56 protein-coding genes (2 of these 56 running past the window's edge) are annotated in these 57,671 nt (G+C 33.0%); 27 read left to right on the top strand and 29 right to left on the bottom strand.

Going from position 1 to position 57,671, the window contains the following annotated elements; all coding sequences use genetic code 11:
* The 13 genes from ABDH49_02170 to ABDH49_02110 form a co-directional block, all read right to left on the bottom strand.
* A protein-coding gene (locus ABDH49_02170) for a hypothetical protein (protein MEN3045785.1) crosses the window boundary here: on the bottom strand, positions 1-1,533 show its 5' portion. The gene continues 768 nt to the left of window position 1, outside the view; only the first 1,533 of its 2,301 coding nucleotides appear in the window; it begins with the start codon at positions 1,531-1,533; its stop codon lies off the left edge, out of view.
* Between the two features lie 26 nt (positions 1,534-1,559).
* On the bottom strand, positions 1,560-2,558 hold the full coding sequence (locus tag ABDH49_02165; protein MEN3045784.1) for an RluA family pseudouridine synthase: 999 nt from the start codon (positions 2,556-2,558) through the stop codon (positions 1,560-1,562).
* Positions 2,539-3,267, bottom strand: a complete 729-nt coding sequence (rph, locus tag ABDH49_02160) for a ribonuclease PH (protein MEN3045783.1) — start codon at positions 3,265-3,267, stop codon at positions 2,539-2,541. Before rph ends, ABDH49_02165 begins: the two co-directional genes overlap by 20 nt.
* Positions 3,257-3,526, bottom strand: a complete 270-nt coding sequence (locus ABDH49_02155; protein ID MEN3045782.1) for a hypothetical protein — start codon at positions 3,524-3,526, stop codon at positions 3,257-3,259. Before ABDH49_02155 ends, rph begins: the two co-directional genes overlap by 11 nt.
* Before the next feature lie 24 nt (positions 3,527-3,550).
* A complete protein-coding gene (gene dapB / locus ABDH49_02150) occupies positions 3,551-4,288 on the bottom strand; it encodes a 4-hydroxy-tetrahydrodipicolinate reductase (protein ID MEN3045781.1) in 738 nt (245 codons plus the stop codon).
* Positions 4,285-5,370, bottom strand: a complete 1,086-nt coding sequence (locus ABDH49_02145) for a M42 family metallopeptidase (GenBank protein ID MEN3045780.1) — start codon at positions 5,368-5,370, stop codon at positions 4,285-4,287. Before ABDH49_02145 ends, dapB begins: the two co-directional genes overlap by 4 nt.
* A 16-nt stretch (positions 5,371-5,386) precedes the next feature.
* Entirely contained in the window at positions 5,387-6,529 is a 1,143-nt protein-coding gene (locus tag ABDH49_02140) for a hypothetical protein (protein MEN3045779.1), read from the bottom strand.
* A 73-nt stretch (positions 6,530-6,602) separates the two neighbouring features.
* Entirely contained in the window at positions 6,603-8,342 is a 1,740-nt protein-coding gene (locus ABDH49_02135) for a glycogen-binding domain-containing protein (protein MEN3045778.1), read from the bottom strand.
* 4 nt (positions 8,343-8,346) lie between these two features.
* Positions 8,347-11,439, bottom strand: a complete 3,093-nt coding sequence (locus ABDH49_02130) for a T9SS type A sorting domain-containing protein (GenBank protein MEN3045777.1) — start codon at positions 11,437-11,439, stop codon at positions 8,347-8,349.
* Positions 11,430-12,758: a hypothetical protein gene (locus tag ABDH49_02125; GenBank protein MEN3045776.1), complete on the bottom strand. Its 1,329-nt coding sequence runs from the start codon at positions 12,756-12,758 to the stop codon at positions 11,430-11,432. The genes ABDH49_02130 and ABDH49_02125 overlap by 10 nt, the downstream gene beginning before the upstream one ends.
* Positions 12,755-13,462 (bottom strand): hypothetical protein, encoded by a 708-nt coding sequence (locus ABDH49_02120; GenBank protein MEN3045775.1) that lies wholly within the window; start codon positions 13,460-13,462, stop codon positions 12,755-12,757. Before ABDH49_02120 ends, ABDH49_02125 begins: the two co-directional genes overlap by 4 nt.
* Positions 13,459-14,433 carry a hypothetical protein gene (locus ABDH49_02115; GenBank protein MEN3045774.1) on the bottom strand — a complete coding sequence of 325 codons (975 nt, stop codon included), beginning with the start codon at positions 14,431-14,433 and terminating at the stop codon, positions 13,459-13,461. The genes ABDH49_02120 and ABDH49_02115 overlap by 4 nt, the downstream gene beginning before the upstream one ends.
* Positions 14,434-15,642 (bottom strand): extracellular solute-binding protein, encoded by a 1,209-nt coding sequence (locus tag ABDH49_02110; GenBank protein MEN3045773.1) that lies wholly within the window; start codon positions 15,640-15,642, stop codon positions 14,434-14,436. It lies immediately after the preceding gene.
* Between the two features lie 38 nt (positions 15,643-15,680).
* Between ABDH49_02110 and ABDH49_02105 the strand changes: the two genes are divergently transcribed.
* From ABDH49_02105 to ABDH49_02090, 4 genes are read left to right on the top strand one after another with little or no spacing between them, the layout of a single operon-like run.
* Complete coding sequence (locus ABDH49_02105) at positions 15,681-16,991, top strand: nucleotide sugar dehydrogenase (GenBank protein MEN3045772.1); 1,311 nt, start codon at positions 15,681-15,683, stop codon at positions 16,989-16,991.
* Between the two features lie 30 nt (positions 16,992-17,021).
* Complete coding sequence (locus ABDH49_02100) at positions 17,022-19,007, top strand: hypothetical protein (protein ID MEN3045771.1); 1,986 nt, start codon at positions 17,022-17,024, stop codon at positions 19,005-19,007.
* Positions 19,004-19,894 carry a sugar ABC transporter permease gene (locus tag ABDH49_02095; GenBank protein ID MEN3045770.1) on the top strand — a complete coding sequence of 297 codons (891 nt, stop codon included), beginning with the start codon at positions 19,004-19,006 and terminating at the stop codon, positions 19,892-19,894. The genes ABDH49_02100 and ABDH49_02095 overlap by 4 nt, the downstream gene beginning before the upstream one ends.
* Positions 19,891-20,685: a carbohydrate ABC transporter permease gene (locus tag ABDH49_02090; GenBank protein ID MEN3045769.1), complete on the top strand. Its 795-nt coding sequence runs from the start codon at positions 19,891-19,893 to the stop codon at positions 20,683-20,685. Before ABDH49_02095 ends, ABDH49_02090 begins: the two co-directional genes overlap by 4 nt.
* A gap of 2 nt (positions 20,686-20,687) precedes the next feature.
* Here ABDH49_02090 and ABDH49_02085 read toward each other — a convergent pair whose 3' ends face one another.
* Genes ABDH49_02085 through ABDH49_02035 form a run of 11 tightly spaced genes read right to left on the bottom strand, consistent with a single transcriptional unit; the run spans position 20,688 to position 29,254 of the window.
* Positions 20,688-21,686, bottom strand: a complete 999-nt coding sequence (locus ABDH49_02085) for a S1C family serine protease (protein ID MEN3045768.1) — start codon at positions 21,684-21,686, stop codon at positions 20,688-20,690.
* Positions 21,683-22,072: a zf-HC2 domain-containing protein gene (locus ABDH49_02080; protein MEN3045767.1), complete on the bottom strand. Its 390-nt coding sequence runs from the start codon at positions 22,070-22,072 to the stop codon at positions 21,683-21,685. The genes ABDH49_02085 and ABDH49_02080 overlap by 4 nt, the downstream gene beginning before the upstream one ends.
* Positions 22,062-22,544 (bottom strand): RNA polymerase sigma factor, encoded by a 483-nt coding sequence (locus ABDH49_02075; protein ID MEN3045766.1) that lies wholly within the window; start codon positions 22,542-22,544, stop codon positions 22,062-22,064. Before ABDH49_02075 ends, ABDH49_02080 begins: the two co-directional genes overlap by 11 nt.
* Positions 22,545-22,568: 24 nt before the next feature.
* Entirely contained in the window at positions 22,569-23,270 is a 702-nt protein-coding gene (locus ABDH49_02070; GenBank protein MEN3045765.1) for a sugar phosphate nucleotidyltransferase, read from the bottom strand.
* Positions 23,271-23,283: 13 nt separating this feature from the next.
* Complete coding sequence (locus tag ABDH49_02065; protein MEN3045764.1) at positions 23,284-23,724, bottom strand: MauE/DoxX family redox-associated membrane protein; 441 nt, start codon at positions 23,722-23,724, stop codon at positions 23,284-23,286.
* Positions 23,708-24,175: a rhodanese-like domain-containing protein gene (locus tag ABDH49_02060; GenBank protein MEN3045763.1), complete on the bottom strand. Its 468-nt coding sequence runs from the start codon at positions 24,173-24,175 to the stop codon at positions 23,708-23,710. The genes ABDH49_02065 and ABDH49_02060 overlap by 17 nt, the downstream gene beginning before the upstream one ends.
* Positions 24,176-24,178: 3 nt before the next feature.
* Positions 24,179-24,841, bottom strand: coding sequence for a rhomboid family intramembrane serine protease (locus ABDH49_02055; GenBank protein MEN3045762.1), 663 nt, complete (start codon positions 24,839-24,841; stop codon positions 24,179-24,181).
* Positions 24,838-26,151: a thymidine phosphorylase gene (locus tag ABDH49_02050; GenBank protein MEN3045761.1), complete on the bottom strand. Its 1,314-nt coding sequence runs from the start codon at positions 26,149-26,151 to the stop codon at positions 24,838-24,840. Before ABDH49_02050 ends, ABDH49_02055 begins: the two co-directional genes overlap by 4 nt.
* Positions 26,133-27,329 (bottom strand): aspartate kinase, encoded by a 1,197-nt coding sequence (locus tag ABDH49_02045; protein ID MEN3045760.1) that lies wholly within the window; start codon positions 27,327-27,329, stop codon positions 26,133-26,135. The genes ABDH49_02050 and ABDH49_02045 overlap by 19 nt, the downstream gene beginning before the upstream one ends.
* Complete coding sequence (locus ABDH49_02040; GenBank protein ID MEN3045759.1) at positions 27,326-28,465, bottom strand: aminotransferase class I/II-fold pyridoxal phosphate-dependent enzyme; 1,140 nt, start codon at positions 28,463-28,465, stop codon at positions 27,326-27,328. The genes ABDH49_02045 and ABDH49_02040 overlap by 4 nt, the downstream gene beginning before the upstream one ends.
* Before the next feature lie 18 nt (positions 28,466-28,483).
* A complete protein-coding gene (locus tag ABDH49_02035) occupies positions 28,484-29,254 on the bottom strand; it encodes an SAM-dependent chlorinase/fluorinase (GenBank protein ID MEN3045758.1) in 771 nt (256 codons plus the stop codon).
* 43 nt (positions 29,255-29,297) lie between these two features.
* Here ABDH49_02035 and ABDH49_02030 point away from each other — a divergent pair, with 43 nt between their 5' ends.
* From ABDH49_02030 to ABDH49_02020, 3 genes are all read left to right on the top strand, one after another.
* Positions 29,298-30,335 carry a PorV/PorQ family protein gene (locus ABDH49_02030; protein ID MEN3045757.1) on the top strand — a complete coding sequence of 346 codons (1,038 nt, stop codon included), beginning with the start codon at positions 29,298-29,300 and terminating at the stop codon, positions 30,333-30,335.
* A 904-nt stretch (positions 30,336-31,239) separates the two neighbouring features.
* Entirely contained in the window at positions 31,240-31,449 is a 210-nt protein-coding gene (locus ABDH49_02025) for a hypothetical protein (protein ID MEN3045756.1), read from the top strand.
* Positions 31,450-31,478: 29 nt separating this feature from the next.
* Entirely contained in the window at positions 31,479-31,694 is a 216-nt protein-coding gene (locus ABDH49_02020) for a hypothetical protein (GenBank protein ID MEN3045755.1), read from the top strand.
* A gap of 703 nt (positions 31,695-32,397) precedes the next feature.
* Here ABDH49_02020 and ABDH49_02015 read toward each other — a convergent pair.
* The 3 genes from ABDH49_02015 to ABDH49_02005 all read right to left on the bottom strand — a co-directional run bounded on the left by ABDH49_02015 (position 32,398) and on the right by ABDH49_02005 (position 33,522).
* Positions 32,398-32,706, bottom strand: a complete 309-nt coding sequence (locus ABDH49_02015; GenBank protein ID MEN3045754.1) for a DUF3782 domain-containing protein — start codon at positions 32,704-32,706, stop codon at positions 32,398-32,400.
* Between the two features lie 62 nt (positions 32,707-32,768).
* Complete coding sequence (locus ABDH49_02010; protein MEN3045753.1) at positions 32,769-32,963, bottom strand: hypothetical protein; 195 nt, start codon at positions 32,961-32,963, stop codon at positions 32,769-32,771.
* 307 nt (positions 32,964-33,270) lie between these two features.
* The gene (locus tag ABDH49_02005; protein ID MEN3045752.1) at positions 33,271-33,522 is read right to left on the bottom strand and encodes a hypothetical protein; all 252 of its coding nucleotides are present in this window, start codon (positions 33,520-33,522) and stop codon (positions 33,271-33,273) included.
* Positions 33,523-33,829: 307 nt separating this feature from the next.
* Between ABDH49_02005 and rpmJ the strand changes: the two genes are divergently transcribed.
* Genes rpmJ through ABDH49_01955 form a run of 10 tightly spaced genes read left to right on the top strand, consistent with a single transcriptional unit; the run spans position 33,830 to position 42,390 of the window.
* Positions 33,830-33,943: a 50S ribosomal protein L36 gene (gene rpmJ / locus ABDH49_02000; protein ID MEN3045751.1), complete on the top strand. Its 114-nt coding sequence runs from the start codon at positions 33,830-33,832 to the stop codon at positions 33,941-33,943.
* 2 nt (positions 33,944-33,945) lie between these two features.
* Complete coding sequence (gene rpsM / locus ABDH49_01995) at positions 33,946-34,323, top strand: 30S ribosomal protein S13 (GenBank protein ID MEN3045750.1); 378 nt, start codon at positions 33,946-33,948, stop codon at positions 34,321-34,323.
* A complete protein-coding gene (gene rpsK, locus ABDH49_01990; protein ID MEN3045749.1) occupies positions 34,323-34,706 on the top strand; it encodes a 30S ribosomal protein S11 in 384 nt (127 codons plus the stop codon). The genes rpsM and rpsK overlap by 1 nt, the downstream gene beginning before the upstream one ends.
* A gap of 1 nt (position 34,707) precedes the next feature.
* Positions 34,708-35,340 (top strand): 30S ribosomal protein S4, encoded by a 633-nt coding sequence (rpsD, locus tag ABDH49_01985; protein MEN3045748.1) that lies wholly within the window; start codon positions 34,708-34,710, stop codon positions 35,338-35,340.
* A 31-nt stretch (positions 35,341-35,371) separates the two neighbouring features.
* Complete coding sequence (locus ABDH49_01980; GenBank protein ID MEN3045747.1) at positions 35,372-36,376, top strand: DNA-directed RNA polymerase subunit alpha; 1,005 nt, start codon at positions 35,372-35,374, stop codon at positions 36,374-36,376.
* Between the two features lie 9 nt (positions 36,377-36,385).
* On the top strand, positions 36,386-36,736 hold the full coding sequence (gene rplQ, locus ABDH49_01975; protein MEN3045746.1) for a 50S ribosomal protein L17: 351 nt from the start codon (positions 36,386-36,388) through the stop codon (positions 36,734-36,736).
* A gap of 55 nt (positions 36,737-36,791) precedes the next feature.
* Positions 36,792-38,060, top strand: a complete 1,269-nt coding sequence (locus ABDH49_01970) for a potassium transporter TrkG (GenBank protein MEN3045745.1) — start codon at positions 36,792-36,794, stop codon at positions 38,058-38,060.
* Between the two features lie 37 nt (positions 38,061-38,097).
* On the top strand, positions 38,098-39,207 hold the full coding sequence (locus ABDH49_01965; GenBank protein MEN3045744.1) for an alanine dehydrogenase: 1,110 nt from the start codon (positions 38,098-38,100) through the stop codon (positions 39,205-39,207).
* A 15-nt stretch (positions 39,208-39,222) separates the two neighbouring features.
* A complete protein-coding gene (locus ABDH49_01960; protein MEN3045743.1) occupies positions 39,223-40,578 on the top strand; it encodes an acetyl-CoA hydrolase/transferase C-terminal domain-containing protein in 1,356 nt (451 codons plus the stop codon).
* 54 nt (positions 40,579-40,632) lie between these two features.
* A complete protein-coding gene (locus tag ABDH49_01955) occupies positions 40,633-42,390 on the top strand; it encodes a V-type ATP synthase subunit A (GenBank protein MEN3045742.1) in 1,758 nt (585 codons plus the stop codon).
* A gap of 91 nt (positions 42,391-42,481) precedes the next feature.
* Here the strand turns inward: ABDH49_01955 and ABDH49_01950 are convergent, their stop codons facing one another.
* Together ABDH49_01950 and ABDH49_01945 are read right to left on the bottom strand one after the other, a co-directional pair.
* Positions 42,482-43,705, bottom strand: a complete 1,224-nt coding sequence (locus tag ABDH49_01950) for a glucose-1-phosphate adenylyltransferase (GenBank protein ID MEN3045741.1) — start codon at positions 43,703-43,705, stop codon at positions 42,482-42,484.
* Positions 43,692-45,125 (bottom strand): glycogen/starch synthase, encoded by a 1,434-nt coding sequence (locus ABDH49_01945; protein ID MEN3045740.1) that lies wholly within the window; start codon positions 45,123-45,125, stop codon positions 43,692-43,694. Before ABDH49_01945 ends, ABDH49_01950 begins: the two co-directional genes overlap by 14 nt.
* Positions 45,126-45,193: 68 nt before the next feature.
* Between ABDH49_01945 and ABDH49_01940 the strand changes: the two genes are divergently transcribed.
* From ABDH49_01940 to ABDH49_01895, 10 genes are all read left to right on the top strand, one after another.
* Entirely contained in the window at positions 45,194-47,257 is a 2,064-nt protein-coding gene (locus ABDH49_01940; protein ID MEN3045739.1) for a glycoside hydrolase family 57 protein, read from the top strand.
* A 14-nt stretch (positions 47,258-47,271) separates the two neighbouring features.
* A complete protein-coding gene (gene galT, locus ABDH49_01935) occupies positions 47,272-48,300 on the top strand; it encodes a galactose-1-phosphate uridylyltransferase (GenBank protein MEN3045738.1) in 1,029 nt (342 codons plus the stop codon).
* Between the two features lie 6 nt (positions 48,301-48,306).
* The gene (gene glgB / locus ABDH49_01930; GenBank protein MEN3045737.1) at positions 48,307-50,187 is read left to right on the top strand and encodes a 1,4-alpha-glucan branching protein GlgB; all 1,881 of its coding nucleotides are present in this window, start codon (positions 48,307-48,309) and stop codon (positions 50,185-50,187) included.
* Positions 50,180-51,682, top strand: coding sequence for a 4-alpha-glucanotransferase (gene malQ, locus ABDH49_01925; protein ID MEN3045736.1), 1,503 nt, complete (start codon positions 50,180-50,182; stop codon positions 51,680-51,682). The genes glgB and malQ overlap by 8 nt, the downstream gene beginning before the upstream one ends.
* A 101-nt stretch (positions 51,683-51,783) precedes the next feature.
* Entirely contained in the window at positions 51,784-53,340 is a 1,557-nt protein-coding gene (locus ABDH49_01920) for an NADH-quinone oxidoreductase subunit M (protein MEN3045735.1), read from the top strand.
* 1 nt (position 53,341) lies between these two features.
* Complete coding sequence (locus ABDH49_01915) at positions 53,342-54,760, top strand: NADH-quinone oxidoreductase subunit N (protein MEN3045734.1); 1,419 nt, start codon at positions 53,342-53,344, stop codon at positions 54,758-54,760.
* 19 nt (positions 54,761-54,779) lie between these two features.
* Positions 54,780-55,811: an L-threonine 3-dehydrogenase gene (gene tdh / locus ABDH49_01910; GenBank protein ID MEN3045733.1), complete on the top strand. Its 1,032-nt coding sequence runs from the start codon at positions 54,780-54,782 to the stop codon at positions 55,809-55,811.
* Between the two features lie 196 nt (positions 55,812-56,007).
* A complete protein-coding gene (locus ABDH49_01905; GenBank protein ID MEN3045732.1) occupies positions 56,008-57,156 on the top strand; it encodes a hypothetical protein in 1,149 nt (382 codons plus the stop codon).
* Between the two features lie 37 nt (positions 57,157-57,193).
* Positions 57,194-57,637 (top strand): choice-of-anchor X domain-containing protein, encoded by a 444-nt coding sequence (locus ABDH49_01900; protein MEN3045731.1) that lies wholly within the window; start codon positions 57,194-57,196, stop codon positions 57,635-57,637.
* Positions 57,634-57,671: the start of a hypothetical protein gene (locus tag ABDH49_01895; protein ID MEN3045730.1), read on the top strand. Its footprint extends 1,273 nt past the window's final position; only the first 38 of its 1,311 coding nucleotides appear in the window; it begins with the start codon at positions 57,634-57,636; the stop codon falls past the right edge of the window. Before ABDH49_01900 ends, ABDH49_01895 begins: the two co-directional genes overlap by 4 nt.

Raw genomic sequence — 57,671 nt, 5'->3', positions numbered from 1 at the left:
ATGAGCAACAGATCCCTCGGCTGGCCACATACCATTAGGCTTTTTACCAAAAATATGTTCATACATTTTTACGGCCTCTTCTATGTGCCACTTTGCATCCTCTGGATATGAAAACTCTACGTTAGGAAGAGGTACATCAGATAATCCAGGCTTTGCCAGCTTTATGTCATAAATAAGAGGCAGTATTGGGTGATAAAAAGGTGTAGTTGAAATCTCTATCTGCCCCCTCTCCATTAGTTTTTTATGAACAGGTATTATAGAATTTACTATTTTTTTGTGAACTTCAATTATTTTTTTTACGTCTTCCTCTTTAAAGTTCCTGTCCTTTGCTAATATGTCTTTTACTGTTACTTTTTCCCCGCTCTCAAGTGTAACTTCCTTTTCTCTAAAATCAGGGTCAAGCCATGCAAGATTAAAATAGGTTTTTAAATCTATTAGATCTTGATCATCAAATTTTAATTTTTTTAGCTTTTTATCAAGTAACTCAGAGTATCTCGGGAAATTTCTTATAACTTTATCCCAATTAGCATCAAAGAATCTTTCAATTAAATAATTTTTCTCCTCATCTGTCATTTCCTTTACAGGCTTTAATGAATATCGCATAGCTTTGTCTTGTGTTCCCTTCATTAAATCAAGAATCATTTCTAAAAGAGAGGGAGTCAAGTTTATAGTTAAATGGATATCTGGATAATCTTCAAGAATTTTTGCCATATCATAATAATCTTTTGTTCCATGTAATCTGACCCAAGGTGAAAGATAATCGCCCCTTTCATCTTTTGGATATCTTGGTTGATGCTGATGCCACAAAATTAAAAGAATAAGTGGAAATCCCCTATATTCTATTTCTTTTGCAATTAATCTATCTTTTGGAATAAACTCAATTTCCTCTGACTTTTTAATTATTTTTTTGTCGTGAGTTAATATAAAGACAGAGTTGAAACCTCCAAACCCATCGTCTACTTTTGCAGGATTATAGGGATCCTCTTTCCACTTATGATCATCTATAACGAATTTATACTCATATCTACCGGGTGGAAGAGGTATGATTATTTCAAAGAGCCCTCCTTCTTTTTTCTCCATCACATTTGCATTTTTGTCCCAGTTATTAAATGTTCCTGCAAGACAAACTTTTTTAGCCTGGATATCAAAAAATCTAAACTTTACACCCTTTTCTGTTAACTCTAGCGATTCAATATAATAAGGTTCAGTGATAATTTTAAAATCTTCTGTTAGTATGAAGGCTGAGTTAAAACCTCCAAAACCATCGTCTACTTTCCACTTATTATCAGGATCTTCCTTCCATAGGTTGCCGTTTATTACAAATTTATAGGCGTAAAATCCGGGTTTTAAATAGAGTTCGATCCTAAATTTTCCATCTGGTGTTCTCTCCATAGGATGTGTGTAGGGATTCCAGTTATTAAAAGTTCCTGCAATGTTTACCCTTTCAGCTTCGGGAAAATAAACTTCGAAAATTACCTCTTTATTTTTTCCTAAATAAACAGCTGAAAAAAGCAAAAAAATTAAGTTCTTCATCAAAAATAATTTTAAAATATTTTCTTTCAGTTCTCAAATTTTTTTAGGTATTCAAGTCCCCTTTTAAATTCTTCGGGGTAATCAGCTTCAACTTCGATGTATTTACCAGTAATTGGATGAGTAAAAGAGATCTTATAGGCATGTAATGCTTGAGAAGAAAAGATTGTAAGAAGATTTTTAACCTCCTCTTTTTTATCTGATCCTGTAATGTTTAATATTTTTCTTGCCTCTCTTCCGCTATAGAGCGGATCGCCTACTACTGGGTGGCCCATATATTCCATATGAACTCTTATTTGATGGGTTCTACCTGTTAAAAGGTTTATTTTTAAAAGTGAGCAAATTTTATTAAATTCTTTTAATACCTCATATATTGTTATAGCTGGTTTAGAATTTTCATAAGTAACCTTTCTTTTTAGTCTATTAACTGGGTCTCTTCCAATTGGAGCGTCTATTTCAAAACTTTTCTGAGGCATTATTCCCCAAACAAGGGCCCTATATTCTCTTTTTATTTCTCTTCTTTCCATCATAATGCCTAGCTTTGTTAAAGTTTCTTTGTCTTTTGCTACTACCATACAACCACTTGTATCTTTGTCAAGGCGGTGAATTATACCGGCTCTTATGTTTTCTTCATCTTCATCATCTTGTAAAGGGAGTTCACCGTATCTAAATATGAGTCCATGGACAATTGTACCAGAATGGTGTCCTTTTGCTGGATGCACAACAATTCCCTTTGGTTTATTGATTATAGCTAGGTATTCATCTTCATAAATTATCTCAAAGGGGACTTCTTCAGGAACCAGTTCTTTTTTTGGTTCTTCTTTTATTCTTATCAATATATGTTCACCTTCCTTTACCCTATAACTTGGTTTTTTTACTATTTTCCCGTTAATCTCAACAAGTCCCTCTTCTATAGCCCTTTTAATTTTTTCTCGCGAAATTCCGCATCCGCTTTGATAAAGGTAAAGATCAAGTCTTTTCCCCTTTGATTTTATATTTACTATTCTTTCAAAAATCCTCTCTTGCATATGGATGTTTTTTTAGAAAATCTCTTTGGATCTTAAAGATTTCTGCTGTCTTTTCTTTTGCCTTTTCGATCATTAGATTTAAAAATTCAAGATCTATACCCCTTTTCTCGCTTGTGCCTTGTACCTCTACTATTTTTCCTGATTCGGTAAAGAATATATTAAGATCAAATTCGCATAAGCTATCTTCCTCGTATGAAAGATCAAGGTAAATTTCGCCTCCGATTTTTCCAGCGGTTATGCCACAGACAAGTTCAAAGTCAGGGAATTCTCCTATTAAGTTATTTTTCTTCATAAAGTTAAGGGCTTGGTAGATTGCACATGAGGCTCCTGTTATAGCAAGGGCTCTGGTGCTACCATCAGCTTGTAAAACTTCTACATCACACAAAAGAGTATATTCGCCCATTTTTCTTCTATCAACCCCGCCTCTTAAAACTCTTGAAATTATTCTTGATAACTCTATAGCTCTTTTGTCTTGTATTCTTACATTTATAGGTTTTCTATCGTCGACTGCTCTTGGATGCATCCAATAGTAAGCTTTTATCCATCCTTCTCCTGTTCCTTTTAGAAACTGTGGAACTTTTTTTTCTATACTTACTGTAATTAATATCTTTGTGTTTCCTGCCTCAACATAAACACTCCCCTCTGCGTTAATTTCTCCTTTTTTTAAAATAATTTTTCTTATTTCTTCCCTTTTTTCTCTATCCCTCACCACCCTTATAAATTTCCCTTTTTAATCTTTTAATTTCTTCCTCAAGTTCTCTTATCTTTTCTCTAAGTTTTTCTTTTTCCCCAAGCCTACCTAAAAAGTACATTCTATAAAGGATTCCGAGGGTAATTAAAAGGAAAATTATGTTAAAAAATGTTACATATCTTATATCAATTGGTTCAATAATTTCTAACCATAAAAGTAAATCATAGAGAAAATTGATAAGAGAGAGAATAAATAAAACAAAGGCCCATACAATCATTTTTTAACCCTTTAAAAAGTTAGGCTAAAGAATTTCCTTAAAGGTGTAAAAACCGTTTTTAAAATTCAATATTTTTCTAGCAACCATTAATGCACCTCTTGCAAAGACTTTTCTTGAGTAAACTTTATGAGTAAGCTCGATTACCTCGTCTCCTTTTGAAAGATAGACTCTATGTTCACCAGGGATGTTTCCTATTCTAAAGCCACAAATTAAAACTTCACCCCTTTTCTTTAATCCCCTTCTTTCATAAACTGGAAAAGCACTATTATTCACATTTTCCTTCCACTCATTAAAAAGATACAAAGCTGTTCCACTCGGTGCGTCCTTTTTGCCTGTATGATGTATTTCCATTATTTCAATTTCATATTCTTTTAAAAATTCGCTAAACTTTCTGAAAAAACCAGCTATTAGATGAATACCTAAAGACATGTTTGGTGAATAAAAAACAGGAACTTTTAAGGAAAGCTCTCTAAATTTTTCAAAGTGTTTTTCCTCAAGAGCAGTTGTACCAACTACATATGGTTTTGGTGTTTCCAAGAGTCTTAAGGTATTTTGATAAGTAGCCTCAGGATCAGTAAATTCTAAAAAAACATCAACTTTATCATAAACGTTTCTTAAATCACTCTCATATTTTATCCCCTTGTACTCGCCAGTGATACCCTCTTTTTCTATCAATGCACCAATTTTTATGCCTTCTTCCTCAGCAACCTCAATTATAGCTTTTCCCATTCTACCGTTAGCACCTATAATTCCTATTATCATAGATATGTAGAGAATTCTTTTACTTTTTCAGAGTCTATATTCATAACAAAGGAAACTGAGAGTTTTAAGGCGTTATCAAAGTCATCTCTGTGCATTAGAGCGTGAAAACCATGAATATACCTTGTTGGAACACCTATAATTGCAGATGGAACACCTTCTTTAAAAAGATGAACTCTCCCTGTATCGTACCCTCCCATAGGGACAGCCACAATATGATATTTAATGTTTTCTTTCTGGGCTAAATTCCTTAAGAAATTTATTAACTTTCTATTCCCAATCATTGTATAATCAAGAACAACAATTGAGCAACCGTTTCCCATTTTAGCCTCACTTTTTTCCTTAGCTGCTGGTGTATCCTCGGAGATTGAAACATCAAGTGCAATACCTACATCTGGCTCCACTAACCACGAGGATGTGCCAGCACCTCTAAGGCCTACTTCTTCCTGTACTGAGAAAACACCATAAACTGTCCCATTAAATTCTTTATCCTTTATTTCTTCAAAAATTCTTATTAAAAGGGCAGCTCCGTATCTATTATCAAAGGCTTTGGCAGAGTAGATTTTCTCGTTTGCTAAAATTTTGAACTCTGAATAGGGTGCTATTGGATCACCAATTTCAATTTCTAGTTTTTCTTTTGGATTAAACTGAGTATCCACACCAAAATCTATCCATAAATCATCTAACTCAGGAAGTTTTGAAGCTTCCTCTTTCTTTCTAAGAAGGTGTGGTGGGGTTGACCCTACGATTCCGAAGTACTTTTTGCCACTTTTTGTTTTTACGACAACCATTTGGTCTATTAAGACTCCACTCCACCAGCCGCCAAGAGGTAAAAATTTTACATAACCCTCTTGTGTAAATCCCTTGACCATTAATCCAATTTCATCCATATGAGCTATAAACATTATCCTTGGTCTATCGCTTTTCCCCCTTTTTACTGCTACTATTGAACCTAACTTATCCGTTTTAATCTCGTCTACTATGTCTTTTATATAGGTTAATATCACTGAACTTATTTCATCTTCAAAACCAGGTGGCCCAAAGGCCTCTGTTAAATCTTTTAGAATTTTTTCAGTATGATCCATTTTTAACTCTCCTTTTTTATTGAGTTTGTGAAGTTTCCTCTTTTGTCTCCTTTTTTTCTTCAACTTCAGGCATATAACTTTCTGGCTCCTCTTCCTCCTTTAAAAGATCTATCTCATCTTTCTTTTTATAAAGAGCTATAAAAATAAAATTGTTACCCGAAAAAAACATACTAGCAAAATAGGATAAAACCATAAAAATTAGGGCATATCCAAAGATTCCCAAAAACCATCCAAGGATATCTCCCCATAATCCTAAGGAACCTGGATCTTCTGGGATATGAAGCAGAGCGGTTACCCCTAATAGTTCAAAATAAGGGTATAAGTCAGTAAGGAATCCGTAATATGGCAAGAGAGAATTTGCTTTTTCAATTATGGATGGAAAAAGTGGATAAGCCTTTGAGAGGACAGTTACAGCGATTGAAACTGCCTTTGAAACAAAAAATGTAAATATAGAGCCTGCAACAAACACGACACCTAAAAGGAGAAGTTCATACAAAAAAAGCCTCCATGGTTCTTCGTTAATTGTTGAAAAAATTTCAAAGAGTGTATCGAATGTATCATTACCTGTTGTTCCTACAATTGAGGCAGAGATAAAAAGGGAAACAATTAAAGATAAAATGATGTATACTAAAAATAAACAGGTAAAAAAGGCAGGTACTGAAAATAAAATAAAAATTAATGTTCCTATAAGGGGTATTCGAGATATTAAACCCCATATAAATCCCACTAATAAAATCGATATGATTAAAATAAGTATTAGAATAGGGGTTAAAAAGGAGGCTTTTCCTTTTGTAATTGAGAATTTCAAAGCTTCTTTAATTTCGTAAAATTCATCACCCTTTAGCTGTTCAAAATGAATTTTTGAAACAGCTGTTCCAAATATGAAAAAAATTATTAAAAAAATAAATAATCCTAAAAGATGAAAAATTTGTCCTTGAGTTGATAAAGGTTCAAAAAATATAATTGGTAAAAGTTTATAAGTGTCCCATATAGTTTTGAGATTCCAACCACTTAAAAGCAGTGCAAAATAAGAGAAAATTGAATAAAATGTTGAACCAAGAACAAGACCCATAAAGAAGACCCACATCTTTTTGACCGAAAGTCCAAATCTTGCGGCTCTAAATACATCTTTAAAGTTATAGTGGAGCTTTACCGGCATAAATGAATCCTATGATTTACAGGAGGAATTGAACCTAAGACTAATTTTAAATAAGACTATTTTTAATTTTCAATTAAAAACGATATTCAATCCCTACTGTTAAAAGTACAAGTTCTGATAAGATTTTCTCAGATTCTAAACTTACTCTACTATATCGTAGATGAGAATTTTTCATCAATTCTAGATTTGAGCCCTTTTCAATAAGAAAAATTCTCCTTGCCCATTCATCATCATCAAGTGTAAAGGGATCAAGACCATAGGAAATAAAAAAGAAATTCTTTTCTTGTATCATTCTTCTTAGTTCAAAATAAGGAGCAATAAAAGAATTTCTAATTCTTAAATGAGGTGCATCAAGGGCTATAAATCTCAAATCCGAGTATAACTCATAATTTCTTAAAAATTTTTTAGTTAATTTAATAATTAATTCAGTAGCTATAGGGGAATAAAAAAATCCAGAGGTTGAAAATCTTGCTGCTATAGAAATAGGCACTAAAAGAGGTTTAACTTCAAAAATTATTGATAAAAGTTCTTTAAAACCTAACGAAAAAGTTTCAAAATACATAAGTTGACTCATCCTGTGAAAATAAAAAAGATTACTAAAGGGCGCCTCTTTTTTAACATCAAAATAATAGTGTTTTAAATTAAAGTTAATATATTCACTTTTTAAAAAGAAACTTGAAATAAAAAGACCACCTCTATAGTTTCCGGAAAATTTTTTGAAATCATTTATATCGTATTCAAGGGAAAGGCCACTTTTAAATCGAGATGAATAAATAAAAGAGCCATAAAATCTAAGAAAGTCAGTTAATTTTAAAGAGTGCTTAAAAGGTTCACCGCTTGATTTTTCATCCGCCTTCCAAAAGAGCTCTCCCCTACCTGAAGCAAAGTTCAATTCAAAACTCCCTATTTTTTTGTTTAAATCTATACTAACAAAATTTTCATCTTTATAGGAATTGAAAAGAACAAGTTTGTTATCAAGAGTAAGAGAATCCGGAGAGGCACTACCGTAAACTCTATCAAATCCTTTGCTTTTAAAATAATTTAAAGCTGAGATTTTAAAAAAACGAAACCTTGAAAAAATTAGGTCTCTTCCCTCTTTCCATCCATTTGAATAGAGAAAATCTAAATCAAAAGTTTTTGACTTATAATTCAAAATAAAGCCCTCTTCTTCTCTTCCGAAATCTTTGTGAAACTCTCCAATATTTCCTATTAGGTCAAAAGGTTCAATTGAAGATAAAACAAATTTGTTATAAAAACCCCTTAAACTTAAATTTCCCTCTCTAAGACTAAATTCAGCTCTTTCAAAAAAAATTGGTATGGAACCGTCACTTTGAATGTTTCTATTTTGATATCTTAGTCTTAACCATAACATTGAGTTATAGGGTAAAAAACCTTTTATGTCTAACTTTGAATCACCTATAGTAAGGATTTTTCTTAAAGTATCCTCAAATCTTAAATAAAATCTTATATCACCAGAAAAATTGACACTTCTATTCCAGTCAGTGTTTGATAATGTAAGGGGAATTATTTTTTCACCCTTTTCTGTAACTTCAATTAAGGAGTTCCCAAATACTCCGACTTTAAGGGGATTTTCTGGATCATTTACCCAATTCCCATCAACTATAAACTTATACTCATATCTACCTGGCTCAAGATCTACCTCAATTTCCCAAAAATCACCCTTTTTTTCCATTTTTAAGGCACCTTTTTCCCAGTTAGTGAAATCTCCAGCTAAAAGGACGATCCTTGCGTCAGGAGCCTTTATCCTAAACTTAACTGGATAAAAAATTAAAATTAAAATGAAAAGTTTCATAAATCTAATTTGTTAATTTTATGATTTTAAAGATTTGAACTTTATTCCTTTCTTTTTCCTCTTCAACTTTAATGAAGTAAATGCCTGATTTTATCTCAGGAACCCTATTTTTTTTGTTAATAAGCCTTTTTTCAAAAATCTTTCTTCCAGCAATATCGTATATTTTTAGCTTTAAATCCTTTTCGTAAAGGTTAAGAAAATATGTAGGGTTTAAGGTATTTACAAAAAATTTGCTTTCTCTTTCTTCGGATTTTTCTTCTATAGTTAATACACTCATAAGGAGAAACTCTTCTGGTTCAATTTTTGAATTTAATATTCTCCAGCGAGGAACTTGCCACTCAAGGGAGCCATTATCAAAGGTCTTGTAGGTACCTACTGCAAGATAGATCGAGTCTGGATCTTGTCCTAAAAGGTTCCTTAAATAAATGACCCCTTCCATTGTTCCTGTGTCAGAGGGGGATGCTTCACATCTAAAATTAGCATTGTTATTTATTATATTTTCAAGAGAGTCAAAGAATGATACAAAGTTATTATCGTTTTCATCAGCCAGAAAATAGTTATAAAAACCTACACTATCTCTTTTAGCCCATGGAGATCTAACTAATTTTTTATGGGGGTTAAAGCTTATAAAAATAAAGTGATCGTTATTAAATCTATCAGCGGAGTTTCCCGCAGCCTCTGTTGCTATATAGAGTCTACCAGAGTCTCTATCATAAAGTCCCCAAAGGTGCATCTGAGGATTTTCAGCAAGTAAAGGAACTCCAGGATCAAGCTTACCATCCATCACAAAGTTAAATTTGCCTACAATGAAACTGTCGTTCCTGTTTAACCAGGAAATGTTTTGAAGAGAATCTCTCGCATAAATTGTATAGATTATCTTAGTTCCACTAGGGTGAGGTGAAATAGTACCCCTATAAGTGTTAGATGATTCTTTTTTCATTAACGTTCTAAAGATGTTAATCCAGTTGTTATTTGTCCAGTATAAAACAACTGAGTCCACCTTAGAGGGGTCAGTTGCCTCAATTTTTACTGTTACAGAATCAGAAGAGGAGATGTTGTAAAGTGGGTATCTTCTGAGATTAAAAAGTAAGGGTCCTTCAAGATCTCCAGGTCCGCTAAAGGGTAGGTCTGGGGTTTTCTTTCCAGCATATAGGTATATACTAAAGTTTCCAGATCTATTTCCTATTTCAACTTTTTCTCCCGCAAAAACCTTTGATATTAAATTAAACTTTAGTCCTATCCCTGATTCCCAAAGGATGAAAACACCTCTCCCTGATTTTCTGTTTCTAAAACCTCCATACATCCAACCGTTTGGAGAAATACCACTTTCAAAATTTAAGTTATAATAACTAAAAATTAAGTTATAAAGATCAGGTGAAAAAACTGCTTTAGACCATATTATATACGGAGAGTTATAAGTTAATTTAATAAAATTTTGTCCCTTTTTAAAATAGTATGTTTTTAAAACTCCCTGAGTTTCAAAAGAAATAAAGGCATTTTCCGCGTCAGAGTAAAAGCTGTAAATATTGTAGAGATTGTTTTCAAAGAAGGCATCTTCACCAAATCCAGAGTGATTATAGTCAGAGTAATCACCTTCTACATGCCAATAGGTAAAAAAGTTACCGATGTAGACTGAACCTGAAGAATCGCAAAGAAATACCATTTTTCCCCCTATTCTTTCAAAAACTGCAAGAAACACATCAGTGCCTATCACGTATTCCATGAATCCATCGCCATCTATATCTATTGAGTCTTTAAATACGTTTCTTGGAGAAAAGAGCCAATTTGAAGCGTAGGCAAAAATGTTTGCTTTACCTGTATGGTTCCATAAATTTTTTCCCCAAAAAACAAGCTCTCCTCCCGGTCCTGAATGCCAAGCTGTTTCATATAAAAGCGAATTAAGAGTTAAAAATCCAAGAAGTTTTAATTTGCTATCTTGTGTATTTTTTAGATTGTTCCATGAAAAAAGCCATAAGTCTTCGTAATCTCCTCTTACTCCGTTTGAATTTACATCAGGAGCATCGTGATCAGTTCCATAGGCTTTAACTATCTTAAAATGGTTGTACCAGTTGTCGTAATTTCCTCCTGTCCACTCGTGAAGCTCATGATATGCAGAGTAATTAATATAAATAGTTGGGGGATCGTTATAGGGATCTGAGTCATAGATTCTATCAACGCCCCACCATTTTGCAGCTTCAGCAACATGAATAGGTTGCATCCATCCTTGGTTTCTTGCTGAGGCAAGCCATGCAATGTTGGCATCATAGGAGTTTGAAGGTGCTCCAGCGTATCCAAAATCCCAACCTGCAACTCCTGCAGCCTTTTCCCAATCATCAGCGTAGAGACAGATCTGCTCTTGATCCCATGAATTTGCAAGATCCTGAAAGTGAGAGTAAAGGGGTGTGTTTGGAATATAGTTCCAAACCCAGAAGTCTCTTGCATGCTTTTGTATAAAGATGACAAAAACTCGATGCCCGTCTTCTATCATTTGATGTACCTTGTGGCTGTTATGGCAAGGAGTGCCATCAGGAAAAGTATGAGGATACCATTCATGGACATTATCATCAATTAAAATACAGGGTGAAACATGTCTTCCCCAGGAATCTTTTTTTCCATAAATTGAGTCAAGCAGTGCAACAAGAGAATAGGGCATTAAATTTTTACTTTTAAAGACTCTCTCAGGAATCCATATAACCGTAGGATGATCTGGCCATCCCTCACCTTTTATAAGTGAATCGTCCTGTATTTTCTTTATATTAAAACCAAACTTATTTATTTCTCTTGCAGCGTAGGGTAATATGTTTTGTCCGTAAACACTTCCAACAATATCAACAAGGTCGCTTCTTAGGCGATTTAAAAGTCCCCTATCGTTTAAAAAGAATGCGTAAGAGCTTGTTAAAGTTCCGGAAATATGGATATCAACAGGAATGTTATAGTAAAAGTGGGAGTCAAGAACCCGATGGTATGAATTTCCGTTATAGTTTGGATCCCAAGGTCTTAGTGCGTATTGACCGTTGTCTCCGAAGTGTTGGTTGCCATGGTGAACAAAGGCAACCTTTGCTGTCCCGCTAAATAAAAGTAAAAGCACTAAAACCATATTTTAACCCTTAGTCTTATTATATCATAAATTCTTTGAAATTGAGAGTCTGAAAAATCGATGTCATTAACAAGGTCTGAGTCTGTTGCATAACCTTCACCGTACTCTAAATAAATTTCTCTGCCGTGGAGCACATAGCCAAGCTGTAAAAAGGCACTTTCCCATGTTTCAAACCTATTTTTCCCCTGCGCCGCTCTAAAGTAAAAAAAGAAATTTCTCGGCAAGTTTATTTTTCCCTCTATGCCCAAAAGAACTCTTTCACCTATTGAATAAGGACTATTGTAAACTCCTATATCCTTAATTTTAACCTGTAATTTCAAAAGATAATTTGTTTCTTCTTTTTTTAGTTCAAAAAATAGATTTCTCCAAGTTTCCCTTATTTCGTCTACAATTTCGTAAAAGGATTTAAAGGAATAGCCATTTATAAATTCTATATAAATTTCACTTTGTGAGAATAAAAAGTTAAAGGGTTTTTCGTAATACTTACCGAAGAGGTTTCTTGTTCTGTAAAAATCAAACTTTTCAGTTATAGTTATAGATTTATATGGAAAAAAGAAGTTTATTTCACCTTTTAGTCCCCTTTTTCCCCATTCTTTTCCTATGTTTGAGAATCTATTTGAGAAGGGAGTTCTGAAGCTGTCGTCAATAGCATAGTAAGATAAAACAAATCTAAATGGTCCTAAGTATATGTTTGATAGTTCAGAGGCAATTGCGTTTCCCTTTAGGATGTTTGAGTATTCAAGGGTTAAAAATCCCTGGAGAATACCAAATCTTAGAAAGATTTCGTATAATTCGTAGATTTTATTTTCGTGAAAATTTCTCTTATTTGCATAAATTATTTGGGTTTCTCCAAATTTTCTTAATTTAAAAGATGAGATATTTATATCTGAAATTTCGGTTCTTTTTGATTTTGAAAAAAGGTGGCTTATTTCAAAATTTTTTAACAGTTTTAAATTGAGCCTTGCTCCCTCAGATTTTGCGCCAAAATCGTCGTCCCTGATTCTTTCCGGTGAAATTACAAATAAAAGTGGACTTTCAAAAAAATGTCTATCTTCACGTGCGAAAAAAACAAGGAAAAAGGGTTTATAGAATTCAACATGTCCCTGTAAGTACAAAAGTTTACTTCTTTGGAAAGTATTTTCCATCCAGTAAGAAAGATAAGTATTCATAATTTCACTGCTTCTGAAAAACTTAAGTTCAAGATGAGCCCTATAAAAATTTAATTCCCAGTTTACAGGCTTAGATAATCTTTCAAATTTACTTTCGTTTTCAAAATAAAAATTAAGGGTATAGAAAGAGAAAATAATTAAGCTGATCATTTTCTAAGTTCAAAGGTTGCGCCTGTTGATATTCCAAGATAAGAATTATTTTCGAAAGAAATTACGAAGGCTTTATCTTCAAAGCAAAGAGCGACCCCCATGTTTGTAAAGTTTTCCGCAAAAGATAAAAATATAGAAATTGGTCTTAAAAAGAGATAAAATCCAGTTTTATAAATTTCATTTTCCTTTGAAATAAAAATGTTAAATTTTTCAACTGGTGAGTAATTTAAACAAAGATGATAATTTTTTGAATCAAAGGAGTTTAATATGTGTTTAACGTTTAGGGATAATAATAAGCTTTTTTTAACAAAGGAACTTCCTAAGTCGAAATCAAAGGATGTCTTTTTCTTGATAGATGAGTTAAGTAAAAGGTAATTCGATGAGATAGAGAAAGAAACACTTTTAATTTTCTTTATAAAAACAAGTGATAGCTCAGTTTCCGAATAATTTTTCAGATTTTTTTGAAAAATAGAAAAAGATATTATTCTTTTAAAAGCTGAGGAAAGGTGAACCTCATTCCATTCTTTTATACCGTAAGGGTTTCTGTAATCAAAATAAAAAAGAATATTTTTATCGAAAAAAGCTATAAGGGAAGGATAAAATGGGGTTGATGAAAAAAAGTTCAAATCCGCCGAACCAGTCAGTCTCAAAAAAGAAGAGGGCTTAAAGTTAAACAAAGCAAAGTAAATTAATATACTTATCATCTTAGAACTTTTATAACTTTCTTTTCTTTTAATTTTCCTCTAATATCGAGAAGGAGAATGTATAACCCCTGATTCTCAATTTTAAAGATGAATTCTTTAAGTTCTTCACCCACAATAGGACCCTCATAAATTTTTTTATAAAGTCTTCCATTTTCATTTATAAGAGCTAAACTAACGTATGAGGTTTCTGATAATTTTACTTGAGCTTTTACACTGTTACCTTCAAAGATAATTTCTTTATCGACACTAAATTCCTTTAAGAATATTTTTTCAAAACTTTTCTCTTCTATCTCTGCGTGTTCCAAGGGTTTAACTCCCGAGTCTGGTTTTGAATCAAGATCTTTATCTAGATAGATTTTCAAAATTCTTCTTACATGATCAGGAGGTATGCCGTCAACATCTTCATTGTCTGGCAGCACATCTCCAGCTCCGAAGTGGTCACCACCTGCTATAAGAGCCGCTATGATAACGTTTGCGTTTTGCTTAAAACTTCCTCCAAAAAGAATATTAAAGGGAATTCTTGCTTCTAAGATACTATTTACACCTGATTTTCCATTATTGAAAATTTCTATACTCGAGGTTAAGTCACTTGTTGATCCATTTATACTTATTTTTCTGAATCCCCCCTTTGAGAAGTCTGCGTCCCAGAGAGCTATCATGAAGTTGGCGCTAAAACCAACAAGTTTTATATTTCTTGGATAAAAGTTAAGATTATCAAGATCCTGGAGCCCCTCCTCTCCGGTACCAAAGATAATTAAGAGTGCGTTATTTTGAACAATATATTCAATTCCTAAATATATATTATTTTTATCCCAGGTTATATAAAGGTCTTTAAGTTCGTTTTGCGCCCCCCAATAACTGTCACGGGGTTTATCAGAGTAAACTCTTTCATAATCATAAAAATCACTTAAATTTCCGTCAATTTGTACTTGATGATAAGTAAGACTAAAAAGTATAAAAATAAGTAACATTCAGTTTTCTTCTAATAGTTTTTTGATTCGATTTTGTAAATTGTTCTGTACCTCTTCGATTTCTTTTTCACCCTTTATAAAGGGATACACCTCCTGTATGTATATTCTTTCTACTTCAGGATATTCTGCGATAGGTGCCCTTGGTTTGGTGCTTTCTATGGCCCTTATTAAAGTTTCCATAATCTTATTTTCTCTTAGATTTATTTTATTGACCACTTTTTTATTGACGGGAATTTGTCCTAAGGTGTTGGACCATTTGAGTTGGGCTTCTTCAGATATAATGTATTTAAGGAATTTCATAGCCTTTTCTTTATTTTTTGAGTTTTTAAAGATGACCATTTGGGTTCCGCCAAGAGCGGTAAATGAACCAGCTTTTCCCTTGGGAATCAATGCTATTCCAAAGGGAAAGTTTATATCCTTAAGACTTTTTATTTTCCAAGGACCAGAAAAAATCATGGCATATTTTTCATTTATAAAGCCCATATCTGGATTAACAGCCCCTTCAAGAAAGGCACCGCCTTCAACCTTATGTTTTAAATAAATGTCCCTTTTAAAAAGCAGTGCCTCTTTAAAAGATTCCTCAGTAAAAAGGGGATTACCCTGCTCATCAAAGACTTCTGAGCCAAAGGTGTAAAAAAATGGCAGGTCCCACCATAATGTATTTCTCATTCCAAATCCATATATTTGCTTTTTATGATCAGTTAATTTTTTTGCGTATTCGAGAAATTCATCCCAAGTGGATGGAGGTTTTAGACTGTCAAGTCCCTTTTCAGCAAATAGTTTTTTGTTATAAAAAAGTAAGATACATGTAATTTGATCAGGGATTCCGTAGAGTTTTCCCTTATAAAAAGAGGATTTTAGAGGAGCTTCGTATAGATCTCTTAAGACGTCTCTAAAGTAATTGGTATCAAGTTCAGCAAGTATACCCTTTTTAGCAAGGAGATAAACTTGAGCTATATCAAGTCTTGAAATATCAGGGTTCTGTCCGGCTATGACTGATGTTAGAATTTTTTCGAGCATTCCTTCAAAGGGAACTCTTTGAACATTAATCTTTATATTTTCATTTTTTTCAAATTCTTTAACTATTTCACTAAATACTTTGAATTCTTCGTCGTTATAGGAGACCCAAATTGTAAGTCCCTCTTTTGAATACCCCTTACATGAAATCCAGAAGATAACAAAGGTCACAAACCCGAAAAACTTTCTCATAATTTTATTATAAATTAAGGTTTTTTTATAATAAAAGCATGGTTAGAGAAATATTGAAAAAAATTAAAAATAGAGAGTTAAAAATTGGTGTAATAGGGCTTGGTTATGTTGGTCTTCCGCTAAGTGAACTTTTTCTCAAAAAGGGCTTTGAAGTTTTTGGATATGATGTTTCAGAAGAAAAAATTGCAAATTTTCAAAAAGGTCAATTTGATATAGAAGATATAGATCCGGATTTTCTAAGTGAAAAAATAGATTCAAAAGAGTTTATTGTAAGTAGTAATGAGAAAATAATAGGTGAAATGGAGGCAATCTTCATATGTGTACCGACACCTGTTACAAAAGAAAGGGTTCCAGATCTTTCCTACGTAATTTCTGCCGCTCATTCAATTAAGCGAAATATGAAGGAAGGTCAAATTATTGTCTTAAAATCAACAACTTTTCCAGAAACCACCGAAAAAATTTTGCTGCCAATTTTTGAAGATAAAAATTTTAGAGTTGGGAAAAACTTTTATCTTGGCTTTGTCCCAGAGAGGGTAAATCCAGGTGATAAGATATTTACAATTGATAAGATTCCGGTGGTTACAAGTGGGGTTACAAAAAACTGTTTGAAGCTTATAAATGCTTTATACAGTGAAATTGTTCCATCAATATTTCCTGTTTCTTCTCCTAAAGTAGCGGAGATGTGTAAGATTTATGAGAATATATTTAGGAATGTTAATATAGCTCTATCAAATCAGGTGGCGATCTTGTGTGATAGGATGGGGATTGATATATGGGAGGTAATAGAGGCGGCAAAGACTAAGCCCTTTGGTTTTATGGCCTTTTATCCAGGACCAGGGGTAGGAGGTCACTGTATACCTGTTGATCCCTACTATCTTTCTTTTAAGGCAAAGGAGTACGATATGGAACTTGATTTTATAACACTTGCTGCTAAGGTAAACGATGAAATGCCCTACTATGTAGTTGATAGAATTATAAGAATTTTAAATAAGGAGAGAATTTTGCCTCTTGATTCAGAGATACTTGTTTTAGGTGTTGCCTTTAAAAAGGACATAAAAGATATAAGACATTCTCCTGCAATTAAAATTATTTCTATTTTGGCCAATTTAGTAAAAAGGGTTGAATATATTGATCCCTATGTTCCTGAAGTTAAAGAGTTAAATAAAAGGAGTTTGAAGTATAAAAGTGATATTTTTAAGTCATTTGATCTTGTTGTTATATTAACAGATCATTCTGATTTTCCCTATGAAGAGATATACAAAAGTTCAAAACTAATATTTGATACAAGGGGGGTTTATAAAATTAAAAGTAAAAAAATTTATAAGTTAGGAGAAGGAAAGATAATTTAATCTAACTTTATAATTTAAAAGGGGGTAAAAATGAAAGTGTGGATTTTTTTCATTGTTGTTCATCCTATAACCGTAGATGGAAATCCAAGCGACTGGGTGGGGACACCTCCTACTTTGGTTCATGATTTTACATTTTCTGGAGGTGAATTTATATATAAAGGCGATATAAACGATTTTAGAACAGATTTAGGTAACACCTTGTATCTTGATATAACAGAATTTAGATTAACATGCGATAATTCTTGGATTTACTTTTTAATAAAATTTCAAGATGTCGGACCTAATGACAGAGATTTGATACATGTTGAAATATCGCTCGGTAATCCAAATGATGCAACTTATTACCAATGGATAGGTGATGATGCTCAGCTTGGTCTTACGCGTAGAGCTTTGGCTGATAGAATTATAGCTTTACATTCAACCTCTCCTTCAAATTTCAATATAGAGATGTGGGATGGGGGAGTGTGGTATGCACCACCTACACCTGGCTATCTTGCTGTTGTTAGTGATGTTCATAATTGTGTGGAAGCAAGGATATCTCTCAGTGATATTGCTGATGGATCTTTAAGATTACCTTCAGTAGTAAGGATCTCGGTTGTAAGTTTTAAAAATAATGTTGGTTGGAATAATGATATTGATGCAACTAGTGATATAGGTGGCATTGGTATAAATGACGGGATTGATGTTATGGGAGGTAGAAAGGGAAAATCAGAAAACGCTTGGTTTAGGGATTTAAGTGATAATGTAGTAAACAGTTTCTTTGATATTCTTTTAAAGGCGAATGGTGATGCCCGTGAATTTAAAAGGGTAGTAGATGGATCTCCCTCAGATTGGGTAGGTTCTCTTCCTTTACAAATACATGGTGTTGTATATTCAAAGAGAGAGTGGATCTATAGAGGTGATATAGGTGATATGCGAACGGATCCTGAGGTTCCCGATGACTCAGTTTTTGACATAAGGGAGTTAAGATTAACAGCTGATAGTGTGAATCTCTATATACTTGCAAAGTTTCATAAAATGGATTTTCAAGAGACACAAATAGCCCTTTCTATTGATAAAGATCAAAACTATAATGATGATCTCTTAGTAATAAACGGTGATGATACAGAGACACAACTTTCTGAGAATATTCAGTACTCGGAGAGGGAGGTTCTTTTAACGGCTGATTCAGTAAATCATGTTGAAATTTTCCTATTTGCTGATAATGGTTCTATGTGGTATAATCCAATTTCACCGTATAAAATTTCTATTGATCCTACAAATAAAACTTTAGAAGTAAGGATTTTACTTTCTGACTTAGGTTTACATCCTAAGGATACAATAATTTTGTCAGGGGCAAGTTATGATGCAGCTGTTCAGGGTATTGGAAATAGTCCCAATGGTAGTGATAATCCGGGAACACCAGGAATTGAAGAGGGAGATATGAGTGTGGACTATCCAGTTTGTGATGCCTTAGATGTAATAGGTGGTCAAGTAGGAGTTTCGCAAAATTCTTGGAAGAGAGATTTACAAGATGGAGATTTAGACTTTTATTATATTGTTTATTTAGAGAATATTTTGCAAACACTTGGTGTTTTTGAGGAGTTCGTTCTTTTAGAAAATAGAGAGGAAGGGATTCTGATAAAATATAGTATTGAGACAAACTCTGAGGTAGAAATTTTTAAAAAGCAAAAAGGAGGTGAATACTTTAAGATTTTTAGCTCGAAACAAAAAAGTGGAGTGTATTTAGATATGGAAGTTATTCCTTCCATGGTATACGTTTATTTATTAAAATCGGGTGAGAAAGTTTTTGGTCCCTACGAAATTACTTATCAGAGGGGATATGAAAGATCTTTAAAGGTCTATAATTTTGATCATCTGCTTTTACCTGAGATGAAAAGTTTAGTTGTATTTGATGTGGGAGGTAGAGAAAAGTTTATATCTGGTAAAGGAGTAGTAAGTCTCTATGATTATAAAAGTGGTATTTATTTTATAAGGGATGGGAGTAAAACATATAAGGTTTTGAAGGTGAGGTGAAAAAATTTTTTCCCCTTCTGCTTGTTTTTCCATTTCTCTTTGTCTTTTTGATTTTTCTTTTTTTCCCTCTAATTTTTTCACTTTATCTGAGTTTTTTTAAAATTGAGGACTTTTATAATCTTTTTGGTTCTATAAGGTTTGTTGGTTTTGGAAATTTTGTTAATTTAATTAAAAATCCTGAGGTTTTATGGGCGATTGTTGCAAGCTTTATTTATGGAATTTTCTATGTTCCAATACTTTTAACTATTTCACTTTTTCTCGCCACTTTACTTTCTCCTCCCTTACTTAAGCTAAAGAAGTTGTTTAGAACTATATATTTTTTTCCATTTTTATTAGATACTTTTGTTGTTGGTGTTGTTTTAACTTTAATTTTGGCTTTTCCCTACGGGTACATTTATAATTTACTTTCTCTTTTAAAGATTAGTGATTTTTTTAAAAGGGGATTTTTATCTGATCCCTATCTTGTTTTTTTGACTGTTTCGATTTCTATGGCTATTAAGAATTCTGGTTTTGGAATGCTATTATTTCTCGCTGGTATGCAGGCTATCCCGGGGTCTCTGTATGAAGCTGCAAGGATTGATGGAGCTAGTTCCTTTGAAATTTTTAGATATATTACTTTTCCCTTAATAAAGCCTATCTGCTATTTTGTTGGTTTTTTTGGTTTTATTAGTGCCTTTTCTTCTTTTTCTGAGTTTTATTCTATGACAGGTGGTGGGCCTCAGATAAAACTTTTAGGTTACAGCTTAAGCGAGACAAACGTTTCGGGTCTTATTCTTTATAGACTAGCTTCTCAGCTTAGACTCACAGAGGCAGCAGCTTTTTCACTTATTCTTTTTGCTATATTTTTATTTATATATTTTTCTACCAAGGGTTTTAAGGGAGAATGAAAAGGTACATATTACTTTTATTTTTTTCGCTCCTTTATATTTTTCCCTTTTATTTTATGCTTCTTGTGGCTTTAAGACCTGAAGTTTTTGCTCTTAGTATGAATCTTTTACCCTCAGATTTAACTTTTGAGAATTTTCTTAGAATCTTTAAGTATCATGATTTTGGAAGATATTTTATAAACAGTTTAATAGTTGCCTTTTCTGGAGCTTTAGTTTCAACTTTTTTAGCGTTTTTATGTGCTTATTCTTTTGCGAAGGAAGATTTTTTGTTTAAGGGATTTTTATATAACCTATTTATTTCTACACTTTTAGTTCCTGGTATTCTTTTTATGATTCCTCAATTTTTAATTGTTGTATATTTAAGATGGCTTGATACTTTTTTTGGGCTTGTTGTGCCTCATCTTGCTAATGTTTTTGGTTTTGTTTTTTTAACGGAGTATATAAAGAAAATTCCTGATGATTTAATTTATGCTGCTATAATTGATGGGGCCTCTAAAATGAGAATTATATTTAATATTATTTTACCTCTTTCTATGCCTATGCTTCTTACAATCTTTCTTTTAAACTTTCAGTTTCATTGGAATAACTTCTTGTGGCAACTTCTTGTAACAACAAAAAGTAACATGTTTACAATTCCTGTTGGTCTTAACAGTTTAACTTCTATGTATCAAGAGTATTTTGGAGCAAAAATGGCAGGGGCCTCCCTATCTATAATACCTATTGTAGTGCTTTTTTTAATTTTTCAGAAATATTTTATTCAAGGTATAATAAGAGGCGGCCTTAAGTTTTGAACTTATTCTATAATCCAGATTTTAAGTAAATCTCTTATTCTCTTTTCACGCTTTAATTTAAACTTCTTTTCTTTTTTACCCACTTTTACAATAATACTTTTTATTTTACCGTCTCTTTTGATTTCCATTTTTACTTCAGAGTTAGAGGGTGTGCTTTTTACATCATTAATAAAATCTTTTACGTTCCAATATTTCTTTTCGTTATAGCTAACTATTATATCATCCTCTTTAAGGCCAGCCTTCTCTGCTGGAGAATCTCGGAGTACTTTGTTTATTTTTATCCCTTCGCCTTCTTTAAAGTCTACTAAAATTCCAAGAAAGCCCTCATAAACTTTGCCCCTTTCTTTTATTAAATTTACTCTTTTTTTGATGTAATCGTAGGTATAGCCAATTGAGATATGAGGTAAACTAAACTGGTAGTAAAAAAGTGGTAATTTTTCTTTCAATTTTTCTTTTTCTATTTTTTCTATTAATTCAAAATCTATCTTAGCGCCCCTTAGGATTCCAATTATTTTTCCTTCGTGATTTACTATTGGTGCACCAGAAAAGGAGGGAGATATTTTTGTTTCTATGAGGATTTTTCCGTTATTTTCCTCATATATGGGGAGAATTAAGAAACTTCCTTTTCCTTTTAAAGAGAAGGCCAATGCAATCTTTGGTAAATTTTTGTCAAATTCTGCGAATTCAGGAATTTTTAATTCTCTAGTTGTTTTTATTACTGCTATTCTTGTAAATTCGTCCCATCCCTCAATCTCTCCCCTGTATTTGTTGCCGTCTTTATCAAAAAATATAATGCTTTCGTCTTCTTCTACATAGGGTAATATTGTGATAATTCTTTCTTTATCTAAGGTAAATCCGGTTATCCATAAATTTTTAAACTTTAATTCAAAAAGTGAAGGGTTAATTTTTTTGTATATTTCCTGAATTTCTTCTTCTATTTTTTTTAAAATCTGAGAGTTAAGTGAATTTATAATGATTAAAAAAATAAAAATTTTTTTCAAGGGATTACCTCCTCCCCATAGGATACTTCGTATATCATATCGGTGTAGTATATTTTTACAGGGTCAAATTTCATTTGGCTTTCTTCTTCTTTTTTAAACGCGTTTTTTTCAGGGGGTTTATTTTGGAAAAGAAGGCTTATTATTATGATTATAATTAGTGAAAGTAAGAGTGCGGGCTTTAAATACTTTAACTTTTTTCGCTCTTTTTTTAAGGGAAATTTTTCTTTTAAAGAAGGGGATAATAGTTTTATTGTAAGAAGATCTTCATAAATTTTTTTACAGCTCGTACATGTTTTTATATGATTTTCAATATAAATTTTTTCTTTATCATCTATATACCCATCTATGTAAAGAGAGATTTTTTCAAAAAGTTCTTTACAGTACATTTTTGAGCCTTTCCCTTAAGTATAGCCTTGCCCGTGATATCCTTGATTTCACTGTTCCCATAGGTACATTTAACATCTTTGATATTTCCTCATAAGAATAAAGGTGAATATCTCTTAAAATAAGAGCTTCTTTTAAAATTTTTGGCATATTTTCTATTTCTTCTTCTAGTTTTGATCTTATTATATGCATTTTTATTGGATCTATGTTAACGTACAGTGAGTGACTTTCCTCATCTAAGGGTATTTCTTTTTCTTTTTTTCTTTTTCTTAAATAGTCTATGCTTTTATTTTTCGCGACTTTATATAAGAAAGCCTTTACGTTATTAACGTTTTCCATATTTTCGTAGAATTTTACAAAGGTTTCATCTACTATATCTTCCGAAGCCTCTCTATCGTTAACTATACTTTTGACGTATCTGATCAGTTTTTCTTTCATCTTAAAATATATTTCGTTAAACTTCTTTTCCTTCATATTTTTAAGACGTTTTATTTGATTTTATTGTTCCGTTCTTTGAAAAAACATTTTTGCTCTTTCGATGTCTTTAAGTGTATCAAGGTCTATCCAAAAATAGCCTGATACTTTTGAAATTTCAAGTTTTGCCCTTTTTATTATCTCACTTATTTTTATTTTTTCCCTTTTTTTCTCAAGTTCTATTGCGCAATCAATAAATTTTCTATCAGTTATAATAAATCCTGTGTCAAAAGCGTTAAACTTTTTAAGTTTTTTTCCTATTTTGATAATCCTTCCATTTTCGTAATATACTTTTGTGGCTTCCTTTTTATCAATATATTTGCCGATTTCATCAACGATTAGTCCCCTCTTTTTTATTGCCTCTTCCACAAATTTCTTTTCATAGAGATGATCACCCATTATGATTACGAAGTTTTCATTTTCTTTAATATAATCCTTTAGTAGAAAAGCAGAGTAACCATTTTCTCTTTCCGGAAACTCATTAATTACAACTTTTAGATCAATGTTATATTCCTTTAAGAAAGCTTTAATTTTTGATTTGTGTTTTGGGTTTATTACTATTATGAATTCTTCTATTGAAAATTCCCTTAAATTTTTAATGTTAGTGAGTAGTACTTCAACTCCGTTTATTTTAAGAAGAGCCTTAGGTATACCGTTTGAAAAGGGTTTAAGTCTTTCACCAGTGCCAGCAGAAAGTATAAATGCCTTTTTTATATTACTTTCCATTACTGATTTTAAGCTATTTTATATCTTTTTTTCTAAATATTAAACCGTATAAAAGTAGGGAAAAAATGATCAAATTTCTCAAAATTGAAAAAATACCTATTTTTTCTTCTCTTCCAAATATTTCAAAGCAACCACACTCAAAAGTCTTACCCCTGATAAAAACATAAATAATAGCTAGTGTGAAAATAAAGATAAGTTTTATGAGTACAAGATAGGCTCCCCTTTTTAAAATACCAAAAATTAAAAAAAAGCCTGAAAAAAGCTCAAGAAAGGGCATTACTAACGAAAATAGGTTTATAAAGTTTAGCGGTAATATACCGTACTTTGCTACGGTAAAGGCAAATTCATGTATGTTTTTTATCTTTGTGTATCCTGAGTAAATAAAAAGTAAGCCCAAAAGAATCTCTATCAAAATTACTATGTAAAGGTTTTGTTTTTTATAAGCCTGTTTCAACGGGATAGTTCCTTTTTTTCCAATCATTAAATCCACCAATATAGATTACTAAATCTTTTATACCCAGATCTTTTAGAATCTCTGCAACTTTAAAGGAAAGTTCACAGAATCCTCCCTCGCAGTAAACGACAATCTTTCTTTGAGTATCGATTTTATCAATAAATTTTGCAGGATCCATATAAAATTCACTATAGGGAAAATTGACAGCCCCCTCTATGTGCCCCTTTATATATTCATCTTTTTCCCTTGCATCTATCAAAAAAACTTCATTCTTTTTTATTAAATAATAGAGCCTTTCAGCATCAATAAACTCTATTTCTGGGTATTTTCTTGAGTACAGGAAAACCTCTATATTTTTAGGGAAAATCGGTATTTTTTTATAATGTGAAAATCCTATGGCGGAAACAATTGAAAGAGAAAAAATAATCACTGCCTCTATTATAAACTTCATTTTTTAAAAAAAGTGATATTTCTTTTTCAAATAAAATTTTGCACAAATAGCACCGAATATAAATCCACCGAGATGAGCTAAAAAGGCAATGTTTGTAAACTGTGTACCAAGTGAAAGGAGGGAGTTAAAAAACTGTGAAATTACCCAAAAGCCTAAAAAGATAAAGGCAGGAATTGGAACTATATCCCAGAAGAAAAGATAAAAAACAAGTGTATTAATTCTTGAAAAAGGATAAAGAATAAAGTAAAAGCCCATAACACCGGATATGGCACCTGAGGCTCCTATCATAGGTACATTTGAGTTTAGATGAAAAAAACTCTCTACGATTGTACCGGCTATACCTGCACTGATAAAGAACACAGGAAACCAAAAGAATCCAAGAACATCTTCTACATTATCTCCAAAAATATGAAGGTATAGCATATTAAAAATAAGATGGGCCCAACCACCATGAATAAAAATTGAAGTTATAAACGTCGGTAACCTACCGATGGGATCCCTAATAAATTCACTTGCAACAAAACCGTTTTTGTAGATGAAAATATCTCTATCAGGATCAGGTAAAATGAGTTCATAAAGAAATATTAAAACACAGGTGATTATTATAGCATAGGTCCAAAAAGGAAACCTCCTTGAAGGGATATTATCCTTTAAAGGTAGAATCATTCTACTAAGCTATAAATTATAGTTCTCTCAGGTGGTTTTACCAAGTTAAAATCGAGGGAATTTAGAAGAAGTCTTTTTGCCTCCTCTATCTTATTTTCGCTATTTGCTCTTATTTCAAAGATTTTCTCGCCCTTTTTTACATAGGCTCCTGTCTTTTTAAGTAAGATTACACCTGCAACTGGATCAATTTTATCATCTTTTTTAAATCTTCCTGCGCCAAGAAGCCTTGCCGCTTCGCCTACAAGCTTTGCATCAATTTTTGATATATAACCTTCTACCTCAGCCTCAACAAATTCAATGTACTTTACCTTTATAAATTGATCTATCTTTGTAAATTCGATTTCTTCAACCAGCCCCCCATGTGCCCTTACCATTTCAAAGAATTTCTTTAAAGCTTTTCCACTTTTTATTGAATTATCAACCATTTCTTTTCCAAGATCTCTATCACTTACTTTTCCACAAATTAAAAGTAATTCAGCTGCAAGACTTTTAACTACTTCATCAAGATCTTTTATTTCTGCTCCATTAAGATAAAAAAGAGTTTCCATTACCTCAATTCTATTTCCAGCGGTGTATCCAAGTGGCTCATTCATATCAGTTATAATAGCCTTTGCCTTAACACCCATTTTATTTGACACATTAACAAGAGACCTAGCTAACTTTTCCGCATCAGCATAGCTTCTCATAAAAGCACCTAACCCAGTTTTTACATCAAAGACTATTCCATCTAGATTTACCGATAGTTTTTTAGAGAGTATACTTGCTGTAATTAAGGGGATAGAGGGAACTGTACCAGTTACATCTCTTATTGAATAAATTATTCTATCGGCAGGTGCAATTTCCTCAGTTTGCCCTATTATTGAACAACCCACCCTTTTTACTATTTCTATAAACTCCTCTACGTTTAGATGAGTTTTATAACCTGGAATAGATTCAAGCTTATCAACAGTTCCACCTGTATGTCCAAGTGCTCTTCCAGAAATCATAGGAATGCAAGCTCCAAGGGATGCCATTATGGGTGCCAGGGCAAGTGAAACCTTGTCACCAACTCCCCCTGTTGAATGTTTATCAACTAAAGGACGAAAAGTGGTTATACTTATAGTTTTACCTGAATCTCTCATCGATTTTGTCAAAAAGAAAGTTTCTTCATCATTTAGACCCTGAAAGTAAATTGCCATTAGGAGTGCAGAAATTTGATAATCAGGTATTTTCCCTTTAACAACACCCTCAACGAAAGATTCTATCTCCTCTTTATTTAAAGTTTTACCGTCTCTTTTTTTCTCAATGATTTCTATGATGTTAGGTTCCATTTTTTAGATAGAGCTTTTAGTGCTTTAGTTAAGTTTTCCTCCTCTAATAAAAGTATAATTCCAGGTTTAGATGCAAAGATTGCGTAAACATGTATCCCTATTTTTTCAAGCACTGAAAGAGATTCCTCAAGTATTAAGGGGGAATCCCCTATTCCATATCCTACAAGTGTCAAGGTTCCCATCTTTTTAATGACTTTTATTTGAAGAGGTTTATATTTACTCTCGATTTCCTTTAATAAACTTTTTTCAATTTTATCTTTTTTTTCAACGACAAAGGTAAGGTCTACGCCCTTTTCTTTTCTGATGCCATGTGTGAAAAATAGAACGTTAACGTTATTTTCGTTTAAAAACTTTGCAAGTTGAGGTATATCCATGTTTTCTCTTACTTTTTCAAGTAAAAGAACTGATAGCCCCTTTTTAATTACGATGGCTTTCACATAGGGTGTCTCAATGGCCTCATTTTCTATCAATGTTATGTTATTGCTGTTCATTTTCTTTATATAAAATTTTAGGTCATACCTCATTCCTAAGGCTACAGCTCTTGGATTTAAAACCTCTGCACCGTACTCTGAGAGAAATAGCATTTCTGCAAAGGATAATTTTTCTATCCTCTTAGATTTTTTTATTAACTTGGGCGGTATAGCGTAAATGCCATCTACATCCTTATAAAAGACAACATCTCTTGTTTTTAAAAAAACTGCTAAGGCAGCTGCTGTTAGGTCTGAGCCTCCCCTTCCTAAGGTAGTAACCTCTTTTTCTATGCTTACTCCTTGAAATCCGGCTATAATTGGGACTTGTCCTTTTTCAAGAGTTTCAATTATTCTTTTTCCCCTTATTTCTAAAATGTGTGCCGAGCTGTGTTTTGTATCAGTTAGTATTCCTGCTTGTGAGCCTGTAAGTGATCTTGCTTCTATTTTTCTTTCTCTCAATGATAAAGAAAATAGAGCCATTGCTATTCTTTCTCCTGCTGAGAGCAACATATCTAGTTCTCTTTTATCAGGTTTTTTTGTAATTTTTTCAGAAAGCTTTAACAGTTCATCGGTTGTATTTCCCATTGCGGATACTACAACTACAGGCTTTGTGCCATTTTTTATTTCTTTTTCGACCTCAAGGGCCGCAAGCTTAATTCTTCTTATATTTTTTAAAACTTCACCTCCAAATTTTAAAACTTTAATCACTTCTTATAAAATTCTTTAAGTCTTTTAATTGCTTCGTCGAGCTTATTATCTTCTAAAGTCACGCTGAACCTTATAAAGCCTTTCCCATGCTTTCCAAAGCCTTCACCGGGTAGGGCTAAGACTTTCTTTTTCTTAATAAATTCTATAGAAAATTCATAACTTGAGAAATTTTCTGGTTTTGCCCATATGTAGAAAGTAGCCTGGGAGTCAAAAAAGGGCATTCCTACTTCTCTAAGAGCTTCTTTTAGCTTTCCTCTCCTTTCCTTATACTTTTCTCTTATAGGTTTATTAAGTCTTTCGTAGTTTAAGAGGGCGTATTCGGCGGCTTTTTGGATTGCTCCAAATTGGCAGTTATCAATAACGGTTTTAAATTTAGCAAGATTCTGAATTATTTTTTCATCACCGCAGGTAAAGGCAATTCTCCAACCGGTCATACTAAACGTTTTAGAAAGTGAGTTAAATTCAATAGCATTTTTCTTGGTGACCATTAAAAGTGATATAGGTTCTTTTTCTTCATATATTTCAGCATAGCAAAGGTCATTGACAATAGCAAAGTTATATCTTTTTGATAACTTTACTACTTCTTTAAAGAAGTCTAAGTTAGCTTCGGCACCAGTTGGGTTATTTGGATAGTTTAGATACATAACTCTTGTTTTTTCTAAGACTCTATCTGGTATTTTTGTTAAAAGTGGGAGGAAATTATTTTTTTCTTTAAGGGGCATTTTATGGATGATTCCTCCTGCCATTTTTGAGGCAAGTTCATAGGCTGGATAGGCTGGGTCTGGGACAAGTGAATATGTATTCTCATCAACGAGTACAAAGGCAAGGTGCGAAAGCCCCTCTTTTGATCCTATTAGAACAAGAATTTCTTCTTCTTTTAGTTCAACATCAAATCTTTTTTTGTAATAGTTTTTGATTGCTTCTTTAAGAAATTTAAAGCCTTGGTAAGGTGGGTATCTATGAAATATAGGATTTTTAGCTTCTTTAATTAAAATCTCTACAATTTCTTCAGGAGTAGGAATATCTGGGTCTCCAATCCCCATATCGATTAAATCTTCCTTATACTCTTTTTTTAATCTATCAATTTCCTCAAAAAAGTAAAGAGGAAATTGCTTTATTCTTTTTGAAAATTTCATAATTTATTTTAAGGCTATCTATTTTACTATTTCTTTAATCGTTATCTTGGTAGGGAGAGTAGGTTTAATAATATCAAAGGCGCTTTCCATGTTTGAGGCTATTTCTAGGAAACCGAAGCTTCCCCTTAAAAATAAAAGCTCTCCCTTTTTCACATCTGCATAGGTCCTTTTCGGTCCCACTATTAAAAAGTCTTTTATTTTTAAAAGGTAGTTAGTATCTTTTTCTAACCACTCATTTGGAATGTTTGTGAGGATATTGCCGAATTTATCCTTTACAACTGCCTTTCCCTCTATTTCTTTACCAATTTTTATAGGTTCCTGAGTTTCAAGAATTTTAGGATTTTCTAATTTTTTGAATGTTTTTAAAATAAAGGGGGACATAGAAATTTTAGCAGCCCATATGGAGAAGTAATCTCTTGCGTGAAATGTGGGAGATGCTGAAGTGGGAGGCGGGGGCAATTCATACGCGTTTCCTCCCTTTTTTAAAAGCAAAGTAAATATTCCGTTGTCTGGACCAACAAAGAATCTATTTTCAAAGGAAATAACAACTCCCTTTCTTTCTGTCCCAACTGTGGGATCAACAACACAGAGAAACACTGTGTCCTCAGGATAATCTCTATATAAAAAATAGATCCAGTAGGCACAAGAAAAAATATCAAAACTTTCAATATCATGGAAAATATCAATAATATAGATTTTATCGTTAGATAGTGATTTAATTTTAGCTTTTACTGAACCTATGTAGGGCGAGTTATAACCAAAATCTGTAATGAGTGCAATTATCTTCATAGGTTTGATTTTAGTAAATTTTAAAATTATAATTAAAAGGGTTATGAAAAAGGTAACTAAGTTTATTTATTTTTTAGTGATGCCTTCTATTCTTTTTTCGTCGGCTAATGATGCGGCTGTTGTGTTTTTAACGATTTTTCCTGGGGCAAGGGCAGTAGGTATGGGAGCTGCCTTTACAGCTGTTTCTGATGATGCTACTTGTACTTTTTATAATCCAGGGGGTTTGCCTTTTATAAAAAGTCTTGAAGTTTCGCTTCAGCATTCTAACTGGCTGACAGGGCTTTGGCCAGATATGTACTATGAGTTTTTCGGTTTTGTTAATCCACTTGGTGAGCTAGGTGCCATAGGTGGAAATGTCATTTATTTAACTACAGGGGAGACAGAGGCTTATATAGAAGGTAGTGATGCGCCTATAGCAAGGTTTGTAAATTTTGACTTTGCCGTTACTTTAAATTATGGTTACAGGGTCTTTAAGGATTTAGGTGTCGGTATAGGGTCAAAGTTTATTTATTCTTTTCTTGCTCCTGATTGGCTTGTTAAAAGGGTTTTTCCTGAGTCAGGTGGAGGGGGAACTGGAATTACCTATGCCTTTGATTTTGGGCTTTTATACAAATTAAGTTTTAGGCCGGAGTCAAAGCTTTTGCCTGGTATGTCCTTTGGTTTTTCTCTTTTAAATTTTGGTCCTGGTATAAGGTATACAAGAAAGGGTGGAGGAGAGGATCCGCTTCCAAGGACTTTAAAAGTAGGAGTTGCTTTGCCGGTTTATACGTCAGATGCTATAAAGTTAACGATTTCTTCAGATATAACTAAGATTTTAGTAAAGCTTTTTGAGGATTGGGAGGAAAAGGGCTTTAATTATGTTTGGGCAGAGGCTTGGAAGCACTACGGTTTAGAGTTTACTTATTATAATTTTGTTTCGTTGAGGGTCGGTTACTTTTTGGATATAGAGGGGGCGAGGATTGGCTTTATGTACGGAGGGGGGATAAGACTTGGAAAGTTTTACTTTGATATAGGTGTTGACTCTCCCATTTATGATTTTGAAACTGAAAATTACAGATTTTCATTAAGATACGTTTTTTAAGACTGATAAAAGAATATTTTAGAGAAAATAGGGTCAGAAAAGATAGGCTAGAGACAGAGGGAGAGAAGCCTGTTCTCTTATAATATAAATCAGCATGAAATCTTTTATTTTATCAATATTTTTTATTTTGTCTTATAAACATGAAAAAAATTTGTCTTAGAGATAGATCCTGAAAGGCCAACTCCTAATGATACGATCACTATAACTTTATCCAAAAGATTTTCAGGTTATTTTTGGTGGCTTGAGTTATCAGGTGGTGATCCTTATAGGTTAATTTCTCATGTAGAAAAAATTGAGAATAAAAGTGTAATCTCTTTAGTTTCATCTGATAAGAATACTGCCCTTATTATTTTCTTTTTTGAAGATAAATTCATTTTTGACTCAACGTTTTATGTAATATACTATATAGAAAAAAGGCCGGCGCCTCATGCCTTCTCTTTACTTGCCTTTTCTTATTTTTATGAAAAATCTCTATTCCCTAACTTTAAAAAATTTGAAGCACTTCTTTTAAAAGAAAGAGAACATTATAAAAACCACTATGACTTTGTAAATAAGCTTAATGAATATCTTTTAAAGGAGGAGAGTGGAAAGTTTTATTTGTATATAAAAGACAAGAAAATTGATCCTTTGATCCCTGAGTTTAGAGTTTTTTCGGCTCAAAAGTTTATTTATCTTAATTTTCACACTGATAGTTTGATTAAATGGCTTAGAGAAAGAGAAAAAGAAGGATTTGAGGATTTGGAAGAAATCCTTATTTATGTGAATATGTTAAGCTACAGGTTAGAAGAAGAGGAATACAAAAATTTATATCATTACTGGTTACATAAGGCAAGGAAACTTTTAAATGACCCCATTTATGTGAGGAGGTCTTTTGCTTTTTATCATTACCCTTATGATCTTAATTATGAAAGTTTTCAGAAATATAAAACAAAATGGGGGGACAGAGTTAAAAGAAAGTGTGTATTTTCAACTTTCTTTATTTTATCAGAGTAAAAATGAGTTTGATTCTGCCTATTTTTATATAGGAGAGATAGTTGAGAGTAAAAGTTTAGAGGAGGTTGAGCAGGAGGTTTTAAGCTCATATGCAAGGATGGCGTATAAAAAGGTGAAATAGAAAAGTCAAAGCTTGCTTATCCTTATTTAGTGTTTTATCATGGTGATTCCACTCAGCTGGATACATTAAAGGAAATATGTGGAAAAAATTACGAGAGGGAAATAAAAAAATTTGAGGAGGAAATTTTTAAAAAAGTAAAGAGAGTAATAGATTTTGAGTTAACTTTACTTGATGGGACTGTGTTTAAGTATAGAGAAAACAAGGGTAAGATAATAGTTTTAAATTTTTGGAGGTACAGGATGTAAACCATGTAAAGAGGAAATTTCGGAACTTAACAAGTTAGTTAGAAAGTTCAAGGATAATAAAAAAGTTATGTTTATTGCAATTACAAGGGAAGGGAAAAGCAGAGTAGAGAATTTTTTAAAAAGAGAGATTTTAAATATGTTATAGCAATTAATGATACTTATCTTCACAGGAAATTTAAAATCTTTGCCCTTCCAACTCATTTGATAATTGATAGAGATGGAAAAGTCGTATTTGAACAAGTAGGATATGTAAAGAGTATAAGCAAGAAAATAGAAGAAAAATTAGAGACACTGTTATTTGTTTATCTATCTAATCCCGTATTTCCCAATTTTTATAAAGATTAGTTTTCAAAGTTCTAAATTTCTTTTTTATTTTCACCCAAAGTCTTATCCCATATTTTATTACCGTCACTGTCCAGTTTTATGACCTGTAAATTATAGCAACCTGCATCAAATGAATTTCAATAAGAAAGGGAAATTTTTTGGTATCTTTTCATCGCCTTTATCGTATGCTTTTGTGAGAAGTTTATATACGTCAAAAGAAAATTTCAGAATTTCAACAATATACTCTGTTTTATAAGATCATATGGAGATAAGCTTTATATCTACATCTTTTTTAAACTTCTCTTTGTCTCAGCCTATATCTTCTTCGAAATAGTCCTTTGCTTTTTCAAGTCCTCTAATCAATCTTATATTTAAATCTCTAGCGTATTCCACTGCCTGAGGAGAGGGGAATAATTGAAACAATTCCCTTCTTTTCAATCTTTTCACCCTCCTCTTTTTCATAGAATCTTATTGACCTTTCAAAATTTTCAACATCGCCGACAGTAAGAGAAGACTTTACCTCTATTGCTATTTTTCTTTTGTCCTTTATGATTATATCTATTTCAGCAGTGCGAGGATATATAAAAAACTCACAATTTTTATCAAACTTTTTCCATTTTATAACTTTATAATCAAGCTCAGATAAAATTTCTTCAAAACCTTTTCTAAATGCTTCCTCTGCACCCATTCCTCATCTTGAACCAATTACCGAAATTACTTTTCTTAAAGTCTTAAATCCGCTTTCCATCCTTAAAGTAAGTTCTTCAAATCTCCTATTAACTTCTTCAAACCTCTTGTTAATTTCCTCAAATCTCCTATTGATATCCTCAAACCTTCTATCAACCGCTTCAAATCTTTTATTAATATCCTCGAATCTTCTATTAATATCTTCGAATCTTTTATTGATTTCTTCAAACCTCTTATTAATTTCCCCAAATCTTTCATTATTTTCTTCCCTCTGTGCCCCTAATTCAAGTAAGATTTCCTTTATTTCTTCCTTTGTAATTGCTTTTTTTCAATTAACTCTTCAATCTTTATCCTTACAGAGGGGTATTTTTCAATTATTTCAGGAAGTAGTTGGTTATTGGATTATACATCAAATGCGATTTTGTAAAGTTCCTTTATATATTAATTAGTCATATAGTTTTATAACAATAAGATCTTTTCCGGTATATCCTGGAGATTTTTGATAACCAGTTAAAACATATACTCCGTCTTTTGCTATTGTAATTGAGTAGCCCTCTGAATAATCTCAAAGTGTTAAAGTTTTTTCCCATAACTTATTAAAATCTTTATCTAACCTTAAAACTAATACATTAGGTTCATGAACAATACCAGCCCTTATAATACACCCAGTTACTACATATCCACCATCCTTTGTCTGAATAATTGAGAAACCATGATCATTTCTACCACCTCCGAATGTTTTACCCCATTTTTTTGGTTGAGGCCTTTTTACCATAATGGTAGCTGTAGGTGTATTTGCCTTATAAACATTATTCACATACAAATCAGCATCCTCCCGAGTTGAAGTAATATTTACATTTATCTTTATATCCAGCTTAATTTTTTGTATCTGAGCAGAAGTCCTCTGCCTTCACTCAGAACATCTTAAAAAAACAAATAAAAAAGAAAAAATAAATATTAATGTTAAAGGTCTCATATCTCCTTCCTTTTTGCGCTCCTACAGGTATAACAAAAAAAGTGAAAGCCTTTCAAATTATTGATTAAAAATGGGAAAATTTGGTATTTAAAGTTTTAATTTGCTTGAATTTTGTAATTTTTTCTATTATAATTAATAAATTTCACTTATGAAAGTGAGAAGTTCTGTAAAAAAAATTTGCGCAAAATGCAAAATAATCCGCCGAAAAAGGCGGGTAATGGTAATATGTGAAAACCCAAAACATAAGCAAAGACAAGGTTAATCATGGCACGAATAGCAGGTGTAGACTTACCTAAAAATAAAAAAATAGAAGTAGCCTTAACTTATATTTACGGTATAGGTCCATCTAACTCAAAAGAAATATTAAGAAAAACAGGAGTAGACCCAAACAAAAAAGTTAGGGACTTATCTCCTGAAGAAATAAGTAAACTCCAAAGCGCCATAGAAGGCCTAAAAGTTGAAGGAGCTCTAAGAATGGAAGTTGCAAGAAACATAAAAAGACTCATGGACATCGGATGCTACAGGGGCATAAGACATAAACTTGGACTACCCGTACGTGGACAAAGAACAAGACATAACGCAAGAACAAGAAAAGGCCCAAGAGGCAACATCTTTAGAAGAATAAAGAAAAAGGAAAAATAATGGCAAAAAAAGGAAGAAAAAAGAAGGAAAAGAAATTTTTAAATTTCGCAATCGTATACATACAATCAACCTTTAATAACACTATAATCACCGTAACCGACGAAAAGGGCAACACCCTCTGCTGGGCATCCTCTGGATCAGTAGGCTTTAAAGGCACAAGAAAGGGAACACCCTTTGCCGCATCAAAGGCTGCCGAAGAAGTCGTAAAGAAGGTTAAAGAGTTCGGCATTCAAGAAGTAGAAGTAAGGCTAAAAGGACCTGGCCAGGGAAGAGAAGCTGCCCTAAGAACACTTCACTCACAGGGACTAAAAATTGTGGCAATAAAAGACGTTACACCTATACCACATAACGGAACAAGACCACCAAAGAGAAGGAGGGTATAAAATGGCAAAGGCAATAAGAGGTCCAAGATGTAGGTTATGTAGAAGGGAAGGAATGCAGCTATTTTTAAAAGGTGAAAGATGCTTTACCGATAAGTGTGCAATTAAAAGAAGACCTTATCCCCCTGGAATCCATGGACCAGTTAAAAAACCAAGACTATCAGTCTACGGCTTACAGTTAAGAGAAAAACAAAAGGCAAAGAGAATATACGGTGTTATAGAAGAACAGTTTAAGAGGTATTTTGAAATGGCAAGAAAAATGCCAGGAAACACAGGCGAGAATTTACTTTCCATTCTTGAAAGAAGACTTGACAACGTAGTTTTTAGACTCGGCTTTGCAGTCTCAAGATCACAGGCAAGACAAATTGTATCTCATGGAAAAGTTTTAGTTAACGGAAGAAAAGTTGACATACCCTCTTTTCTTGTTAGAGAAGGAGATGTTATTACAGTAAAAGAGAAATTTAAAGAAAATCCGTTTTTAAAATACGCACTTCAGAGAAGAGAAAGAAGTCCCTTGCCTGAGTGGCTCTATTTTGATCCACAAAAACTTGAGGGGAAGGTTTTAAGATTACCACAAAGAAAGGATATAACTTATCCGATTCAAGAAAACCTTATCGTTGAGTTTTATTCAAAATAAAGGTTCTATCCCTTTTCTCTTAATTTAGAAAATGTATAGGCTGACTCTCACTGTTCCAGAGGGAATAAAAATTTTAAATTTAAGTGAAAGAAAAGGTTTTTTTGAGATTTCTCCCTTAGAAAGAGGATACGGTATTACTTTAGGCAATTCCTTAAGAAGAGTTTTACTTTCAAGTATAAAAGGTTCAGCAATTTTTGCAGTTCATATAGACGGTGTCTTACATGAGTTTAGTACGATAGAGGGAGTTACTGAAGATGTTCCTCACATAGTTTTAAATCTTAAAAAAGTAAGAGTAAAGTTTGAAAGTGACTTGCCCTATAAGTCAATGGTTCTTTCAAAACAGGGAAAAGGTGTAGTTAAAGCTTCTGATTTTAGGTTGCCACCAGAGATTAAAATAATGAATCCAGATCAGCATATAGCAGAGCTTTCTTCAGATGATTCAAAAATTGCTATTGAGGCTTTCGTAACCTCAGGTAGAGGCTATCTTACTGTCGAAGAAATTAAGTATTTGATTAAATCAGATAAGGGATTTCAACCTATTTTGCCTCATAATTCGTTCTTTATAGACGCTGATTTTTCTCCTGTTAGATTTGTAAATTTCTCAATTGAGAATATGAGAGTTGACTATAGAACTGATTTTGAAAGACTTCTTATTGAAATTGAAACAGACGGATCTGTTTCCCCTTATGATGCACTTGTAGAGGCTCACACAATTATGATAAATCACCTTTCCTGTATAAAAAAGATTTTAACTCCAAAAGTAGAAATTCAACAGGATAAAAAGCCAAAGGAAGTTTCTAAGAGAGTACTTGATATATTAGAGGAAAATATAGCCTTTTTAGATCTTTCAAAGAGAGTTACTGAAGCGCTTGAAGAGGCTGGAATTAAGACCCTTTATGACCTTGTTTCATTAAAACGTGATGATCTTTTAAAAATAAAAAATTTAGGTAAAAAATCAATTGAAGAGATTGAGGAAAAATTAAGGAAATTTGATTTATACCTTGGAATGGAACTTCCAAAAACATCTAAAGGTTAGGGGGCAAATATGAGGCACCTAAAGAAAGTTAAAAAACTCGGAAGAACTTCATCACATAGAAAAGCATTACTCAGAAATCAGGCAATTAGTTTAATACTAAACGGTAAGATAAAAAGTACAGTTCCCAAACTTAAAGAGACAAAAAAGTTCGTTGAGAGATTGGTAACTATTGCTAAAGAGGATACTCAGAGTTCAAGACGCCTTGTTTTTTCGTATTTAAATAACAAAGAGGCATCACAAAAGATCTTTGAAATTGCAAAAAATTTTAAGGATAGAAAAGGTGGATACACAAGGTTAATAAGACTTGGATTTAGAAGAGGTGACAACGCAGAGGAGGGCCTTTTAGAGTTTGTTGAGTAATTTTTTAAAATTTAAACCATACCAACTCATTCTATTAGGATATGTAATTATTTCTTTGTTTTTTTCACTTATTCTTCTTTTGCCCTTTTCTCATAATGGAAATTTAACTTTTATAGATGCCTTTTTTACTTCGGTCTCATCCTTATGTGTTACAGGTCTGATAGTAAAAGATACTGAGACCTTTTGGACTATTTGGGGTAAATTGATAATTCTCTTTCTTATTCAAATAGGCGGGCTCGGCTACATGACCATAGTTTCTTACTTTATTCTTGTCTTAAGAGGTGATGTCCCCATCTCCTTGAGAGTAATAACAAGAAGAACACAAAGCTTTTTAAAAGGCATCCCTGTTAGAGATCTTGTGTTTAAAATTTTAATATACACTCTAATAATCGAATTTATAGGTTTTTTAATTCTTTTGCCTCTGAGTAGAGGAGAGGGAAAAATTTTTGATAGTCTTTTCCATTCTATTTCAGCTTTTTGTAACGCTGGTTTTTCTACATATTCTGAAAATATCGCAAGATGCAAAGATTCCCCCCTTTATCTTTTAACTATATCTATACTCCTTATACTTGGAGGGCTTGGCTTTTTCGTACTTGATGACCTCTATAACTTTATAAGAAAAAGAACTCCCCTTTCATACCATTCAAAAGTTGTTTTAAAAACTACCATTTTTCTCCTTGTTTTTTTTACTATTATTTTTTTGATAGTAGAGTGGAATAACTCACTTAAAGATTATAATTTGCTCCTTAAAATTGTTCACTCTTTTTTTCATGTTTCAGTTCCCAGAACCGCTGGATTTAATGCCTTAGACATAAGCGTATTGCTTTTACCTACTCAAGTTGCCATAATGTTTTTGATGGTTGTAGGCGGTTCTCCTGGAGGTACAGCTGGTGGTGTAAAAACAACTAACTTTGCAATTTGGGCTTCTTTTTTAAGAAGCACTCTAAAAGGTGAGGAAGACGTCTCATTATCTCACAGAAGAATTGAACACTCTTTACTAATTGAGTCTGCCTCTATTCTTACACTTTATTTTTTTGTCTTTAGTCTCTCCCTTTTTATCATTTTATTGCTCGAGGGAAAAAAATTTATTTTTATAGAGATTGTTTTTGAAGTTATCTCAGCTCTATCTACTGTCGGCCTTTCTTTGGGTTCAAAAAATTTCGAGAATGTAAGTCTATCTTGTGATTTTTCTCCTATAACAAAGTTTATAATTATTATACTTATGTTTATTGGAAGAATTGGAGTTTTTACCTTTTGGAGTTTAATTGTTACAAGAAGAAAAACTTTGAGGAGCTATCCAAAGGGAGAACTTATGGTCTTTTAAGGGTTTAACCCCCTAAAAGTGAAAGGGAGGAAAAAGTTTGGAAAAAATTAAGATAGGTATACCATCTTCACAAAAGGGTAGCAGCATTCCTGAAAAAAGGGTTTCTCTTTCACCATCAGCATGTAAGGAGTTAATTGAACTTGGGGCAGAAATATATCTTGAAAGCGGAGCTGGAGAAAGCGCAGGTTTTTCTGATGAGGAATATAAGCAAAAAGGGGTAAATATTGTTTACTCAAGGGACGAAGTTTTTTTGAGAACAGATATAGTTGCTGGAATAAATCCTCCCTCTACAGACGAGCTTCGTCTTTTAAAAGAAAACCACGTTATCTTTGGGTTTCTTCATCTTGCCGTAAGACCAAAGGAGATATATGAAACTTTTGTTTCAAAGAAAATAACATCAATTGGTTATGAAATAATACAAGAAGAAGACGAGACTCTTCCCGTTTTAAGAGTATCAAGTCAAATTGCAGGAAAACTTGCTCCTCAAATTGCTGGAAGACTTCTTGAAAGTGAAAGAGGGGGACTAGGGATATTGCTTGGAGGGATACCTGGTATTCCACCAGCTGATGTAGTGATCATAGGGGCTGGGACTCTTGGTACATATGCTGCAAGATCTTTCCTTGGACTGGGAGCCTCAGTCTACATGCTTGATATTTCAAGATCAAAACTTGAGAGAATAGATGAAATTTTCGGTGGCAAAGTAGTTACTGCTCTTGCTACCTACGAGAATATTTATAAGTTTGTAAAGTTTGCTAACGTTCTTATTTTAGCTGTTCTTGTTCCTGGTGAAAGGGCACCAATAATTGTAACAAGGGAGATGGTTAAGTCTATGAGAAATGGCTCAGTTATCATAGATTTTTCTATTGATCAAGGTGGAGCCTGTGAAACTTCCAGGCTTACTCCAACAGAAAGCTTTGTTTATAAAGAATTCGGTATAACCCATTTTTGTGTTCCGAATGTACCATCCTTTGTTGCAAGAACAGCTTCCCACGCCCTTTCAAATGCTTTACTTCCCTACTTTAAAAGAATTGTTAAAGACGGTATCGATGTTATAAGAGAGTGTGTACCCCTTTGGAATGGTTGTTATACCTTTAAAGGTAAATTTACAAAAAAACATCCTTGGAGTGAAGGTTATCCAACAATCTGATCGAGGAGTAAAAAAATGAGCTTTTTAAAACTATATCACGAGAAGAAAAGGCCCATAGAGGAGCTTATTTCTTATGTTAAGTCAGGAGATTCTTTGTTTATTTCTGGAAATGCTGCCACTCCAAGGTACTTCTTAGAACACCTTGCGGCAAGGAAAGATCTTGAAAATGTTAAACTCTATCACCTTTTACAGATTGGAGAAGATTACTTTAAAAAGTTCGGAACCTATAAGAATTTTATACATAAAGCTCTCTTTGTTGGGCCTGCTGACAGAGAGGCAGTAAATGAAGGAAACGCCGAATATATTCCATGTCACCTGCACGAAATTCCAATTATGATAAGAGAGGGAAAGATAAAAATTAATGTTGCAATAATTCACACCTCACCTCCAGATGAACACGGGTTTTTAAGCTTAGGAGTTGAAGTTATAGCTACAAAGGCAGCAATTCAGAGTGCAAAGATTATCCTTGCACAGGTAAATAGGAGAATGCCAAGAACCTTAGGAGATTGCTTTGTTCATATCTCTCAAATTACCGCACTCTGCGAAGTTGACGAACCTCTCTTTACTGTTGAGAAAATAACACCTACCGAAGTTGAAGAAAAAATAGCCAAGTTTGTCGTTGATCTAATTGATGACGGATCAACTTTACAGGTTGGAATAGGTGGAATACCCAATGCGATCCTAAAGTTTATAAAAGGAAAAAAAGACCTTGGAATCCACACTGAGATGATATCAGATGGAATAATGGAAAGAATAATTGATGGAACAATAACTGGTTCAAGAAAAACACTTCATCCAGGTAAGGTAATAGGTACCTTTATTTTAGGTTCAGAAGAGCTTTATAACTTTTCTCATAACAACCCAATTTTTGAACTTCACCCCTGTGACTATGTTAATCATCCCTTTATAATTTCAAGGAATGACAACATGGTAGCTGTTAATTCTGCTATTGAAGTTGATTTAACAGGACAAGTTTGCTCTGATTCAATTGGAACATATATTTATTCAGGTTTTGGTGGTCAAGTAGACTTTATAAGGGGAGCAGGCTGGAGTAAAAACGGAAAACCAATAATAGCAATACCCTCTACAGCAAAAAACGAAACAGTCTCAAAGATTGTTTCTAAGTTAAAAGATGGAGCAGGAGTTGTTACCACAAGAGCTGACGTGAGATACGTAGTTACAGAGTACGGTGTAGCTGAACTTTGGGGTAAATCAATTAGGGAAAGAGCTAAAGCCTTAATAGAAATAGCTCACCCAAAATTTAGAGAGATGCTCACAAAAGAAGCTTGGGAGAGGAAACTTTTACCTCACCTATTTTATATCGAAGACACAAAGAAATCAAAAAGTGATAGACTTAATACAAGAGAATAATTTTGAAAAGTTTGTTTTAAAAAACTTAAAATAGATACTTTAAAGGAGGGAGAGATGGAAAAACCTGTTATTACAAGGATTGCAGGTTCACTTGTTGTTGCAAAAAATATGCGTGGAGCTAAGATGAATGAAATAGTCTTAGTTGGCAAGGAGGGACTCGTGGGGGAAATCATAAGACTCAACGAAGACTTAGCATATATTCAGGTTTATGAAGATACCTCGGGACTTTTCGTAGGTGAACCTGTAGAAAGAACCTTTGAATCACTATCTGTAGAACTTGGACCAGGACTTTTGGGGATAGCCTTTGATGGTATACAAAGACCCCTCCAGAACATAAGAGATAGCGTAGGGGATTTCATCAGAAGAGGTGTTAAAACCTTCGCACTTAATAGGGAAAAAAAGTGGGACTTTGAACCTTTACTTAAAAGGGGGGATGAGGTTTGGCCTGGGAGGATAATTGGGGAAGTTCAAGAAACCCAAAGTATTAAACATAAGATACTTGTACCTCCCTACGTAAAACAAAGTAGAATCAAAGAAATAAGAAAGGGTTCATTTACAGTTGAAGATGTCATATGTATTCTTGAAGATAACACTGAACTTAAACTCTATCATAAGTGGCCTGTAAGAGTACCAAGACCTTTTAGGAAAAGACTCGGTCCTGAAAAACCTCTTATAACAGGTCAGAGGGTTTTAGATTTCTTCTTCCCTATTTCTCTTGGAGGAAATGCTGCAATACCTGGTGGTTTTGGTACTGGTAAAACTGTTACTGAGCAAACACTCGCAAAATGCTCCCTTGTTGAAGTTGTTATATATGTGGGATGCGGTGAAAGAGGTAACGAAATGACTGAAGTCTTAGTAGAGTTTCCACACCTTGAAGATCCCTTCCACAAGGGGGCTCCTCTCATGGATAGAACTATTCTTGTTGTAAACACCTCTAATATGCCAGTAGCTGCAAGAGAAGCTTCTATATACGTCGGAATTACACTTGCAGAGTATTATCGGGATATGGGCTATAACGTCTTGTTACTTGCAGATTCTACCTCAAGATGGGCTGAGGCTTTAAGAGAGATCTCTTCAAGACTTGAAGAAATGCCAGGTGAAGAAGGTTATCCACCTTATCTTGCTGCAAGACTCGCAGCTTTTTATGAAAGAACAGGAAGAGTAGTTCCACTTGCAGGTGAAAATCTTGAGGGCTCAGTTACAGCAGTGGGAGCAGTTTCTCCACCAGGAGGTGATTTCTCAGAACCTGTAACTCAAAGTACCTTGAGGGTGGTAGGTGCCTTATGGGCACTTGACACAAGCCTTGCTTATAGGAGACATTATCCAGCGATAAACTGGCTAAAATCCTATACTCTTTATTTTGAGTTAATGGAAAAGTGGTATAGAGAAAATGTGGCAAAAGACTTTCCAGAATTAAGGAAATGGGCAAGTGAAATGCTCCAAAAGAATGCTGAACTTGAGGAAATCGTACAACTTGTAGGCCCTGATGCTCTTGATGACCATGAAAGATTACTATTAGAGGTTGGAAGATTAATCAGGGACGGTTTTCTCCAACAGAGTGCTTTTGATGAAGTAGATTTTACATGTCCCCTTGAAAAACAGTACGGTATGATGAAGGTTATTGAAAAATTTTTCATTTTTGGCGAAAAGGCTTTGAAAGAGGGAGTTGAAATTGAGAGAGTTCTTGATCCCCAGTTAATAGATAGAATAGTAAGACTAAAGGAAAAAACTCTTGAAGAATTTAAAAAAGAAAAAGAAATACTTGAGAAAGAAATAGAAGAGATTGTTTCAAAAGAAGAGGTAAAAGCCTAACTACATAGAGGGAGCTGGAACCAAAGAGGAATTTAAACAAAGAATAAAAGGTTACTAGTAAAAGCTTAACCAACAAGTGGTCGGACAGGGACTACTTTTTAATTCTGAGGGTAGGAGGAGGTGAAGGTAAAATTAGAATATCATCTACAAGATGATAGCCTTCTTCCCATCTCTCCCTTACATTAACATTTTTCTCTACTACAACAAATTTATCAATAATACATCTTATAACTTTCGCTTTTTCTTTTATTTTAACTCCGTAGTGTATTATTGAATCTTCGATTATGGCGTCTTGACCGATGATGCAATTTCTTCCTATTATTGAGTTTTTAATTTTTGCGCCTCTTTCAACTCTTGTTCCCTCTGAGATTATAGAGTTATGAACTATAGCTCCTTCTTCAATAAAACAGGGTGGATCCTTGAAACTTACTGTTCCAATTGTCCAGTAGGGATTCCATAAGTTTAAAAGAGGAGGATTCTTTAATATATCCATGTTTGCTTCAAAGTACTCCCTTATTGTTCCCACATCTTTCCAATACGGCCTTTTTTCCCCCCTTATTTTGTTAGTGTAAAAATCATAAACGTAAACCCTTGAATTTTTATAGACTTTCGGTAAAATATCTTTTCCAAAGTCATGAGAGCTACTCTCATCTTTTGAATCTTCTATAAGAATTTCTTCAAGAAACTCTCTCTTAAAGATGTAATTTCCCATAGATATGAATAGTTTTTTATTTTTAGGCGTTTCTGGAAGAGATTTGGGCTTTTCCCAAAATCCACATACTCTACCATCTTCATCAGCACATATTACTCCATAACGTGATGGATCCTGGTCAGTAATTGGAATGCCCGAGATTGTGAAATCTGAGTCTTTCTCAAGGTGAAATTGAAGCATCTGTGAAACATCCATTTTGTAAACGTGGTCTGATGCAAAGACTAAAACTATATCGGGATCATAATTAGATAGAAGGTGTAAATTTTGGAAGACTGCATCTGCGGTTCCCTTGTACCATTCCTCGCCTAGCCACATTTGGGCAGGTGCAATGGTAATAAAAAAGTTTCTTCTTCTTAGTGCACTTCCAAGTTGCCAACCCTGTTCAATATGCTCTGTTAAGCTTTGTGCCTTATATTGAGTAAGAACATAAATTGATAAAAAGCCTGAATTTGTAAGATTTGACAAAACAAAATCAATGATCCTGTATTTACCACCAAATGGAACTGCTGGTTTTGACCTAAATTTTGTCAAGGGATATAACCTCTCCCCCTTACCCCCCGCCAAGACAAGTGTTAATATCCTTAAATGATTATAGTTTCTCATACTTTATTTTCATATATAAATTCAAATATTCCCTCGCTGACTTCTCCCACGAAAAATCCTTTTTCATACAACTTTCAATAATTTTCTCCCACTCGGACTTTATTTTAAAAACTGAAATTATTTTATCAAGTTTTTTAATAAAACTCTCCTTATTATATTCACTAAACAAAAAGCCTGATCCGCCATCCTCGTAATCCACTACGGTATCTGCAAGCCCCCCTGTTTTATAAGCAAAGGGAATTGTTCCATATCTCATAGAAATCATCTGAGTAAGTCCGCAAGGTTCAAAAACAGACGGTATTAAAAATAGATCAGATCCAGCATAGATTTTCTTTGATAAAACTATGTCAAACCTGGGAATAAATCTAAACTTTTCTTTGTATTTTGTTTCATACTCTTTTATTTTATCCTCGTATCTTTTTTCACCTGTGGCAAGAAGAATAAATTGTATATCTCTTTTGAAAAATTCATCAAAAGACTCAATGAGTAAATCAACTCCCTTTTGGTAAGTAAGCCTTGAAACCATACCAGCTAAAAGAGAATTATCATGAGCCAAGGAAAGCTCCTCCCTTAACATCCTTTTATTTATCTCTTTGCCCTCTCTAAAATTATTTATATTAAAATTCTTATAGATTTCTTTATCAGTTTCTGGGTTCCACTCCTCATAGTCAATTCCATTTAATATTCCAAAAACTTTATCTTTTTTACTTTTTAAAACATCATCAAGACCATATCCAAGTTGAGGCGTCATAATTTCTTTTGCATAGGTTGGACTAACTGTATTTATATAATCCGAAAGTAATATGCCTGCCTTTAAAAAATTAACATTTCCGTCTTTTAGAAATATATCACTTGGTTCATCAATTTCGATTTCCCTTAAAACCTCTTTTCTATAAACTCCCTGATAAGATAGATTGTGAATTGTAAGTAAAGTTTTTGTATCTTTAAAGAACTCTTCATCTTTGAACTTAGTTTCTAAATATATGGGCACAAAGCTTGTATGCCAATCGTTTATATGAATTATATCAGGTTTAAAGTTTATTTTCTTTAAAAATAAAAGTGAGGCAAGTGAGAAGAAGGCAAACCTTTTATACTGATTTTGATCCTCACCAGTCGGAGGCACATATATATAATCTCTTCCAAAAAAATCTTCATGACTCAAAAGATAAAAGGACACTCCCTTATGAAATATATTAATCCATTTTATTTTGTTTATTTCCGAACCAAAGTTTATACTATCTTCAAAGATTTCGTTAACCTTATAATTTTCAATTTTTATGAATTTTGAGTAAAATGGTGAAAGTACTATTATATCTACTCCGTTATTTTTTAATTGAATAGGAAGTGAGCCTGCCACATCTGCAAGCCCGCCAACTTTTGAAAACGGATAAACCTCTGCACTTAAGTAAACTAGTTTCATTGAATTCCACATAATTTTATCAGATTTTTTTGAAGATTTCAATCATAAGATAATATAATAACTTTTAAATGAGAGAGATAAATCTCTCAATCTTATGGCATTTCCATCAGCCTTCTTACTTTCTTCTTGAACCAGATAAAGAGTATTTCTTTTTCCCCTGGGTTTTCGTTCATTCAATAAGAGAATATTACGACATGGGAAGGATTTTAAAGGAAACACCCCCTAACGTAAAAGTTACCTTTAATATAACACCTACTTTATGGTATCAAATAAATAAATACAGAGAAAAAAAAGGTTTCTGTCAATGGTTAAAAATTTTTGAAAAAGACCCCTCTTCTATGTCAGAGGAGGAGAAAATCTTTGTCCTAAGAAATTTTTTCTCAGTTCACTATGAAAAGCAGATATTACCCTACGATAGGTATAGATATTTATATACAAAAAGGGGAAGCATTCTTGGCCTTGAAAAAAAAGTAAAGTATTTCTCAAACAAAGAAATAAACGATATAATGTTTTATTTTGTCTATTCAAATGTCTCAGAAATTAAAAAGGAAGAAAATAAAATTCTAAAGGAGTTAGAAAGTAAAAAAGAAAATTATTCGGAGGAGGACAAGAGAGAACTTTTAAACATATGCTTTAGTATACTTGATGAACTTGTGGAAATTTATAAGGATCTAATAAAAGAAAAAAAAGTAGAGTTAACTACTACTCCCTTTTCTCATCCTATAATGCCCCTTTTAATAAATAGCAATTCCTTTTGCGTATCTACACCCCATCTTGCTGATAGGAAAGTTGATTTTTCATATCCAGAAGATGCTGAAGTGCAAGTTGATCTTGCTCTTTCCTTTATGAAAAAAGAATTTAAAAGGGAAATAAAGGGTCTTTGGCCCGCAGAAGGTAGTGTATCTAGTGAAACTCTTGAGCTTTTTATTAAAAAGAAAATTTTATTTACGATGACCGATGAGGGAATTCTCGAAAGGTCAATAAATTTACCACTGAGAGAAAAACCAGAAGATGTCAGAGATGAACTGTATAGGCCCTATTTATATAGAGGTAAAAACGGCGAAATTTTAATATTTTTTAGAGATAGAGTTTTATCGGATAAAATAGGTTTTGTTTATAAAAATTTAAGAGTTGAGGATGCAGTTAACGATTTTGTTTTTTATCTTGAAAGGCTAAGGGCAAAGAGAAAAAATTTATGGGTATCAGTAATTTTAGATGGAGAAAACCCCTGGGTTTACTATGAAAAGGGTGGAATCCCCTTTTTAAAAAGATTTTATGAGGTTTTATCAAATAAAGATTATGTCAATTTTTCTTTTTTTGAGGAAGCTACCCTTTTTAAAGAAAAAGGTATTTTAGAAAGAATACATCCTGGTTCATGGATAAGAAGTGAATTCACTACATGGATGGGAGAAGAGGAGAAAAATGAGGGCTGGATTATTTTGAAAAAAGTGAGGAATGATCTAAAAGACAAAGTGAAGTTGAATGAAAAGTCTTTTTACTCTATGCTTTTTGCAGAGGGTAGCGACTTTTTTTGGTGGTTTGGATACGATAACCCAACCTTTTATGCACCTGAATTTGATATCCTTTTTAGAGAACATTTAAAAAATGTTTATAGAAATTTAGGTAAAAGTTATCCTGAGTTTTTGGAAAAACCGATAAAAAAAGAAATTCATAGACTTTTTACAAAGAACGTTTCGGGGTATATATATCCAGTAGTTGATGGAAGAATAACGAATTTTTATGAGTGGGCGAACGCCGGAGTAATAGATCTTGATATAGATGGAAGAAGTCTTTTAAGGTATCTCTATTTTGGATGGAGTGAAAATGGAGACCTCTGCTTACGTATTGATGCAAAAAAGAGCTTTAAAGACTTATTTGATGAAGGTTTTAAAATTTTAGTTGCTATAAAAACTTCAAACTTTGATAAAATATTAAAATTTGCTAAGGATAAAAACAATAATGATGAAAATTCAGTTTTTTATTGTGCAGATAAGATCTTTGAACTCGTTATAAAAGACTTACAAGATAATATATATCTTTTTTTGATACTAGAAAATAGAACTTTTGCTCGCTATCCTCTATACGGATATTATTTCATTGAAAGAAAAGAAAAAGATTATGATTTTGTCTAAAAGGAGGAAGGGGTATGCCAGAGCTACGTTATGATCCAATTAGATGGAGATGGACAATAATTTCACCAGAAAGGGGACTAAGACCAAAGGATTTTCACAGAAAGAAAGAAGAAATTCCACCCCGGGATAATTGTCCCTTCTGTGAAGGAAACGAGGATAAAACACCCAAGGAGGTTTTTTCAATAAGAAAAGAGGGCACCCATAGAGATAAACCCGGCTGGAGTGTAAGAGTTGTACCAAATAAATTTCCAGCACTAAGAATTGAAGGTGAACTTATAAGAAAAGGAGTAGGTCTTTTTGATTTTGTCTCAGGAATAGGAGCTCACGAAGTGATAATTGAAACACCTAAACATGAATTACAGCTTCAAGACATGAAACCTGAAGATGTTAGAGACGTACTTTTAGCTTTCAAAGAAAGATATATTGATTTAACAAAGGATATAAGATTCAGGTACATTTTAATTTTTAAAAATTATGGGAAAGAGGCAGGTGCTTCACTTTACCATTCCCATTCACAGCTTATTGCAACTCCTATAATTCCACTTGCCGTTGTTGCAGAACTTGAAGCAGCTAAAGAACACTATAAGCGTAAAGAAAGATGTATTTTTTGTGATCTAATTAATCAGGAACTTTCCTTAGGTGAAAGAATTGTTTATAAAACTGAAAAATTTGTAGTTTGGTGTCCCTATGCCTCTTCCTTTCCCTTTGAAACTTGGGTTTTTCCTTTAAGACATACTCATGAATTCATAAATATGGACAACGAAGAAATCAGTGACTTAGCAATGGTTTTAAGAGATGTTCTCTTTAGGTTAAAGATACTCTTAGATGATCCTCCCTATAACTTTGTCATACACACATCACCTATAGCAAGACCAAGACCTGGAAAGCCTCATTTTTGGGAAACTATACATCTTGACTACCATTTCCATATTGAAATTATCCCAAGAATAACTCATATTGCCGGTTTTGAATGGGGTTCAGGTTTTTATATTAATCCTATACCTCCTGAGGAAGCAGCAAGATACCTAAGAGAAGTAATTTAAAATAAAATGTTTTCCCTTTTCACAGATTATGATATCTATCTTTTTAAAAAGGGATGTCATTATAAACTCTATAAAAAACTTGGCTCCCACGTTATAAATTTAAATGGGAAATATATAACATATTTTGCTGTTTGGGCTCCAAATGCTGAAAGGGTGTATGTGGTGGGAGACTTCAACAATTGGGATCCAGAGAAAACCCCAATGTTTGTAAGATGGGATGGATCGGGAATATGGGAAGCCTTGGTAGAAGGTGACTTACACGGAGCCCTATACAAATATTTCATAGTCTCCAAATATAACAATTATACTGCGTACAAACAGGATCCCTATGCCTTTTATCATGAAAAACCGCCTGGTAATGCTTCTGTTGTCTATAGATTAAATTATAAGTGGAACGATGAGGAGTGGCTTAGAAATAGAAAATTTATTAATCATCACGAAGCACCAATTTCAATTTATGAGGTTCATCTTGGTTCATGGAAAAGAAAAAACGGTGAGTTTTACAACTATAGGGAAATTGCCCCTTTACTATGTGAATACGTTAAAGATTTAGGTTTTACACACATAGAGTTTTTACCACTTATGGAACATCCCTTTTACGGTTCATGGGGATATTTGGTTACAGGTTATTTTGCTCCCACTTCTCGCTATGGAAAACCAGAGGACCTTATGTTTTTGATTGATTACCTGCATCAAAACGGCATAGCTGTGATTTTTGATTTTGTCCCATCCCATTTTTCTAAAGACGATTTTGCCCTTTCCTTTTTTGATGGAACCTGTCTTTATGAACATTTGGATCCAAGGAAAGGCAGACACCCTGATTGGGATAGCTTGATATTTAATTATGGAAGATATGAAGTCAAATCCTTTTTAATTTCAAGTGCTGCCTTTTGGCTTGATAAATATCATGTTGATGGTCTTAGAATCGACGCTGTAGCCTCGATGCTTTATCTTGATTATTCAAGAAGGGAGGGTGAATGGATTCCAAACATCTATGGAGGTAGGGAAAACCTTGAGGCAATAGAATTCTTAAAGGAAATGAATTCATATCTATACCGCGAGTTTGAAGGTATTCATATAATTGCTGAAGAATCAACAGCTTGGCCTAAAGTTTCAAGAAGAGTTGATGAGGGTGGACTTGGCTTTGGTATGAAATGGAATATGGGATGGATGCATGATACTCTCTTTTACTTTTCTAAAGATCCAATTTATAGAAAATATCACCATGATAAGCTAACATTTAGTATTTGGTATGCCTTTAGTGAAAACTTTGTTTTACCTCTTTCTCATGATGAAGTGGTTCATGGAAAAGGCTCTCTTTTAAATAAGATGCCTGGTGATGAGTGGCAAAAATTTGCCAATTTAAGACTTTTATATGGCTACATGTTTGCCCATCCCGGTAAGAAACTTCTTTTTATGGGAAACGAGATAGGTTTAGATAAAGAATGGAATCATGACGCAGAAATAGATTTTTCCTTACTTAACAGAAATCTAAATAGATCACTTTTTAATTATGTAAAAAAACTGAATGAGATATATAAGAATGAGAAATGCTTTCATGAGACAGATTTTTATCCTGAAGGTTTTGAGTGGGTTGATTTTTCTGATTATACTCAAAGTGTTATAAGTTTTTTAAGAAAAGATAAAAAGGGTAACTTCATACTTGTTGTCTTAAATTTTACACCTGTAGTGAGAGAAAATTATAGGGTCGGAGTCCCAGAGAGGGGTAAATACTATGAGATCCTTAACAGTGATGGTGTTTATTTTGGGGGAAGTGGTGTAAAAAATGGGGAAGTTTACTCTGAGGATATTCCCTTTCATGGAAGACCCTATTCTATAAGACTTACCCTTCCTCCACTTGGGGTTTTATATTTAAAGCATGAATAAAAGGGGAGCAGGAGTTTTTCTTCCAATATTTTCACTACCTTCCCCATTTGGCATAGGAGATTTTGGAGGAACCTCCTATAAATTTATTGACATATTAGAGGAGGGTAAATTTAAATACTGGCAGATTTTACCTTTAACACCAGTTGATAGGAGTGCCTATTATTCTCCTTATATGAGTAATTCGGCCTTTGCTGGGAACTTTCTTTTTATATCTCCATATAAGCTTATAAAAGATGGCCTACTTGACAAAGGTATTTTAAAAGAAGTTGGATCTTTTAGAGAAGATTTTGTTGAATACGATAAAGTATTTGAATTTAAATCCTATCTTTTAGATATTGCCTTTAATAATTTCAAGAAAAATATAGATCAATTTAAGGATTATTTTGAGTTTTTAGAGGAAAATGAGTATTGGCTTTCTGATTTTTCGCTCTTTTGTGCGTTAAAAAAAGAGTATGGCACTTTGTGGTGTGATTGGGATAAAAAAGTAAGAGATAGAGACGAGAGAGCTTTAGAAAAATTAAGGAAAAAATATGAGAATGAAATAGAGAGAGAAAAGTTTGTCCAATATATTTTTTTTAAGCAGTTTTATGAGGTCAAAAGTTATGCAAACAGAAAGGGTATAAAAATTATTGGTGATTTACCAATTTATGTCTCTCTTGATAGTGCTGATGTTTGGGCTAATCCCTATATTTTTAAACTTGACAGCGAAAAAAGACCTATTTATGTAGCTGGTGTTCCACCTGATTATTTTTCAGAAGAAGGGCAGCTATGGGGGAATCCTGTTTATAACTGGGATGTAATGAAAGAGCAGAATTTTGATTTCTGGATAAAAAGGATTTACCATAGTATAAAACTCTTTGATGTAATTAGGATTGATCACTTTAGGGGTTTAGTTGGGTATTATCAAATTCCCTATGGAAGAAGTGATGCAAAAGTTGGCTACTGGGAAAAAGCACCTGCTTTAGAATTTTTTGAGGCAATCTTTAAAAAGTTTGGAAAGATTGAGTTAGTTGCTGAGGACTTAGGTTACATAACCGAAGATGTAATTGAAATAATGAAAATTTTTAATATACCGGGAATGAGAGTTTTTCAGTTTGGATTTTTAACAAAGGATATGTCAAATATTCATCTTCCTCATAACTATCCCTATGAATGTTGTGCCTATTCTTCTACTCATGACACAAATACTCTGCTTGGCTGGCTCGAGGTAGAGATAAAGGATCAGGAGAGAGAGTTTCTTGAAGAATACATCGGAAGAGGAAAAAATAACATTGAGATGATTGATAGTATTATAGACCTTTTGATTTCTTCAAAGTCAAAAATAGTTATTTTTCCAGTTCAAGATATTATTTTAATTGGAGATAAGGGTAGAATAAATAGGCCAGGTAGAAAAGAAAATAACTGGGTTTTTAGATTAACCTTAGAAAATTTCAAGGAGTTTTTAAAAAAAATGGATTACATGAGTGAAAAAATTGTCAAGTACAAAAGGTATTAGAAGAATTTCTAATTTTTGAAAAGTTCCTTCAGTTTTACATAGAATTAGTTTTCAATTAGGTGGTTCAACTCCGAAAGTTAATAGTCTAATTAATTCAAGTGGTGAAAGTACCAATTCTTTCAATAATAGTTTTTTCTCCCTTTATTGGAGCCTTCATAATGTTATTCTTGAGAAGAAGACCACTTCTTGTAAGGATAACAGCTAGCATCTTCTCCGGGATTTCACTTTTTTGTTCCATCTTACTTTTTTTTCTGTATGATTTCGAAAAGGGCGGCTTTCAGTTCGTAGAAAAAATACCACTTGTTCCTTCCTTAGGGATAAGCTATTATCTTGGAGCCGACGGCATCTCCCTTTCTCTTTTACTTTTAACTGGCCTTATAATCTTCACGGGAACTTTTGCATCTTGGACAATTCCCTTTAGATCACAGGAATTTTATATACTTTTATTTGTCTTAGTTACAGGTGTTTTTGGTGTCTTCTCCTGTCTCGATTTTTTCATATTCTTTCTTTTTTACGAAATTGCTGTTTTGCCGATGTATCTTCTTATTGGAGTATGGGGAACTGGAGCTGACCTAAAGCCAAGGATTCCTCCCAATAGGTTCATCGAATACATAATGAGACCTATTGATACAGCAATGAGAAATGTTGAGCTCGGAACTAAAGAATACGCAGCTGCAAAGCTTACACTTTATCTTCTTCTTGGATCAGCCTTTATTTTAGTAGGAATGCTTGTTTTGTACTTTAATGGAAATAGAACTTTTTCTTACACTGAGTTGAGTTTAATTAATTATCCTTTGCATCTTCAGAGAATTCTTTTTTTAACTTTTTATATAGGTTTTGGTGTTCTTGCTGGTGTTTTTCCTCTTCATACGTGGTCACCTGATGGTCATGCTGCGGCGCCTACTGCTGTTTCAATGCTCCATGCAGGGGTACTTATGAAGCTTGGTGCTTATGGAGCAATGAGGTGGGGATGGGGGCTTTTCCCTCAAGGAGCCTCTGACTTTGTTTGGCTTGTTGGACTTATTGCCTGTATAAACATAGTTTATGGTGCACTAACGGCAATGAATCAATTTGACCTTAAATATATAGTTGCCTATTCCTCTGTTTCACATATGGGATACGTTATGTTAGGACTTGCAACATTAGATGAATGGGGTTTAAACGGAGCAGTTTTCCAAATGTTCTCTCATGGAATTATGACTGGTCTTTTGTTTGCCTTAGTAGGTCTTGTTTATGAGAAGTCACATACGAGGGACATATTAAAGATGGGAGGATTTGGGAAAAAGATGCCTGGTATAGCTTCAGCGTTTACAATAGCAGGTCTTACCTCTCTTGGACTTCCAGGTTTATCTGGATTTGTTGCAGAAGTACTTGTTTTTATAGGTGCTATAAGATCAGGTAATTTTCCTTGGTTTTTAGCAGCACTTACAGGCACATTTATAACGGCTGTATACGTTTTAAGATTTTTGAAAATTGTTTTCTACGGACCCTTTAAAGAGGAGGTTTGGCATGATTTATCCGATGCCAAGGGTCCTGAGTGGGTAAGCCTATATATGCTTTCTATTATCCTTATACTTTTTGGAATGTTTCCCTTTTTACTTCTCAAATATATTGATTTAAGTGTGATCGAATTTTTATCAAAATTTAAAGGAGGGTAAAATGATCAAAACATTTATTTTTGAAATTCTTATTTTAATTTTGATATTCTTAAATTTTTTTCTTAGTTTTTTCCTTCCGGAAGACAAGAAGGGAAAGGTTCTGGGGATACTAAACTCAGTATTTCTTACTTTAGGCATTTTTTCTTTTTTAGTATTTAAGGACTTTATTGGAAATTCTCTGGGAGACGTTTATCTTGATGAATTTTCCTTCTCACTTAAGCTTTTATTCTTTTTAGCTGGACTTATCGGCATCTTAGGAAGTATGCACTTTGTTGAAGAAGAGCTCAAAGATAGAAAGGCTGAATATTATCTTTTTATTTTAACATCTATCCTTGGAATGTCACTACTTGTATCTTCAAAGAATTTTCTTCTATTTTTTGTATGTTTTGAACTTATGAGTATACCCCTTTATATTCTTTCAGGTATAAAAAAATACGATACCCTTGCTCCTGAAGTTGCGATTAAGTTTTTTTTAATTGGAGCCTTTTCTGCTGGTTTGATGTTTTTTGGAATATCACTTATTTATGGTGCCACAGGGGCACTTGATTATGTAAAAATAAAGGAAACTTCTTACGGAGTTTCACCTCTTTTTGCAGCTGGTCTTGTATTTTTAATTGCAGGAATTGGTTTTAAAATTGCGAGTTTCCCTTTTCATTCTTGGGTACCTGATACTTACGAGGGAGCTCCTGAAACTTTTGTAGCTTTTCTATCAGTTGCTCCAAAGGCTGCTGGCTTAGGAGCCTTATTTAGGATAATTTTTGAAGTTTTACCTCCAGGAGCATATGATTTTTTACTTTTAATCGTTGTTCTTTCATTCTTTTCAATGTTTATCGGGAACCTCTTAGCTTTACCTCAAAAAAATTTAAAAAGAATGCTTGCTTACTCTAGTATTGCTCATATCGGTTATATCCTGGTAGGAGTTGCTGCTTATACAAGGGAAGGTATCAGTATGGTTATCTTTTATCTTTTTACTTATCTTTTCTCGAACATGGGAGCTTTTCTTTTTGTTGAGATAGTAAGAGGTGTAATAAATAAAACAGATATAGATGACTTAAAGGGTCTTTCTCAAAAGGCTCCAGTTTTATCTCTTTCTATGCTTATAATTCTTTTATCCTTAGGCGGGATTCCGCCAGTTGCAGGTTTTTGGGCAAAGCTATATGTGTTTCTTGCTGGAGTTCACGCAGGCTTGTGGTATCTTGCTTTATGGGGTGCAATTCTCACCATTGTGGCTCTTTTCTATTACCTAATGGTTGCGAAAAGAATCTATATTGAAAGCTCTGATTATGAATTTAAAGCAAAGATTCCTTTCGGGCTTAAACTTTCCATGATAATTTGTGTCTCAGGAATTTTATTTTTTGGGTTCTATCCCAAGCCGTTAGTTGATTTTTCCTATTTTGCATCTAATTCTTTTTTACCATAATAAAAGGAGAGGTTTTTAAATGAAAGCAATTGCGAAAACAAAGGAGGCCCCTGGTTTTGAAATTATTGATACAAAGGAGCCGACCCCTGGAAAGGGGGAGGTTATTTTGAAAGTAAAGCGATGTTCTATATGTGGGACAGATTTACACATATATAAGTGGGACAAATGGATAAGAGATACTATGAAACTTCCAAAAATTGTGGGGCACGAGGTTTGCGGAGAAGTTGTTGAAGTTGGAGAAGATGTTAAAAATTTCAAAAAAGGTGAAATAGTTTCAGTGGAATCACATCTTGTTTGTCACAATTGTCCTGCTTGTAAAAAGGGAAATTATAGAGTCTGTTATAATACTAAAATTCTTGGAATTGATACAGATGGAGCTTACGCAGAGTACGTAAAAGTTCCTGCTTTTAATTTATGGAAAAATGAGATAGATTTGCCTATAGAGGTTTTGTCTTTAAAAGAGCCTTTTGGAAATGCTGTTGATACCGTGCTTACGGAGGATGTATCTGGAAAAAGTGTTTTAATTTTAGGAGCTGGTCCTTTGGGTATGATGGCTATACTTATTTCAAAGCATTGTGGGGCTTATCCTATTTTTGTGGCGGAAGTTAAAGAGTATAGGGTAAATAAGTCAAAAGAGCTTGGTGCTGATTATGTGATAAATCCCTTGAAGGAAAATTTATATGAATTTATCAAAGATCATACAAGAGGGGAAGGCGTAGATGTTCTTATAGAAATGTCAGGAAATCAAAGGGCACTTGAGGAAGGTTTAAAATGTCTTTCGCCTGATGGTAGAGCTTCTCTTTTAGGAATTTTTGATGGGACTGTAAATTTAGATTTTAATAACTTGATAGTTCTTAAAAATATAAGAATTTATGGAATAACGGGAAGGGGTATGTTTTCTACCTGGTTTAAAGTTGATAAACTTTTAAGTTCTGGTCTTGATCTAAGGAAAGTAATAACTCATACCTTTAAAATGGAAGAGATAGATGAGGCAATGAAGTTAATGGAAAAAGGTGAATGTGGAAAGATTTCTCTTTTACCCTTTGATTAAAGAGAAAATAAAATTTTTTGAGAGTTTTTTCCCAAACTATAAAGTTTCTCTTTTTTACTTAACGTTAATCATTTTTCTAAAGGGATTATTACACTTTTTATTCTTTGGAACTTCTCCTGTAAGAAAAAATTTGGGCGAATTTTTGTTCTTTATCTACTACTTGTTTTTTTTCTACCTATCTTTATTATTAATTTTTTTGATCTTTCTGAAGTTAATTAGGGGAAAAAGGACAAAAAGTATAATTTCTTACTATCTCTGTGGTTTTGCAATTATACTTATTTCTCCGTTAATAGATTTTATCTTTTCTTCAAAGAGGCTCCCTGGAAGTATTCAGCTTAGTGATCCTCTAATTTTTTCTTCTCTTTCAGTGGGAGCACAGTTAGAGATTTTATTTTTTTCTCTCTTAGGTTTTTTATATTCAATTTCTTACAGGAGATTTTACAAGGCAATAATTACTTTTTTGTTTAATTTTTTTGCCTACTTAATTTTAGTTTTACTTCCTTTTTTAATTATAGGTGAGAAAAGTATTTTAGCTGTTGATTATTTTAGTTTTTATTACCAAAAGCTTTCTCTTTTTTATATTTTTTTATTCCTTTTCCTTTTAGTTATCTTTTTTCTCTTCTTTAGATTTCATGAGATTAAACTTTTGAAAGATTTCTTAAATTATGATTTTCTCTTTATAAATCTTTTTTTACCTTTTATGGGCTTTTGGATTAGTTTTAAAACCTTTCATAAGGATTCAGCTATATTTTTCGAGTCTTTTTTTAACAAGTTGATTCCCTTCCTAGTTTTAGTTCCTCCCCTTTTTTACTCTTTTACCAAGTTTCTTTTTAAAAATAAAAAAGAAATTTACCCGTTTTTTTTAATTTTGTCTTTAGTTTTATCTTTCTTTTTTTCTGTTTGTCACCTAATTTTTCTTTTGCTCTTATATGCTATTTACTTTCTCGAAAGATTAGTGTTAAGGAATTTGAAACTTAGACCTTTACAGATTTCAATTGAATCGGGTTTTCTTTTCCTTTTTGGTTATTCTGTGTTTCACTTTCAAGCTCTATATAATTTGCCCGATAGGCCCTTAATTTTATTTATTTTTGTTTTCTTTTTATTTTATGGTATTTCAAGATACTTTTTAATGAAAAGAAAAAAACTTCAAGGTTACTTATTTTTTTTAATAGGAATTATTCTTCTGCCCCTTTTCGGTTTTTCGAGCATTTTTTATTATATCATATTCATGTTAACTTTAATTTTTTTAGGATTCCTTTACTTTTTAAGTGTACCATCTCTTAAATCACTAGACCTAATTACTTACTTTTTTGTTATTTCCTTTTTCCTTATGAATGTGCTCTAATTTGAATTTTTTCTGATCTTTTTTAAATAATTATAGGATGAGGTTTCTCATTTTACCTTTTGTTTTTATTAATTCCTGTGCTCTGTGGAATGCAATTAGACCAAGAGTATATCCTCCGAGAGTTATCGATGGAAGCACTCTTCCTGAAGAAATGAGAAAAAAAATAAAAGAAAATCAAAGATTTGTTATATTTGAACTCTATTCACCTTCTGCAAAATATGTAACCCTTGCTGGAGATTTCAACGGCTGGGGAGGAACAGCAAATGGAGTCTATAACCCTGAAATTGATAGGATGAACGATGATGGTATAAACGGGGATAGGGTAAAAGGAGATGGTATCTGGACAATTGTAAAAATACTTTCTCCAGGAGTTTATCAATATAAGTATGTTATTGATGGAGTTCACTGGATACTTGATCCATCAAATCCTGAAAAAATTCAAAACGGTCCATATTTAAATTCATTATTACGCGTAAAATGAAAAAATTTCTCCTCCTGTTTCTTTTGATATTTTT

The sequence above is a fragment of the Candidatus Hydrothermales bacterium genome, from assembly GCA_039630235.1.
GTDB lineage: Bacteria > Hydrothermota > Hydrothermia > Hydrothermales > JAJRUZ01 > JBCNVI01.
The sequence above is the reverse complement of the archived record's forward strand: the minus strand, read 5'-3'. Positions and strand labels throughout refer to the sequence as shown.

Bases quoted from the DNA above. Each gene is read 5' to 3' on its own strand.
- ABDH49_02110 (MEN3045773.1), bottom strand. From the start codon at position 15,642: ATGAGAAAGTTTTTCGGGTTTGTGACCTTTGTTATCTTCTGGATTTCA.
- rpsK (MEN3045749.1), top strand. From the start codon at position 34,323: ATGGCAAAAAAAGGAAGAAAAAAGAAGGAAAAGAAATTTTTAAATTTC.
- galT (MEN3045738.1), top strand. From the start codon at position 47,272: ATGCCAGAGCTACGTTATGATCCAATTAGATGGAGATGGACAATAATT.
- ABDH49_01915 (MEN3045734.1), top strand. From the start codon at position 53,342: ATGATCAAAACATTTATTTTTGAAATTCTTATTTTAATTTTGATATTC.
- rpsM (MEN3045750.1), top strand. From the start codon at position 33,946: ATGGCACGAATAGCAGGTGTAGACTTACCTAAAAATAAAAAAATAGAA.
- rpmJ (MEN3045751.1), top strand. From the start codon at position 33,830: ATGAAAGTGAGAAGTTCTGTAAAAAAAATTTGCGCAAAATGCAAAATA.
- ABDH49_01960 (MEN3045743.1), top strand. From the start codon at position 39,223: ATGAGCTTTTTAAAACTATATCACGAGAAGAAAAGGCCCATAGAGGAG.
- rpsD (MEN3045748.1), top strand. From the start codon at position 34,708: ATGGCAAAGGCAATAAGAGGTCCAAGATGTAGGTTATGTAGAAGGGAA.
- ABDH49_02145 (MEN3045780.1), bottom strand. From the start codon at position 5,370: ATGGATCATACTGAAAAAATTCTAAAAGATTTAACAGAGGCCTTTGGG.
- dapB (MEN3045781.1), bottom strand. From the start codon at position 4,288: ATGATAATAGGAATTATAGGTGCTAACGGTAGAATGGGAAAAGCTATA.
- ABDH49_01900 (MEN3045731.1), top strand. From the start codon at position 57,194: ATGAGGTTTCTCATTTTACCTTTTGTTTTTATTAATTCCTGTGCTCTG.
- ABDH49_02120 (MEN3045775.1), bottom strand. From the start codon at position 13,462: ATGATAAGTATATTAATTTACTTTGCTTTGTTTAACTTTAAGCCCTCT.
- ABDH49_02080 (MEN3045767.1), bottom strand. From the start codon at position 22,072: ATGTACTGTAAAGAACTTTTTGAAAAAATCTCTCTTTACATAGATGGG.
- ABDH49_02090 (MEN3045769.1), top strand. From the start codon at position 19,891: ATGAAAAGGTACATATTACTTTTATTTTTTTCGCTCCTTTATATTTTT.
- ABDH49_02015 (MEN3045754.1), bottom strand. From the start codon at position 32,706: ATGGGTGCAGAGGAAGCATTTAGAAAAGGTTTTGAAGAAATTTTATCT.
- ABDH49_02070 (MEN3045765.1), bottom strand. From the start codon at position 23,270: ATGGAAAGTAATATAAAAAAGGCATTTATACTTTCTGCTGGCACTGGT.
- ABDH49_02030 (MEN3045757.1), top strand. From the start codon at position 29,298: ATGAAAAAGGTAACTAAGTTTATTTATTTTTTAGTGATGCCTTCTATT.
- ABDH49_02135 (MEN3045778.1), bottom strand. From the start codon at position 8,342: ATGAAACTTTTCATTTTAATTTTAATTTTTTATCCAGTTAAGTTTAGG.
- ABDH49_02040 (MEN3045759.1), bottom strand. From the start codon at position 28,465: ATGAAATTTTCAAAAAGAATAAAGCAATTTCCTCTTTACTTTTTTGAG.
- ABDH49_01945 (MEN3045740.1), bottom strand. From the start codon at position 45,125: ATGAAACTAGTTTACTTAAGTGCAGAGGTTTATCCGTTTTCAAAAGTT.
- ABDH49_01955 (MEN3045742.1), top strand. From the start codon at position 40,633: ATGGAAAAACCTGTTATTACAAGGATTGCAGGTTCACTTGTTGTTGCA.
- ABDH49_02055 (MEN3045762.1), bottom strand. From the start codon at position 24,841: ATGATTCTACCTTTAAAGGATAATATCCCTTCAAGGAGGTTTCCTTTT.
- glgB (MEN3045737.1), top strand. From the start codon at position 48,307: ATGTTTTCCCTTTTCACAGATTATGATATCTATCTTTTTAAAAAGGGA.
- ABDH49_02105 (MEN3045772.1), top strand. From the start codon at position 15,681: ATGGTTAGAGAAATATTGAAAAAAATTAAAAATAGAGAGTTAAAAATT.
- ABDH49_02060 (MEN3045763.1), bottom strand. From the start codon at position 24,175: ATGAAGTTTATAATAGAGGCAGTGATTATTTTTTCTCTTTCAATTGTT.
- ABDH49_01980 (MEN3045747.1), top strand. From the start codon at position 35,372: ATGTATAGGCTGACTCTCACTGTTCCAGAGGGAATAAAAATTTTAAAT.
- ABDH49_02025 (MEN3045756.1), top strand. From the start codon at position 31,240: ATGAAAGTTTTCAGAAATATAAAACAAAATGGGGGGACAGAGTTAAAA.
- ABDH49_01950 (MEN3045741.1), bottom strand. From the start codon at position 43,705: ATGAGAAACTATAATCATTTAAGGATATTAACACTTGTCTTGGCGGGG.
- rplQ (MEN3045746.1), top strand. From the start codon at position 36,386: ATGAGGCACCTAAAGAAAGTTAAAAAACTCGGAAGAACTTCATCACAT.
- ABDH49_02125 (MEN3045776.1), bottom strand. From the start codon at position 12,758: ATGATCAGCTTAATTATTTTCTCTTTCTATACCCTTAATTTTTATTTT.
- ABDH49_02115 (MEN3045774.1), bottom strand. From the start codon at position 14,433: ATGTTACTTATTTTTATACTTTTTAGTCTTACTTATCATCAAGTACAA.
- ABDH49_02155 (MEN3045782.1), bottom strand. From the start codon at position 3,526: ATGATTGTATGGGCCTTTGTTTTATTTATTCTCTCTCTTATCAATTTT.
- ABDH49_02130 (MEN3045777.1), bottom strand. From the start codon at position 11,439: ATGGTTTTAGTGCTTTTACTTTTATTTAGCGGGACAGCAAAGGTTGCC.
- ABDH49_01940 (MEN3045739.1), top strand. From the start codon at position 45,194: ATGAGAGAGATAAATCTCTCAATCTTATGGCATTTCCATCAGCCTTCT.
- ABDH49_02165 (MEN3045784.1), bottom strand. From the start codon at position 2,558: ATGCAAGAGAGGATTTTTGAAAGAATAGTAAATATAAAATCAAAGGGG.
- ABDH49_02010 (MEN3045753.1), bottom strand. From the start codon at position 32,963: ATGAAAGATTTGGGGAAATTAATAAGAGGTTTGAAGAAATCAATAAAA.
- malQ (MEN3045736.1), top strand. From the start codon at position 50,180: ATGAATAAAAGGGGAGCAGGAGTTTTTCTTCCAATATTTTCACTACCT.
- tdh (MEN3045733.1), top strand. From the start codon at position 54,780: ATGAAAGCAATTGCGAAAACAAAGGAGGCCCCTGGTTTTGAAATTATT.
- ABDH49_02140 (MEN3045779.1), bottom strand. From the start codon at position 6,529: ATGCCGGTAAAGCTCCACTATAACTTTAAAGATGTATTTAGAGCCGCA.
- ABDH49_02100 (MEN3045771.1), top strand. From the start codon at position 17,022: ATGAAAGTGTGGATTTTTTTCATTGTTGTTCATCCTATAACCGTAGAT.
- ABDH49_02075 (MEN3045766.1), bottom strand. From the start codon at position 22,544: ATGAAGGAAAAGAAGTTTAACGAAATATATTTTAAGATGAAAGAAAAA.
- ABDH49_02035 (MEN3045758.1), bottom strand. From the start codon at position 29,254: ATGAAGATAATTGCACTCATTACAGATTTTGGTTATAACTCGCCCTAC.
- ABDH49_02050 (MEN3045761.1), bottom strand. From the start codon at position 26,151: ATGGAACCTAACATCATAGAAATCATTGAGAAAAAAAGAGACGGTAAA.